This window comes from Candidimonas humi, from assembly GCF_019166065.1.
Taxonomy (GTDB): Bacteria; Pseudomonadota; Gammaproteobacteria; order Burkholderiales; family Burkholderiaceae_B; genus Candidimonas; species Candidimonas humi.
Window position 1 is genome coordinate 684314 of record NZ_JAHTBN010000001.1, and the last position, 56940, is coordinate 741253.

Consider the following 56940-nt stretch of genomic DNA (forward strand, 5'->3'; position numbering starts at 1 on the left):
TCGCAGCATAGCGTTTTTATATTGCGCGAATAGCTTCTCACAATATGAAAAAGGGCCGCCCCGCACGCTACAATATCGCTTCCATGACCGATCCCAAGCTCCTGCACGCCCCGCTGGGCCACGACGTGGCCTACCCCCGCAGCTACGACCCCGGGCTGTTGTTCCCCATCGAACGGCAGGCCAGCCGCGCCAGCCTGCCGCAGCCCCTGCCTGCCTGGCACGGAGCCGATATCTGGAACGCCTACGAAATTTCATGGCTGGATCCGCGCGGCAAGCCGGCAGCCGCGGCCGCCAGCTTCGTCTTCGCGCAGCACAGCCCGCGCATCGTCGAATCAAAGTCGTTCAAGCTGTACCTGAATTCCTATAATGAAAGCCGCCACGAATCGGCCGCGCAGGTCCGCGACCTGATGCAGCGCGACCTGGAACATGCCTGCGGCGCGCCGGTCGAAGTGCGGATCCATGCGCTGGACATGCCGGGTGGAGCCGGGCGGGCCGAGGCCATTGGCACGGATGCTGCCGAAGCCCCCGCGGACGGCCCGTGCGCCGCGCCGCGCCCCCTGCCGGGCCGGAACATAGACGCCCTGGACCTCGACATCGCGCACTACACGCCCGCCCCCGAGCTGCTGCGCCTGGCCGCGGACGCGACACGGGTCGAAGAAACCCTGGTGTCGGACCTGCTCAAGACCAACTGCCCGGTCACCGGCCAGCCCGACTGGGGCAGCGTGCAGATCCGCTATGCCGGCGCGCGCATCGATCCTGCCGCGCTGCTGGCCTATATCGTGTCGCTGCGGCATCACAACGAATTCCATGAGCATTGCGTGGAGCGCATGTACTGCGACATCTGGCGCGCCTGCCGCCCGGAGGCCCTGTTCGTCTACGCCCGCTACACCCGCCGCGGCGGGCTGGACATCAACCCCTGGCGCGCCAGCCACCCCGCCCGGGTCGACAATATACGCACTGTCCGGCAATAAAAAAGGCGCCGTGGCGCCTGATTGCCGGACACAGCACGCTGCAGCCGCATGCAAGCCGCGAGATGGGAAAATCCCGGCGGCATGCCGGCCGCATATATAGATAGAGATAGAGGACGTGAAGGAATTCAGACGCCGCGGCTGCGGATTTCCGGCCACGCGCGGCGCAGGTAATAGCACATCGACCAGACCGTGAGCACGGCGGCGATGACGATCAGCACCCTGCCGATCCACTGCAGCGACACCCCGTGTATGGGCTGCCAGTACAGCAGGCACGGTATCGCCACCATTTGCGCGGCCGTCTTGAACTTGCCCAGCCTGTGCACCGCGACGCTGCCGCTGGCGCCGATCTTGGCCATCCATTCGCGCAGCGCTGAAATCGTGATTTCCCGGCCTATGATGATGAGCGCAATGAACGAATCGACGCGGTTCAGGTCCAGCAGCACCAACAGCGCCGCGCACACCATGAGCTTGTCGGCCACCGGGTCGAGGAAGGCGCCGAAAGCGGAAGTCTGGTTCCAGCGCCGCGCCAGCCAGCCGTCGAACCAGTCGGTCAGCGCGGCAATGATGAAGGCCACCGCCGCGATCGCATCGCGCGCCGGCACCCAACCGTCCGGCAGGTAGAACAGGCCCACCACCAGCGGGATCATGGCGATGCGCAGCCAAGTAAGGAAGATCGGTACGTTCAGCGGCATAATGGGCACAATACTACATTATCTTCGCGGCGCTATCGCAGGGCCTGGTAGATGCGTTCGGCAAGCTCGTCGGAAATCCCTTCCACCGAGCGCAAGTCATCGACGCTTGCGCCGACCACCCCCGAAAACCCGCCGAAGCGCGCCAGCAGCTTCTGGCGCCGCTTGGCCCCCACCCCTTCGATCTCTTCCAGGCGCGACACATTGCGCGCCTTGGCGCGGCGCGCGCGCATTCCGGTGATGGCGAAACGATGCGCCTCATCGCGCACTTGCGCCACCAGCATCAGCGCCGCGGACTCGGGCCCCAGCGCAAGCGGCGCGCGGCCGTCGGCAAACACCAGCGTCTCCAGCCCGACCTTGCGCCCTTCCCCCTTGGCCACTCCGACCAGCGTGTGGATGTCCAGGCCGAGTTCCACGAACACCTGGCGCGCTACCTCCACCTGCCCGCGGCCGCCGTCGATCAGCACGATGTTCGGCATCGGGGACTGGCCGTCGGCCACCCGGGCGAAGCGCCGGTTCAGGGCCTGGCGCATGGCGGCATAGTCGTCGCCCGGCGTGATGCCGGCGATGTTGTAGCGCCGGTACAGCGAGGGCTGCATCTCGTGGTGCATGTACACCACGCAGGAAGCCTGCGTCGCCTCGCCCGCCGTATGGCTGATGTCGAAGCACTCGATATGCATGGCGTCCAGCGCCGCCTCGTCCGTGTCCATGTCGAGCAGGTTCGCCAGCTCGAGGGTGCGGGCGGCGCGCGCGCTGGATTCCGACAGCACGCGGGCGAGCGCCAGCTCGGCATTCTTGAGCGCCTGTTCCAGCCAGGTCTTGCGCATGCCTTGCGGCCGCGTCAGCACGCGCGCCTTGACCCCGGTCTGTTCGGCCAGCAGGCCCATCAGGTCGGGATCCGACAGGGGATGCGAACACACCAGCACGGCCGGCATGGCGCCGTCCAGGTAATGCTGGCCGACGAAGGCGCTGAGCACGTCGCCCGGCGTGTCGTCCTGGGCATGCGCGGGGAAGAACGGCTTGTCGCCCAGGTGCCGCCCGCCGCGGATCATCGCCAGGTTCACACACACGCGCCCGCCGGAATTCGCCAGCGCGATCACGTCCACGTCGTCGTTGCCGACCTTTTCCATGGTCTGCTGCTGCAGCACCCGCGCCAGCGCGCCCATCTGGTCGCGCAGCGCCGCCGCCTGCTCGAAGCGCAGTTCGTCGGACGCCTGCTGCATGCGCTTCTCGATATCCTGCAGGACTTCCGTGGCGCGGCCGTCCAGGAAGCGCAGCGCGCGGTCCACGTCGGCCAGGTATTCTTCCGGGGTGATCAGGCCCACACAGGGCGCCGAACAGCGGCCGATCTGGTACAGCAGGCAGGGCCGCGAACGATTCGCGTACACGCTGTCCTCGCAGGTGCGCAGCCGGAACACTTTCTGCAGTATCTGGATCGTCTCGCGCACCGCCCAGGCATTCGGATACGGGCCGAAATAGCGCCCCTTGCCCTTGGTGCTGCCGCGGTAGTAGGCGATGCGCGGCGCGCGGTGATCGGTGACCGCCAGGTACGGGTAGGACTTGTCGTCGCGAAACAGGATGTTGTAGCGCGGCTTGAGGCTCTTGATGAGATTGTTTTCCAGCAGCAGCGCCTCGGCCTCGGAGCGCGTCACCGTCACCTCCAGGCGCGCCACGCGCGACACCATCTGCGCGATGCGCGGGCTGGCCAGGTTCTTCTGGAAATACGAAGAGACGCGCTTCTTGAGGTCGCGCGCCTTGCCCACGTACAGCACCTCGCCGGCGGCATCGATGTGCCGGTACACGCCAGGCAGGTGCGGCAGGTCAGCCAGGAACGATTTCAGATTGAAGTCTTCGGGCATATTGATAGCGTTCGTTCGCCTGCAGCGCGTCCCAGGAGGGCGCCGCCCCGCGCGGCATCAGGCGCCGCAAGCGGGCGATCGACGCGGCCTGCGGCTCGAGGCGCAGCCGCTCCAGCAGTTCGTCGGCCAGGTCGGGACGGTTGCACACCAGCACCATGTCGCAACCGGCGCCCAGCGCGGCCTCGGCACGGGCCAGGATATCGCCCGCGACCGTCGCGCCCTGCATGGTCAGGTCGTCCGAAAACACCACGCCGTCGTAGGCCAGGCGCTCGCGCAGCACCGACTGGATCCAGCGGCGCGAAAAGCCCGCGGGTTGGGCGTCGACTTGCGGATAGATGACATGCGCCGGCATCACCGAAGGCAAGACCATGTCGCCCAGCCAATCATAGGGCGCGGCATCTTCGGCCAGGATTTCTTCCAGGCCGCGCGGGTCCACGGGAATCTCGTGGTGCGAGTCGGCCTGCACCGCGCCGTGGCCCGGGAAATGCTTGCCGCAGGCGGCCATGCCGGCCAGCATCAGGCCCTGCACCAGCGCGCGCGCCAGCACGGCGACCACGCGCGCATCGCGGTGGAAAGCGCGGTCGCCGATGACGCCGCTAACGCCGTAGTCCAGGTCCAGCACCGGCGTGAAGCTCAGGTCCACGCCGCAGGCGCGCAGCTCGGCGCCCAGCACATAGCCCGTTTCGCTTGCCAGCCGCAAAGCGCGCAGCGCATCGCGCATCCAGAGTTCGCCCAGGCGGCCCATGGCCGGGATCCGTGTGAAGCCATCGCTGCGGAAACGCTGCACGCGGCCGCCTTCGTGGTCGACCGCAATCAGCAAGGGCTCGTCGCGCAGCGCGTGGATGTCGCGGCAGAGCTTCTGCAGTTGCGCACGGTTCTCGAAATTGCGCGCGAACAGGATCACGCCCCCGACCAGCGGATGGCGCAGGCGGCGCTTCTCGTGCGCGGTCAGGCCGGCGCCGGCCACGTCGACCATGACGGGCCCGGGCGGCAGGACGGTTGTTTTTCTGGACTGGGGCATCGCTTGCTGCAACTCCTGGATGTTAGGGAAATATGAGATCGAGCCTGTAATGCAAATATAGAGAAAAAAAATAGCGGGTGGGCGGTATGGCCGGCCGGTAAGGGGGCTGCTACGATCCCCCGCCCGGCAGTTCGCGCGCCACCGGCTGGATGGGGCTTGGGCAGGCCTATGAATCGACGCCCGCCGGGCGCCCTTCGCGGCTCCGGCCCGGAGTCAACCGTCGGCCGGCGTAACGCCAGCCGTGGCCAGCGCAACGCTAGCCATCGCCCGGCGCGGCGCGCGCCTCGACCACCACGAAGGCCGCCACCATATCGCTCTCGTCGGTCATGGATACATGGGCCGCGCCGAAACGCTGCGCATACCAGCTCGCCAGCGGCTCGGACAGGCTGACGCCCGGTTTCCCCCCCGGGCGATTGAGCGTCTGCATCAAAGCCCAGGACATCGGCGCATGCATGCCCAACCCTATGGCCTTGGAAAACGCTTCTTTGGCGGCAAAGCGCGTGGCAATGTAGCGGATGCCGCGCTGGCTGTCGCGCTGGTAGCGGCGCTGGAAGACTTCGAGTTCTTGCGGACCCAGGATGCGCTGCGCGAAACGCAGGCCATGGCGCGCGTAGGCGCTCTCGATGCGCTGCACGCGCAGCAGATCGACCCCTATGCCCGCCACCTTGCCTGTTTCCGCCAGCATCAGCCTGCCCCGTCCGGTATCGCGCCGCGCCGCCACGGCGCAGCCGAATCCGCATCATACCGTGAGCAGGAAACAAAATGCCCCATGCCGAACCGGGAAAGGCGGCCGTGGGGCGGAAAACCGGCCATGGGCGCGGCAGGCCGCGAGCGGACGAAGGGCCCTGGCCTGTGAATGCGCTCGGCCTGTCTGTATCTGTATCCTCGAGCCCTGCGGCGCCGCAGGGCCTCTAGCCTACTTGCTGCGCTTGTCGATGACGCGGCGCGCCTTGCCGGCGACGGTGCGCTCTATGCCGCCAGCGGCCTGCACGCTGATGCGGGCGCTGACGCCGATGTAGGTCTTGATCGCATGCCGCAGCCGGCCGGCCAGCGCGTCGCGCTCGGGCGCGCCAAGCGTATCGTGCTCCGGGCGCAACTCGGTAAGGATCTCGAGCTCGTCGAGATTGCCGCTGCGCGTCAGCACCAGTTGGTATTGCGCGGCCAATTCGGGCATCTTCAGCACCAGTTCCTCGACCTGGGTCGGGAACAGGTTCACGCCGCGCACGATCAGCATGTCGTCGCTGCGACCGGTGATCTTGCCGATGCGGCGCATGCTGCGGGCCGTAGGCGGCAGCAGGCGCGTCAGGTCGCGCGTGCGGTAGCGTATCACCGGCATGCCTTCCTTGGTCAGCGAGGTGAACACCAATTCGCCCGGCTCGCCGTCGGGTACCGGCTCGCCGGTGACAGGGTCGATGATCTCGGGCAGGAAATGGTCTTCCCAGACCACCGGACCATCCTTGGATTCGACGCATTCCATGGCCACGCCCGGCCCCATGACTTCCGACAGGCCGTAGATATCGACGGCGTCGATGCCGCAGCGCGCCTCGATGTCCTGGCGCATCTGCCCGGTCCAGGGCTCGGCGCCGAAGATGCCGATGCGCAGCGAGCTCTCGCGCGGATCCAGGCCCTGGCGTTCCATTTCTTCGATCAGATTGCAGAAATACGAGGGCGTCACCATGATGATGTGCGGGCCGAAATCGCGTATCAACTGCACCTGCTTTTCGGTCTGGCCGCCGGACATGGGCACCACGGAACAGCCCAGGCGCTCGGCGCCGTAGTGCGCGCCCAGGCCGCCGGTGAACAGGCCATAGCCGTAGGCCACGTGCACGATGTCGCCGGGCCGCCCGCCGCCTGCCCAGATCGAGCGCGCCACCAGGTCGGCCCAGTTGTCGATGTCCCGCTTGGTATAGCCCACCACGGTCGGCTTGCCGGTGGTGCCGCTGGAAGCATGGATGCGCACGATGTCCTCGCGCGGCACGGCGAACATGCCGAACGGGTAGTTGTCGCGCAAGTCCTGCTTGGTGGTGAAGGGGAAGCGGGCCAGGTCCGCGAGTTCCTTCAGGTCGTCGGGATGGACTCCGGCGGCATCGAACGACTTGCGATAGTGCGGCACGTTGTCGTAGGCGTGGCGCAGCGACCACTTGAGGCGCTCGAGCTGCAGGCTGCGCAGTTCGTCCTGGCTGGCGTGTTCGATCGCATCACGGCCTGCGTGGTTTTTCGGGTTCATGGACATTTCCGGCTCCTGCCTGGGTACTTTGCTATGGTTGTTTCTGCGTGGTCACAAGACCATTACTGTTGCCGCTGCGAGCGCGCCCTTGCCGGCCGCAATGCTCGCCGATACGATGCGCGCGGGCGCCGCAAGCGCGGCGCCGCGGCCGGATCAGGTGGCGGCGTCCACCACCTGGCCCTTGATGCGGTAGGAACGCCCGCGGAACAGCGCGATGCGCCGGCCGTCCTGATTGGTGACGAGTATGTCGTAGACGCCCGTGCGGCCGGCCAGCGAGGACTCGGCCGCCTCGGCCGTGAGCTCGTCGCCTTCGAAGCCGGGCGCCAGGAAATCTATGGTGCAGCCCGAAGCCACCGTCGCCTGGTTGCGCGAATTGCAAGCAAAGGCGAAGGTGCTGTCGGCCAGCGCGAATATGAAGCCGCCGTGGCACGTCTGGTGGCCGTTGAGCATGTCGGCGCGCACTTTCATGCTCATGCGCGCATGGCCCGGCCCGACATCCAGCAGCCGCACGCCCAGCGCCTGCGTGGCGGGGTCTTTCGCATACATGGCGCGGGCGGCGAGCTCGGCCAGTTGCTGCGGGTCTTCCGGCAGCGCCGCGGCGCTCGCCAAAGCCTGGGAAGTACTCATCACTTGCCCCCGAACACTGGAGCGCGCTTGGCGAGGAACGCCGCGACCCCTTCCGCGTAGTCGGCGCTGCGGCCCAGTTCGCGCATCAGGTCGCGTTCCAGATCGAGCTGTTCGTCCAGCGTATGGCCGAGGCTGGCGTCGATGGCGCGCTTGGCGGCGGCCAGCCCCTTGGTGGGCGCCGCGGCAAAATGCCGCGCCAGCTCGTCCAGGCGCGCGTCGAAGGCCTCGTCGTCCACGCATTCCCAGATCAGGCCCCACTGCTCGGCTTTTTCCGCCGGCAGCTTGTCGCCCAGCAGCGCCAGCCCCATGGCGCGCGCGTGCCCGACCAGGCGCGGCAGCACGTAGGTGCCGCCGGTGTCGGGCAGCAGCCCGAGGCGGCAGAATGCCTGGATGAAGCTGGCCGAGCGCTTGGCGATCACGATGTCGCCGGCCAGCGCCAGGTTGGCGCCGGCGCCGGCGGCCACGCCGTTGACGCCGACCACCACCGGCATGGGCAGCGCGTGCAGGCGCCGCACCAAGGGGGCGTAATAGGTCTCGATGGTGTGGCCGAGATCCACGGGAGCCGAGCCCGCGCTCATTTGCCGCTCGGACAAATCCTGGCCGGCGCAGAAGCCGCGCCCGCGGCCGGTCAGGACCAGCACCCGCGCCCCTTGCGACTCGACGCGCGTGAGCGCATCGGCCAGTTCGCCGTGCATGGCGGCGGTAAAGCTGTTGAGCTTGTCGGGACGATTCAGGGTGATGCGGGCTATGCCTTGTTCCAGCCCGAATTCGATACTCTGGTAATCCATCGATCCTCCTTTGATCGAAGCTGTCATGTACACCGGCGCGCCTTGCGGCCGCCGCTGGCCCGCGCAAGGCTGGCCGCCCTCGCGAGCCGGCGCGGCCGCGGCGCTGTCATCACGCGTGCCAGCGTGTCTGCACCACGCGATAGCGGTTAGCCACGTAGGCGGAATCGGACAAGGCAGCATTGGCCGCCGGATTGGCGCCGGTGCCGTGGAAATCGCTGAAGGCCGCGGTCTGGTTGACGAACACCGGGCCGGTCAGGTTCAGCGACAGCGACACGCCTGCCCTTTCGGCCGCGCGGCGCATCGCCCGCGCGGTGTCGTCGTCGGTAGTGTAGGCCGACATCGACAGCGCGCCGTGGCGCTTTACCGAAGATTGTGCCAGTTCGATGGCCTGCGCGGTGGAATCGACGGCTACCAGGAAAGCGATCGGGCCGAACCACTCGCGCTCGAGATTGGGGTCGCCGGCCTCGGCGCGCAGCAGCAGCGGCGTGCGCACTGCCGCCGCCTCGAACTGGGGATGCGCCAGGCTGCGGCTGTCGCACACGATGGGCAGGCCCAGGCCGCGGGCCTGATCGAGCCTGGCCAAGGTGGCCGCGTTCTGGATCGCACCGGTGAGCTCGACCGCCCTGGCGGGATCGGCGGCCAGCTTGCCCAGGGCATCGGCCAGCCCTTGCGCCACTTCGTCCAGGCTCAGGCGGCCCTGGGCCGTCGGGATGCCGTCGCGCGGCACGTAGATGTTTTGCGGCGCGGTGCACATCTGCCCGGAATACAGGGTCAGGGAAAACGCCAGATTGCGCGCAACGCTCTTGAAGTCTTCGGCCGAATCGATGATCACCGGGTTGACCCCGGCCTTCTCGGCATAGACCTGGGCCTGGCGGGCATTGGATTCCAGCCACTGGCCGTGGGCGCTGCTGCCGGTGAAATCGATGAGCCGCACGGCCGGATCCAGCGCCAGCGCCTGCGCGGTGTCGTCGTCGGCCGCGTGCGCGGCCAGTTGCACCACGTCCGGATCCTGGCCGGCCTCGGCCAGCACCTCGCGGGCGATCTTCACGGTGATGGCCAGCGGCAGGATCGCCGCCGGATGCGGCTTGACGATCACGCTGTTGCCGGTGGCCAGGCTGGCGAACAGCCCGGGATAGCCGTTCCAGGTAGGGAATGTGGAGCAGCCGATCACCAGCGCCACGCCGCGCGGCACCACGGTGAACTGCTTGCGCATGCGTATGGGATCGTGCTTGCCCTGCGGCTTTTCCCAGTCCACCAGGCCGGGGATGCGCGACATTTCCTGCCAGGCATAGGCCACGGCCTCCAGGCCGCGGTCCTGCGCGTGCGGGCCGCCCGCCTGGAAGGCCATCATGAAGCCCTGGCCGGTGGTGTGCTGCACGGCATGGGCGATCTCGAAAGTGTGGCGGTTCAGGCGCTGCAGGATTTCGAGCGCCACGCCCACCCAGACGCGCGGGCCGGCCTCGCGCCAGGATTCCAGCGCGGCCTCGGCGCGAGCCACCAGCGTTTGCGGCGGCACGCGCGGATAGGTGATGCCCAGGGCCGGGCCGTAGGGCGACACCTCGCCGCCCACCTGGCCCTGCGCGCCCTGCTGGTCGAGGGCAAAAGGCTGGCCCTGCATGGCCTGGAAGGCGGCAAGCCCCTCCTGCGCGGCGTTCTCGCCATAGGCGCGGGGGCTGGGGGACTCGGAATAAGGGCTCCAGTAGCCGCGTTCGGCCGTGGCCGCCACCGCGCGCTCCAGGACTTCCTGGTGGGTATTAAAGAAATCGACGGGCACTCTTGCTGCTCCTAGGGACGGCCGGGTCAGGGCCTGTTAATTACTGAAAGGGGCGCCGCATTATTGGGCAAATGTACGCCAGGCCGGCTGGATAATGGGTACTCAGGTTTCCTGGTCGAAATCTATGACCAGGCGGTCGCTGACCGGAAAGCTCTGGCAGCTCAGCACGAAGCCGCGCGCCACCTCGTAGTCTTCGAGGGCAAAGTTGGCATCCATGTCGACCTCGCCTTCGACGACCTTGCAGCGGCAGGTCGAACAGACCCCGCCCTTGCAGGAATACGGCAGTTCCACGCCCTGCGCCAGGGCCGAATCCAGCACGCTGTCCTTGTCCTTTTCTATGGTCAGGGTCCGCGTGAAACCGTCCTGGATGACGGTGAGCTCGCATTCATGGCGCCCGGGCGCCTTGCGCGCCTCCTGGCCGGTGCGCAGCGCGCGCGGCCCCTTGGGCGAGCCGAACAGCTCGAACTTGATCTGCGACTTGTCCAGGCCCGCGTCCTGCAACGCCTGGTTGACCGACTCGATCATGTCCTGCGGGCCGCAGATGAAGGCCATGTCGATATCGTCGGGGCTCAGCCAGCTGGCCAGCAGGCGCTCGACCTTGGCGCCGTCCAGGCGGCCGTTGAAGAGCTCGATGTCCTGGGTCTCGCGGCTCATGATGTACACCAGCGACAGCCTGTCCATATAGCGGTTCTTCAGGTCTTCGATCTCTTCGCGAAACAGCACCGCCGACGAGGCGCGGTTGCCGTAGAAGAGCGTAAAGCGGCTGCCCGGCTCGGTGTCCAGCGCGGTCTTGACCAGCGACAGGATGGGGGTGATGCCGCTGCCTACCGCAAAGGCCGCGTAGCCGCGGCTTTGCTGCAGCGAGAAGTCGACCGTGAAATGGCCGTCCGGGGGCATGACCTCCAGCGTCTGGCCGGCGGCCAGGTGTTCGTTGGCCCAACTGGAAAACGCGCCGTCGTTCAGGCGCTTGATGGCCACCCGCAGCTCGCGGTCGTGCGGCGCGGCGCAGATGGAATATGAGCGGCGCAGCTCTTCGCCGTCGACCTGGGTGCGCAGCGTCAGGTACTGGCCGGGGCGGAACGCGAAAGTGCCGTGCAGATCGTCGGGCACGTCGAAGGTCACCACCACCGCGTCGCGGGTGTTTCTGGCGACCGCGGCCACCTTGAGGGGATAGAACTGGACCATGGATCGTATCGTCTTCGTCTATATATATGTCTGTCTATGTGCGTCTATATGAACTTGCACGCATCCGCCCGGGCCCGCCGGCCTGCCGGCCGCGCTGCCTGCACTTGCCGGCGCCGCGAGCCACGGCCGCTACGAGCCTGCTGCGGAGCGTACGACAGCAGCCGCGCCTGCGCGCCGAATGCGCCTTGAAACCTGATGCACCTTTAAACCTAATGCGCCTTGAAATAATCGAAGGGCTCGCCGCAGGCCGCGCAGCGATACAGCGCCTTGCACGCGGTGGAGCCGAACTGGCTGATCAGGCGCGTGCGCGGCGAACCGCAATGCGGGCATGCGGGCGCGGGCGCGCCGGCGCGGCGCGACAGGCCCGAAATATCGATGGCCTTCTCGCCCGGAGGCGCGATGCCGTAGCCCTTGAGCGCAGCCTTGCCGGCCGGCGTCATCCAGTCGGTGGTCCAGGCCGGGGCCAGCCGGGTCTCGATGCGTACATCGTCTACGCCGTGCTGTGCCAGTTCGGCGCGTATGCCGGCGGAGATTTCCTGCATGGCCGGACAGCCCGAATACGTGGGCGTGATCGTGACCACGCAGCTTGCGCCGTCCCAGCGCAGGTCGCGCACGATACCGAGGTCGAGCACCGACAGCACCGGGATTTCCGGGTCGGGCACGCCGGCCAGCCAGTCGCGCAGCTGCTGCGTGGACGGCCGATCGAGAGTGCGGGCTTGGGTGTTCACCACGAGGCTCCGGGATAAGTGCGCTGCAGGTGCTGCATTTCGGCCAGTATGTAGCCCAGCGCCTCGGTATGCCGGCCGGACGGGCCGCCCTGGTAGGCCGGATGGCGGGCGTCGGCGGCGTCGGGCAGGCGCAGCGTGGCTTCTTGCAATACGGCGGCGACATGCTCGTGCCAAGCAGGCCAAAGCGCCTCGTGCGACACCGCTATGCCGCGCCCGGCCAGGTCGGCCACCACATCGTCGTCGACGAACAGCTCGCCCACATAGAACCAGATCTCGTCCAGCGCGGCCTGCATCCGGCCGTGGCTGAGCTCGGTGCCGTCGCCCAGGCGCACCACCAGGTCGGCCGAACGGCGCGCGTGATAAGTGACTTCTTTCAGTGACTTGGCGGCAATCGCCGCGACGCGCTCGTCGGCCGAACCCGACAAGCCCTGCAGCAGGAAATAATGCCAGACGTCGAACAGGAATTGCCGCGCGATGGTGTCGCCGTAGTGGCCGTTGGGGCGCTCGGCCAGCAAATAGTTGCGGTAGTCGGGCGCATCGCGCAGGTAGGCCAGCCGGTCTTCGTCGCGGCCCGCGCCCTCGACTTCCCCGGCCAGCGTCAGCCAAAGCCTGGCCTGGCCCAGCAGGTCGAGCGACAGGTTCGTCAACGCCAGGTCTTCTTCCAGCGCCGGGCCGTGGCCGCACCATTGCGCCAGGCGCTGCGACAGGATCAGCGTGGTGTCGCCCATGCGCAGAGCGTATTGGAACAGGGATCGGTCCATGGCTGGCCTCTCTACATGTGCTTGACTTCTTCCGGCATGGGGAAGAAGGTGGGATGGCGATAGACCTTGTTATTGGCGGGCTCGAACAAGGGTTCCTTGTCGGAGGGGCTGCTGGCCACGATATCGGCGGCGCGCACCACCCAGATGCTCAGGCCCTCGTTGCGCCGCGTATACACATCGCGCGCGTTGTTGATCGCCATTTCGGCGTCGGAAGCCCGCAGGCTGCCCACGTGCTTGTGGGCCAGGCCGTGCTGGCTGCGGATGAAGACCTCCCAGAGGGGCCATGCGTCCTGTTTCATTTCTTGCTCCCGGGCGCGGCGCCTGCGGCGGACGCGCCGTTCATATATCGATGGCTATCAGTATCAGTTACCAGTTATCAGCTATCGGCGACCTGCATCGGGAACCCGTTGCGGTACATCGGCGCCGCCTTTCGGGTATCCCGGGCTTTGCGTACGCGCCGAACCCCGGCATCCGTATCCGGCACGCAAAGGCTCAGGCCGCGGCGGGCAATTGCTCTTTCTTGGCGGCATAAGCCGACAGCGCCTCGCGCACCCAGGCCCCCTCTTCGTGGGCGGCCACCCGGGCCGCCAGCCGATCGCGGTTGCAGGGGCCATGGCCCTTGATCACCGCATGGAATTCCGCCCAGTCGATCTCGCCGAAATCGTAGTGGCCGCGCTCTTCGTTCCACTTGAGATCGGCATCGGGGACCGTCAGGCCCAGATACTCGGCCTGCGGTACGCTCTGGTCGACCATCTTCTGGCGCAGTTCGTCGTTGGAGAACAACTTGATGCGCCACTGCATGGACTGCGTGCTATTGGTCGATTCGGCATCGGACGGGCCGAACATCATCAGCGCCGGCCACCACCAGCGGTTCAGCGCATCCTGGCACATGGCCTTCTGCTCGGGCGTGCCGTGCAGGCACATCTGGATCAGCAGGTCGTAGCCCTGGCGCTGGTGGAAGGATTCTTCCTTGCACACGCGCACCATGGCGCGCGCATAAGGCCCATAGGAACAGCGGCACAGCGGGATCTGGTTGATGATGGCCGAACCGTCGACCAGCCAACCTATCATGCCAATATCGGCCCAGGTGAGCGTCGGGTAATTGAAGATGCTGGAATACTTGGCACGGCCGGCGTGCAGGTCGTCGACCAGATCGTCGCGCGACACGCCCAGGGTCTCGGCGGCGCTGTACAAGTACAGCCCGTGCCCGGCCTCGTCCTGCACCTTGGCCAGCAGGATCGCCTTGCGCTTGAGCGTAGGCGCGCGAGTGATCCAGTTGCCCTCGGGCAGCATGCCGACGATCTCGGAATGGGCATGCTGCGAAATCTGCCGCACCAGCGTCTTGCGATAGGCCTCGGGCATCCAGTCCTTGGGCTCGATGCGTATGCCCGCGTCGATGCGTTCCTGGAACTCGCGTTCCGGGCCACTGAGTTCGTCGGTGCTGCGCACCCGCTTGACGCCGGTTTCGACTAGCTGCGCATACATGGCGGCCTCCTGTCTGGGTCTGGGTTGGTACTGCCGGAGCCTGGCGCGGCATCGACATATCGGCCCGCGCCGGCGCATGAATAAATTCGTGTCGCCTATGCCGAGTATTATTTATTACAGAAAAATTGATGTCAATCAAATTTTAGTATCAAATAGGGGTAATGCGGGTTAATCCCGAGGCCGCAAGCGCAAGCCGACACACCAAGCCGCCGTGCCATGCGCCCATCTGCAAAACCAGCAGAGACAACGGGTTGCTTCCTGGAGCCAGCCAGCACCTGAAGAATCCAGCCCCGCGACGAACCAGACCCCACAACCCCCGCCCGCCTACAAAATCAGCGGAGAGAACGGGGTGCCTCCTGAAGGCGAGTGGGTCATCGAGCCGGAAGGAGGTACCCCGTTCTAGGCCGCGGCCTAAAGAACGCAGCCGCCGAAGCACAAACAACAAATCCATTCCAGCCCGCATCTGAAGACCCCCCCCCCCGACGAACCAGAACCCACACCCCCCGCCCGCCTACAAAACCAGCGGAGAGAACGGGGTACCTCCTGGAGGTGAGTGGGTCATCGAACCGGAAGGAGGTACCCCGTTCTAGGCCGCGGATCAAGAACGCAGCCGTCGACGCACCAACGACAAGCCCGTTCCAGGCCGCGAATCAAAAACGCAGCCGCCGACGCACAAACAACAAACCCACTCCAGGCCGCGGCCTAAAGAACCCCAATCCCCGACGCACAAACGGCAAACCCTTCCAGGCCGCAAATCAAGAACCCTGCCCCCGACGCGCCAAATTGAATATTGCCTGAATATTGCCCCCCCCCAACCCGCGCTACAGCCATACCGAGGGTCTGGTATAAGATGAGCCCCGAACCCGCATATCAACCCGATCAGGAGCCCCCACCCGCCATGCCCGAAGCCTCGAGCACGCTGCCCAGCCTGCTCCACGCCCTGCTGGAACGCGACCCGCCGCGCGCCAAATCCCTGAGCGTAACCCTGCTGGGCGACGCCATAGGACCGCACGGCGGCAGCATCTGGCTGAGCGACCTCATCGAACTGGTGACACCGCTGGGCATCAACGAACGCCTGCTGCGCACCAGCGTTTTCCGCCTGGTGGCCCAGGATTGGCTGCAGTCCGAGCGCCACGGCCGGCGCAGCCTCTACCGCCTCAGCGCATCCGGCCTGGCGCTGACGCAAGGCGCCTCCGAGCGCATCTACAGCGGCCCGCGCGAAGACTGGGACGGACACTGGACACTGGTAGTGCTGCCGCGCTTCGGCAACAGCAGCCTGGACGGCCGCGGCCAATTGCGGCGCGAACTCATCTGGGCCGGCTTCGCCGCCATCGCGCCCGGCGTATTCGCGCTGCCGCGCAACCACGCGGCGCGCGCGCGCAAAGTGCTGGACAAACTGGGCGTGCAAGACAAAGCCCTGATCCTGGACGCCAGCGACCTGGGCGCAGACCAGGAATCCAGCCTGGCCGGCCTGGTGCCGCAATGCTGGGACCTGGACGAAGTGGCCCAGCACTACCGGAACTTCTCGGCCACCTTCGCGCCGCTGCTGCGCGCGGCGGGCCGCGACGCCCCGCCCGACCTGGCCTTTGCGCTGCGGGCGCTGACCCTGCACGAGTGGCGCCGCATCGTGCTGCATGACCCGCAACTGCCCGCGCAGATGCTGCCGGCCGACTGGCCGGGGCTGGCCGCGCGCGAACTGTGCGGCGAACTCTATTGGACCGTGTTCGATCGGGCCGAAGAACACCTGATAGCCGTCATCAGCCGCGACCCCAGCCACTACCGCGAACTGGACCCGCGCGTCTACCAGCGCTTCGCCGGCCACAGCCCGGCCGCCGTGCGCGGCCTGGCCTCGGCCTGAGGCTCACGCGGATACGCGGCCGCGCAGCCCGAACGCCAGCCGCGCCGGGGGGAACAGGACACGCGGCCGACGCCGCACGATTCGCATCGCAAGGCTCAGCAACACGCCAGCCGCCAGCCTTCTGGCAGCCCCCTTCTTTCATGCACGCAGCTTTTCTTTTACGCACCCGGCTTTTTTCGAGCGCGCATCCGCATCACAACTTGATGAAGTGCTCGCGATAATGCTTGAGCTCTTCGATGGACTCGTAGATGTCGGCCAGCGCCTCGTGCTTGCTCTGCTTGACGAAGCTGCGGTAAACCTCGGGCTTCCAGCGCAGCGACAGCTCCTTGAGCGTGCTGACATCCAGGTTGCGATAGTGGAAGTAGGCCTCGAGCCGCGGCATGTACTTGAACATGAAGCGCCGGTCCTGGCTGATGGTGTTGCCGCACAGCGGCGACTTGCCGGCCGGCACGTAGCGCGGCAAAAATTCCAGCAACTGGTCCTCGGCCTGGGCCTCGGTCAGCGTCGAGGCCCGGACCCTGTCGATCAGGCCGCTCTTGCCGTGCGTCGACTTGTTCCATTTGTCCATGGCGTCCAGCAATGCGTCGTCCTGGTGGATGACCAGCACCGGGGCCTGCGCCACCAAGCTCAGGTCGGGTTCGGTCACGACCAGGGCCACTTCGATGATGCGTTCTTTTTCAGGGTCCAGCCCGGTCATTTCCATGTCGAGCCACACCAGACGCTGATCGTTGACGGCCATATATAATCTTCCTCAAAAAAGAGATTTTCGCACACCCGCCCGCGGCGTGGCTGGCAGCGGACCCAGCGGGCGCGGCGCCGGCCCGCGAGCCGGCGCCACCGCAGCAGCCCCACCCTTACTCGCATCAGCCATTCCTGTTTATGTTCACCCTGCTGTTCATCGCCTTTCTGCTCGCGGACGTGGCACTGCGCCTGTGGCTGGCCTCGCGCCAGATCCGCTACGTGCAGGCCCACCGCGGCGAGGTTCCCGCCGAATTCGCCGCCAAGATCGGCCTGTACAGCCATCAGCGCGCGGCCGACTACACCGTGGCGCGCATGCAGCTGGGCATACTCGAGCGCGTGGTCGACGCCGCCGTGCTGGTCGGGCTGACCCTGCTAGGCGGCCTGCAGTACCTGAACGTGACCCTGGGACGCGCCATTGGCGGCGACATGTGGCGCCAGTTGGCGCTGATCGGCTGCGTACTGGCGATCATGGGACTGGTCAGCCTGCCGTTCTCCCTGTGGCGTCGCTTCCGCCTCGAAGCGCGCTTCGGCTTCAACCGCATGACCCCGAAGCTGTTCGCGCTGGACGCCTGCAAGGGGCTGCTGCTGGCGCTGGTGCTGGGCACTCCGCTGGCCGCACTCGTGCTGTGGCTGATGGCCCATGCCGGCGCGTACTGGGGCTGGTGGGCCTGGCTCGTCTGGGTGGGCTTCAATGTGCTGATGCTGTGGCTGCTGCCCACCGTCATCGCTCCCATGTTCAACCGCTACACGCCGCTGGACGACCCCGAAATCTCCGAGCGCATCGGCGCCCTGGCCCGGCGCTGCGGCTTTACCCTGGGCGGCCTGTACGTGATGGACGGCTCCAAGCGCTCGGCCCACGGCAACGCCTATTTCACCGGCTTCGGCAAGTCGCGCCGCATCGTCTTCTTCGACACCCTGCTGGCGCGCCTGGCACCCGAAGAAATCGAAGCGGTGCTGGCCCACGAACTGGGGCACTTCAAGCACAGGCACATCATCAAGCGCATGGTCCTGAGCTTTGCGCTGGCCCTGGTGTTTTTCCTGGTGCTGCAATGGCTCGCCGGCAAGGTCTGGTTCTACACCGGCCTGGGCGTGCTGCCCCAGATGGGCCGGGCCAACGACGCGCTGGCGCTGATCCTGTTCTTCCTGGCCACCCCGGTCTTCACCTTCTGGGCCGGCCCCCTGGCCAGCCGGCTGTCGCGGCGCGACGAATTCGAGGCCGACCGCTACGCCGTGCAGCAATGCACCGCCGCGCCGCTGGCCAGCGCCCTGGTCAAACTGTACGACGACAACGCCGCCACGCTCACCCCCGACCCCCTGCACTCCGCGTTCTATGACAGCCACCCGCCGGCCATCCAGCGCATCCGCCACCTCCAGCACGGCTGAAGGGCGCGTCGTCGCCGCCCACGGCCGCCACTACGAGGTCGAGCTGGCCGACGGCCGCCGTCTCAAGTGTTTTCCGCGAGGTAAAAAAGCGCTGGCCACGGTGGGCGACCGGGTACGCATCAGCCTGCAGGGCGCGGACGAAGGCGCCATCGAGCAGGTGCTGGAGCGCAGCAATCTGCTCTACCGCTCCGACGACATGCGCAGCAAGCAATTCGCCGCCAATGTCGACCTGCTGCTGCTGGTGGTAGCCACGGAACCGGCTTTTTCCGACGATCTGACCGGACGCGCGCTGGTAGCGGCCGGCAGCGCCGGCATCGACGCCGTGGTGATCCTCAACAAGGCCGATCTTGCGGCCGGACTGGATGCCGCGCGCGCGCGCCTGGCGGGCCTGGCGGCGCTGGGCGTGCCCGTGCTCGAACTAAGCGCGCTCGACCACGCACAGGTCCGCGAAAAGCTGCTGCCGCTGATGCACGGGCGGACCAGCCTGCTGCTGGGCCAGAGCGGCATGGGCAAATCCACCCTGCTCAACGCCCTGGTGCCCGAGGCGCAAGCGGCCACGCAGGCCCATTCGCAGGCGCTGGGCACCGGCAAGCACACGACCACCAGCACACGCATGTACAGGGTGCCCGAGGCCGACGCCGACCTGATCGATTCGCCCGGGTTCCAGGCCTTCGGCCTGTACCACCTGAGCGCCCACGAGATCGAGCAGGGTTTCCCGGAATTCAGACAGGCCATCCAGTATTGCCGTTACTACAACTGCACGCACCGCCACGAGCCGGGCTGCGGCGTGCTGGCCGCGCTGCAGCGCGGCGAGATCTCGCCGGAACGCCATGCGCTGTACCAGCGCATCCTCGCCGAGAACGAGGCGAAGAACCGCTATTGATCGGGCACGGCCGGCCCGGGAACTCCCGTCCGCGGCCGTCAAACGGCGGCCGTCACACAGCATCACTTCGAAATCCGCCCCGGCGATGCCTGGGGCCGTGGCGGCCCAGCCACAAAAGCACTTGCGCCGGATACTGTTTTTTTGTACAGTTCGTTAAACCAGAACTGTATTTATAAACAGTATTCCATGGCGGCCCGCTGCAAGCGCCGCCGCCCAGAGGCGCAAGGGGCCAGCAGGGTTCGACCCGCTCCGTGTTCCTCGTCACCAACGCGAGGCTCTCATGCATAGGCACTATTCTCAAACCGCCCCGGCCAAATGGCCCTTCCCTCCGATCCCCGACGGCAAGAAAAAGGCTCCCAAGCTCACTCGTCCCTCGAAACTGACCCGCGCCTCCATGCTGGCCGATATCTGCCTGGTGCTGGCCTGGGGGGCCATGATCCCGGGCATGATGTGGCTGGGGGTCGCGGTAGGCTTTTAAGCAGCCCAGGGCCGGCTTGTGCACGGCCCTCTTCCCACGGCCCGGCCTGGGCGGCCCTGCCGCACGATCCTAGTAGCTACGCAGCTCGACTTGTACCGCCTGCACGGCTCGGCCTCGTTGCCCAACCTACATTTGCCTGATCTACGTTGCCCGGCCTGCGGGGCGCGATCTACCTGGCCCAACCTAAGCGGCTCGGCCTGCGCGGCTCGCGCCTACGCGACCCGGCCAGGTTTCATGTTTCTTGGTTTGGGTGTAGAATGGCAGGCTTTGCAAACTTCATCCTCTGGCGCCAGGCCAAGAACATGAAGGATGCGCATAGCGGGGCGGGTTCTTCGTCGATCGGCCAATCTGGCTGACGAATGCAGGCTCATCCCGGCAAGCCGCTACGCGGCTGCACATCCGGATAGCAGCTATATCAAGGCGGATGCAACGGGCTTTTCCCGACGTCATCCATCCTGGCGGGTCACGATGACACTTGGAGTTCACCATGAACCTTATCGCTCTTCTCGAACAAGAAGAAATCCAGCGCCTTACCGGCGGCCAACCCAAGCCTAGCTTCGGCCCCGGCGACACGGTGGTCGTCAATGTGAACGTCGTCGAAGGCAACCGCAAGCGCGTGCAGGCCTACGAAGGCGTGGTCATCGCCCAGCGCAATCGCGGCCTGAACTCCGCATTCACCGTGCGCAAGATCTCTTCCGGCGAAGCTGTCGAACGTACCTTCCAGCTGTACTCGCCCCAGATCGCTTCCATCGAAGTCAAGCGCCGCGGCGATGTGCGCCGTGCTAAACTTTATTACCTGCGTAATCGCTCGGGTAAGGCCGCTCGCATCAAAGAGAAGCTGGTTCGCAATACGGCAAAGAAGGCTAGCGCTAGCGCCGAATAAGCGGCTCCCGCTGATCCTTAGGCAAGCGACAAAGGCACCCGCGCGGTGCCTTTGTTGTTTTATGGATGGCCATGCCGCACAGCACCGATACGCCCCCGCAACCGCGCCTGAGCCGCAGGCCTAGCTTCGATCCGCTGACGCAGCCCATTGTTTCCGTCGCCGATGTTCCCCCGGCGCTGCTGCCGTCCACCATGCAGCTCGATTTCATACGCCTGGCGTTCGGGCATAAAGTGCCATGGCAGGTCGAGCCGATTTTCGCCGACTCTTTCAGCAGCGATTTCTCGCACTTCCAGGACACGGTACGGGCTGCGGTCTTCATCCCCCTGGTGCAAAGGGCTGCCGGCCTGCACGTGATCTTCACCCGCCGCGCCTCGCACTTGCACGACCACGCCGGGCAGATCAGTTTTCCGGGGGGCCAGATAGACCGGCTCGACCGCGACGCGGTCGCAACCGCCATCCGCGAGACCCATGAAGAAATCGGCATCGCCCCGCGCTACCTCGAGCCCATAGGCACCCACCCGGTATACCTGACCTCGACGCGCTACACCATGCTGCCCGTCATAGGGCTGGTGCTGCCGGGCTTCACGATCGAGCCCAACAAGACCGAAGTGGCGGAAGTCTTCGAAGTTCCGCTGGCGGTGCTGATGGACCCGGGCATGCACAGGCTGCACAAGGCGCAATTGCCCGACGGCGGCTACCGCTACTATTTCTCCGTGACCTGGGGGCCGTATTTCATCTGGGGCGCCACGGCCGCGCTGATCCGCAACCTCTACCACTACCTGGCTGCCGCCCAGGCCTCCCAGGCCGCGCCCTAGGCCTTTCCTTCCAGACGAAAAAAAACGCCCGGCTGCATGGAGCCAGGCGCTTGATCGGGCATATGCCGCCCGCGCGGGCAGCCGCCCTGTGTCCGCAAACGGCCCGCAGGCCGTTCATGCGCTTACAGATTGGGCTGGGGCGTGGTGCGCAGGTAGGGACGCACTTCCTTGTAGCCCTTGGGGAACTTGGACTTCAGGGTGGCTTCGTCCTTGATCGCCGGGGAGATGATGACATCTTCGCCGACTTCCCAGTTGACCGGCGTGGCCACGCTGTAGTTGTCGGTGAGCTGCAGCGAATCGATGACGCGCAGGATCTCGTTGAAGTTGCGGCCGGTGCTGGCGGGATAGGTAATGGTCAGGCGGACCTTCTTGGCCGGGTCGATGACGAACACCGAGCGCACCGTGGCGGTGGCGCTGGCGTTGGGGTGGATCATGTCGTACAGCGTCGAGACCTTGCGGTCGGAATCGGCCAGAATCGGGTAGTTCACCGTGGTGCTCTGGGTGTCGTTGATGTCCTTGATCCAGTCGTTGTGCGACTGGGCGCTATCCACCGACAGGGCCAGTACCTTGACGTTGCGCTTGGCGAATTCATCGGCCAGCTTGGCGGTGTAGCCCAGCTCGGTGGTGCAGACCGGCGTGAAGTCGGCGGGATGCGAGAACAGCACACCCCAGTTGTTGCCCAGGTATTCATGGAAACGGATCTTGCCGATGGAAGAATCCTGCTCGAAATCGGGGGCCGTATCGCCCAGGCGCAAAGTCGTCATGTTAGCTCTCTTGACAGTCGTTCAAACGGATGATGTGCCCGCGCCGCGTAGCCGCCGCACACCATATAACCATATAAGGATGGGAACTCAAATTGTGTCAGCAAAGCCCGCAGCGCGGAAATACTGTTTATGAATATCCTTATTCGGCGTTTTCCGCGGCCCGGGCGTAGCGGGCCGCCACGCCCCCTTCCATGATCGAGGCCGACAGCGCCTGGGCGCGCGGCAGCACGTGTGCCGCGTAGAACACCGCGGTGGCCAGCTTGCGGGCTCGGAACGGCTCGGCATCGCCGCCTTGCGGACGGCCCGCGCAAACCAGCGCCGCCCGCGCCATCTGCCAGCCCGCCAAGGTGACGCCGGCCAGCATCAGGTACGGCACGCTGCCCAGGAACACCGCGCGCTGGTCCTCGCGCGCGTGCGCCACGATAAAGCCCACGGCCTGCTCATAGGCCGCAACCGCCGCCGTCAGCCGGCGCGCGATCAGCGCCAGGCCGGCACCATGCTCGCCGGCATCGGCCTGTTGCGCCTCGAGCTGCGCTATCGTGGCGCGCATTTGCTCGGCCAGCGCGCCGGCCACGGCGCCCGCGTCGCGCAAGGTCTTGCGGCCCAGGAAATCGTTGGCCTGGATCGCCGTGGTGCCCTCGTAGATCGGCAGGATGCGCGCATCGCGGTAATACTGCGCCGCCCCGGTTTCTTCAATGAAACCCATGCCGCCATGCACCTGTATGCCCAGCGACGCGACCTCCACCGCGCTTTCGGTGGAAAAACCCTTGACCACGGGAACCAGGAAATCGTAGACGGCCTGGTGGCGCGCACGCGCCTGCGGGTCGGGGTCATGGCGTGCGCGGTCGCATTCTGCGGCGGCCGAGTAGGCCAGCGCCCGCGCGCCTTCGGTGAGCGCGCGCATGGTCATCAGCATGCGCTGCACATCGGGATGATGGACGATGGCCACGGGGCCGTCCGAACCCTCGAGCGCACGCCCCTGCAGGCGCTCGGCGGCATAGGCGCCAGCCTGTTGCAGGGCGCGCTCGGCGAGCGCCACGCCCTGTATGCCCACTGCGAAACGCGCCGCGTTCATCATGATGAACATGTATTCCAGTCCGCGGTTTTCTTCGCCGACCAGATAGCCCACGGCACCGGGCCCAGCGTCACCCTGGCCCGACCCGTACATCAGTACCGCGGTCGGACTGCCGTGTATGCCCAGCTTGTGCTCGAGCGAGGCGCACCACACATCGTTGCGCTTGCCCAGCGTCCCGTCGTCGTTGACAAGGAACTTGGGCACAATGAACAACGATATGCCCTTGACCCCCGCCGGCGCTTCAGGCGTGCGGGCCAGCACCAGGTGCACGATGTTCTCGGCCAGGTCGTGCTCGCCATAAGTAATGAAAATCTTCTGGCCGGACAGCCGGTAGCTGCCGTCGTCCTGCTTGACCGCGCGCGTCTTGACCAGCGCGAGATCGGAGCCCGCCTGCGGCTCGGTGAGATTCATGGTGCCCGTCCAGCGGCCTTCCAGCATGGGCGGGATGTACAGGTCTTGCTGGGCCTGGCTGCCCACCATGGCCAGGGCCTCGATCACGCCGTCGGTCAGCAGCGGGCACAAAGAGAACGCCAGATTCGCGGAATTGATATTTTCGCCAGTGGCCGCCGCCACCAGCTTGGGCAGGCCCTGCCCGCCCCAACGCGGCTCGTGCTGCAGCCCCTGCCAGCCGCCCGCTGCGAACTCGCGAAACGCCTCCTGGAAGCCCGGAGTCGTGTGCACCCGGCCCTGGTCCCAAGTTGCCGGCTTGGTGTCGCCTGCGCGGTTCAGCGGCGCCACCGCCTGCTCGACGAAACGCGCGTTCTCTTCGAGCACGGCATCGACCAGCTCGCCATTGACCTCTTCGAAGCCGGGCAGCGCCAGCACCTCGTCCAGGCCGGCCAGCTCGCGGAATACAAAACCAATGTCCTGCGTGGGGGCACGATAATCCATGGAATCTCCAGACCGATATAGCCCTTGCGGCCGCACGCCGTCCGGGCAACGCCAAAGCTCCGAGAATACCAGCTATCGGCCCCCCATGGCACGGCGGCCGCGCCGCCTTCAGAGCGCGCGCGCCAGCACCTCGAAAGTCCTGGCGTCCAGGGATTGCGCGGCGTTGAAACGCAAAAAACCGCCCGCGCTCAGGGACTGGCTGAAGGCATTGCCCGGGGCCAGCACCACGCCCTCCCCCAGGCACCTGCGGGCCAGATCGGCCGCATCCCTGCCGCCCGGCAGCCGGCACCACACGAACATGCCCGACTGCGGCACCAGCCAAGGCCGGATGTCGAGCGCTTCGAGGCGCTCGACGGTCTGCTGCATCGCCTGCGCCAGCCGTACACGCAGCGCCTCCATGTGCTTGCGGTAGCCGCTGTCGGTCAGCGCCGCCAGCAGGATTTCAGAAGCCAGGCGGCCGCCGCCGAAACTGGTGGCGATCTTCAAGTCGGTCAGGCCGTCGATCCAGTCGGCGCGTGCGGCAATATAGCCGCAGCGCAAGGAAGCCGAAAGCGTCTTGGAAAAACTGCCGATATGGATGACACGCGACAGGCCGTCGAAGGCCGCCAGCCTGGGCGCGGGGCTGGTCTCGAAATCGGCGAAGATATCATCCTCGACGATCACCAGATCGGTGCCGTCGGCCAGCTTCAGCAAACGGTGCGCAACCACCGGAGAAAGCGAGGCGCCGGTAGGATTGTGGATGCCCGAATTGGTGATATAGAGCCTGGGCGTATGCTCGCGCAAAGCCCGGGCGAACGCCTCCAGGTCGGGCCCGTTCGGCGTATAGGGCACGCCCACCGCCTTGGCGCGATGCGCCCGCAGCAGCGCGTGGAAATTGAAATAGCAGGGATCGTCGACCAGCACCGTATCGCCCGGCTCCAGCAAAAAACGGCAGATGAGATCCGCCGCCTGAGTGCCGGACTCGGTCAGCATGACTTGCTCGGCCGGCGCCTCGATCCCGGCGCCGGCCATGCGCCGGGCGAGCAACTGGCGCAACGCCGGCAGGCCGAGCGGCGTCGCGTAGTCCGCAAGCGCCGCCGTGTCGGTACGGGCCGCCGCGCGCAACGCACGGCGCATGCCGGCTTCGTACATCCACGAAGCCGGCAACCAGCCGCAGCCCGGCTTGAGTATCGCCGGGTCCGCCTCCAGCGCCTGGCGCGAGACCCACAGCGGATCGACCTCGCGATCGAGCCGCGGGCCGAGCTCCGACAGGGCCAGGGGCGCGACCGGCCCCGCCACATAAAACCCCGATCCGGGCCGGGCATATATGAGCTCCTGCGCAGCCAGGCGCTCGTAGGCTTCCACCACCGTAGAAACCGAGAGGCGCATCGCCTTCGCCTGTGCACGCACAGAAGGCAGCCGCGACCCGGGCTGATAAGTGCGAGACGCAATACGCGCACGAATCGCATCCATCACCTCGTCGATCCTCGTGCCGCGCCGCGGCGCCGTCCCGGCTCTTGCCTGCATTCCGCCCTCCTCGCCGATCACACTGGCCGCCCACGGCCCGCCATCCACAGCAGCAGCCTCATTCCCGGCAGCGTCCCGTGGATCCCAGCCACACTGCCCTGAGCCCGGCCCAGCGGCCTCGAAGCCGGCCATACTGGCTCCCCCCAAACCGTATTGCCAGAAAATACATAACAGTTTCTTTGGATTGTACTGCTCTGTTACTGGGAAACCTACGGCTTCCGTGTTCTACTGCCTAGGCTGCAAGCGCCGGCCTCGAAACACACCCCGCACGAATCGCGTCCTCGCACACAGCGTACAAGGCACAACACGCCGCCCATTGCCGCGCCCCCTCCGAACGAGATTGCACCCACACCGCCAGCAACGCAGCATCAACAAAGCACGCAGGCCACGCACATACACACGCCACGCGCTACACACGTGCATACGCAACGCACACACGCACACGCACACGCACACGCACACGCAAGCAAAGGAAAACCGACAATGGAAAAGACAGCAAGCGGATGGATCAGCGGCTTCATCGGAGTGCTGATCTTCGCCGGCTCGCTGCCCGCGACCCGCGCCGCGGTCATAGACCTCGACCCCACATTCGTCACCTGCGCGCGGGCAAGCATCGCCGCCCTGCTCGGCCTGGCGCTCCTGCTGGCGCTGCGGCAACGCCGGCCCGAAGCACGGCTCATACCCGCGCTGGCCCTCGTCGCCCTGGGCGTAGTCGTCGGCTTCCCGCTGCTGACGGCACTCGCCTTGCGCCACATCTCATCGGCCCACTCCATCGTCTTCCTCGGCCTGCTGCCGCTGTGCACCGCCGCATTCGGCGTACTGCGCGGCGGCGAACGCCCCCGCCCGGCCTTCTGGCTGTTCGCACTACTGGGCAGCGCCTTCGTCGTCGGCTACGCCCTGCTGAGCGGCATCCAGGCCTCCTTCCAGGGCGACCTGCTCATGCTGGGCGCCATCGTCGCCTGCGGCCTCGGCTACGCAGAAGGCGCAAAATTGTCCCGCAAACTCGGCGGCTGGCAAGTCATCAGTTGGGCGCTCGTACTGGCGCTGCCCGTCATGCTGCCCCTGGCCCTGTACACCATGCCCGCATCATTCGCCGGCACAAGCATCTCGGCCTGGCTCGGCCTCGCATACGTATCCGTCTTCAGCATGCTGATAGGCTTCATGTTCTGGTACCGCGGCCTGGCGCTGGGCGGCATCGCCGCCGTCAGCCAGCTACAACTGCTGCAGCCCTTCTTCGGCCTGGGCCTGGCCGCGCTGCTCTTGCACGAAACCGTAAGCTGGGCCATGCTCATCGTGACCCTCGGCGCAGTAATCTGCGTCGCCAGCGCCAAAAGATTCGCCGCCTGAAACCACCACCCCGCCTGCACAGCGAACCCCACGCCCTCCGCCTGCCTACAAAACCAGCGGAGAGAACGGGGTACCTCCTGGAGGTGAGTGGGTCATCGAACCGGAAGGAGGTACCCCGTTCTAGGCCGCGGCCTAAAGAACCCAATCAACGACGCACCAATCAACAAACCCGCCACCCGTCTACAAAATGAGCGGAGAGAACGGGGTGCCTCCTGGAGGTGAGTGGGTCATCGAACCGGAAGGAGGTACCTCGTTCTAGGCCGCGGCCTGAAGAGCCCGATCTCCGACGTACCAACGGCAATTCCGCTCCAAGCCGCGAATCAAGAACCCGGCCACCGACGCCAACAGCAACCGCGCCTGAAGAACCCGGCCTCACGACAAACCGGAATCCACAACCCCCACCCGCCTACAAAACCAGCGGAGAGAACGGGGTGCCTCCTGGAGGTGAGTGGGTCATCGAACCGGAAGGAGGTACCCCGTTCTAGGCCGCGACCTAAAGAACCCGATCCACGACGTACCGATAAAAATAAACAAACCCCGCCCGGAATTACCCAAAGCGGGGCTTGTCACACGCGCGGCGCATCTGCCGCGTAAAACCACGCAGTATTACAGCGCGGAAACCAACTCCGGCACGGCCTGGAACAAATCCGCCACCAGCCCATAATCCGCCACGCCGAAAATCGGCGCCTCGGCATCCTTGTTGATCGCCACGATCACCTTCGAATCCTTCATCCCGGCCAAATGCTGGATCGCACCCGAAATACCAATGGCCACATACAACTGCGGCGCCACGATCTTGCCCGTCTGCCCCACCTGCCAGTCATTCGGCGCATAACCCGCGTCCACCGCCGCGCGCGAAGCGCCCAGCGCCGCACCCAGCTTGTCCGCCAGCGGATCGAGAATCTTGAAATTCTCCGCGCTGCCCATCCCGCGCCCGCCCGACACCACAATCTTGGCCGCAGTCAGCTCCGGACGATCGCTCTTGGCCACCTCGCGCCCTACAAAAGACGACAGCCCCGAATCCGCCACCGCCGCCACGCTTTCCACGGCAGCCTGGCCGCCCTGTGCCGCCGCCGCATCGAAGCCCGTGGTACGCACCGTAATCACCTTTACCGGATCGGCCGACTGCACCGTGGCAATCGCATTGCCCGCATAAATCGGACGCTGGAACGTATCCGGCGACTCGACCGCGATAATGTCGGAGATCTGCGCCACGTCCAGCCTGGCGGCCACGCGCGGGGCCACATTCTTGCCCGAGGCCGTGGCCGGGAACAGGATATGGCTGTAATCCTTCGCCACCGCCAGCACCTGCTCGGCAACGTTCTCGGCCAGCTCGTCGGCCAGTTGCGGCGCATCGGCCAGCAGCACCTTGGAAACGCCCGCGATCTGCGCGGCCTGCTCGGCCACCGCCTGCGCGCCGCTGCCCGCGACCAGCACATGCACATCGCCGCCGATCTTCGCCGCGGCAGCCACCGTGTTCAGCGTCGCGCCCTTCAACTGGGCATTGTCGTGTTCGGCTATTACCAGATTCGTCATGATCAGATCACCTTCGCTTCGTTCTTGAGCTTCTCGACCAGAGTGGCAACATCGGGCACCATCACGCCCGCCGAACGCGCCGGCGGCTCACTGACCTTCAGCGTCTTCAGGCGCGGCGCCACATCCACGCCCAGATCGGCCGGCGTGTAGTTGTCGAGCTGCTTCTTCTTGGCCTTCATGATGTTGGGCAGCGTGACGTAGCGCGGCTCGTTCAGGCGCAGGTCGGTGGTGACGATCGCCGGCAGCTTCAGCTTGATGGTTTCCAGGCCGCCGTCGACTTCGCGGGTGACGGTGGCGCTGTCGCCGGCCACTTCCAGCTTGCTGGCGAAGGTGGCTTGCGGCCAGCCCAGCAGCGCGGCCAGCATCTGGCCCGTCTGGTTGGCATCGTCGTCGATCGCCTGCTTGCCCAGGATCACCAGTTGCGGCTGTTCCTTGTCGACCAGCGCCTTGAGCAGCTTGGCCACCGCCAGCGGCTGCAGCTCGGCATCGGTCTGCACCAGGGCGCCGCGGTCGGCGCCGATGGCCATGGCCGTGCGCAGGGTTTCCTGGCATTGCGCCACGCCGCAAGACACCGCCACGACTTCGGTGGCTGCGCCCTTTTCCTTCAGGCGCGTGGCTTCTTCGACGGCGATTTCATCGAACGGATTCATCGACATCTTCACGTTGGCGATGTCCACGCCGCTTTGATCGGACTTGACGCGCACCTTGACGTTATAGTCGACGACGCGCTTGACGGGTACTAAAACCTTCATCCAGCATCCTCCAGGGAATTGTCAAAAACCAAAAGACCAAAAGAAATCCGTCGGTGTCTGTGGCGCCGCAATACCTGGCCGGGCAGCGAGCTGCCCCGGCCGGCGCAAGAAATTGCTGCAGCGCAATGATTTAATCAGCCATTCTACAACTTTGCCAGCGCGCGTATGTGGGCGGCAACGCTGCGCCCCAGCGCCGACAGGTTGTAGCCGCCCTCCAGGAAGCTGGCGATACGCCCCTGGGCCGTCGTGTCGGCCAGGGCGACGATCTGCTCGGTAATCCAGGCATAGTCGGCCTCTACCATGCCGAGCTGGCTCATGTCGTCCTCGCGGTGCGCGTCGAACCCCGCCGAGATGAAAACGAATTCAGGCCGGAAGGCCTCCAGTCGGGGCAGCCAGACATCGCTCGCGATCTGCCGCAACATATCGCCGCCGGTATAGGCCTGCACCGGTATGTTGAGCATATTGGATGCCGCCGGCGGCGCCCCGCTGCCGGGATAAAAAGGGTGCTGGAAAAAACCGCACATCAATACCCGCTCGTCGCCGGCGAACATTTCTTCGGTGCCGTTGCCGTGATGCACGTCGAAGTCGATTACGGCCACCCGCTGCAAAGCGTATTTGTCCAGCGCGTAGGCCACGGCCACCGCAATATTGTTGTAGATGCAGAAACCCATGGCCTGGCCCGGGCGCGCGTGGTGCCCGGGCGGGCGCACGGCGCAAAAGGCCGTTGCCGCCTGCCCCTGCATGATGGCGTCCACCGCCGCCAGGCCGGCGCCCGCCGCCACCTGTGCCGCTTCGAGAGAATGCGGGTTGAGCAGCGTGTCGGGATCCAGCTCGAAATAGCCCTGGGCCGGCGCATTGGCCTGCAGATAATTCAGGTACTGGGGCGTGTGCACGCGCAGAAGATCGTCGCGCTGCGCCTGCGGCGCGCGGACCTCGCGCAGGAAGTCGAGCAGGCCGCTGGACAGCAACTGGTCATTGATGGCGTCCAGGCGCGCCGGACACTCGGGATGCCATTGCCCCATCTCATGCAAACGACATGCCGGGTGGGTAATATATAGGGTCTCCATAAGGATGATTATGTTCAAACCCCTTCGTGTTTTGCAAGCCACCTTGCTGGCCCTGGCCTTGAGCGGCTGCGCGACGACGAAAACCCGCCCCGCCGCCTCGCCAACCGCGCCGCCCGCGGCCAGTGCGAACGCGACGACGGCGCCCTCCATCCAGGCGGGCAAATCCATGAGCGGTTCCACCAGCTTCCAGGATGCCGGCGGCCACTTGCGGCCCGACATCGAAGCCTATGCGCGCGAAGTCTCGCAAGTCCGCGGAGTCCCGCTGCCGCGCGTCGAGACCGTGCTCAAGGCCGCCCGCTACAACGCCACGGTGGCGCGCCTGATGCAGCCGTCCAAGATTCATGTGCGCCGCAGTTGGGTCACCTACCGCAAGCGCTTCGTCGACCCCATACGCATCCGCGCCGGCGCGCAGTTCTGGATGGAAAACCAGGCCACGCTGGATGCCGCCGCCAGCCGCTACGGCGTGCCGCAGTCCATCATGGTCGCGATCATCGGGGTCGAGACCATCTACGGCAGGCAGACTGGGGGCTTTCCGGTGATCGACGCACTGGCTACGCTGGGCTTCAGCAATCCCGACGACACGCGCCCCGAACGCAGCCGCATGTTCCGCGACCAGTTGGCCGACCTGATCCAGCTCGATAACGAAAAGAAACTCAACGCCCTCGATGTCGAAGGCTCTTATGCGGGCGCCATCGGCCTGCCCCAGTTCATGCCGGGCAGCATCATGCGCTATGCCGTCGACGGCGATGGCGACGGCCATATCGACCTGCTCTACGATCCTAAAGATGCAATCCCGTCGGTAGCCAATTATTTGCGCCAGAACGGCTGGGTGCCCGGATTGCCGGTCTTCGCGCCGGTACTGCTGCCGCCCGATGCGGGCTCGCTGGTGGCCGGCGGCATCGTGCCCAGCACCGGCTGGGCGCAACTGCAAGCGCGCGGCGCCAAGGTCCGCCCGGGCGCCGCCAATACGGCCTGGGAACAATATCCGCTGGGCGTCGTGGACCTGATCGACGAGCCGCGCAATCTCAAGGAATATCGCACCGGCACGCCGAATTTCTTCGCCATCACGCACTACAACCACAGTTATTTCTATGCGGCTTCGGTCGCCGACCTGGCCCAGGCCATTGCCGATAACCTCGGCCTGCCCGGCCCGAACTGAATGCCCGAGCCAGCGCGGGCCCGGGGCGTGCCGGGCTCGCCACACGAGCCTGGCAGCGGTGCGCAACCGACTAGCGATAACAGGGCTGGAAAGAGGCAAGGCCAGATATGCCCTGCCGGCCAGGCCGCCGGCGCGCCGGCGGCCCATCGCCAGTCAACTCAGTTGAATACCCCGGTCGACAGGTAGCGGTCGCCGCGGTCGCAGACGATGAAGACGATAGTGGAATTCTCGACTCGAGCCGCCACCCGCAAGGCTGCCACCGCCGCGCCGGCCGACGAGATTCCGCCGAAGATGCCTTCTTCGGCGGCCAGCCGCCGCGCCATGTCTTCGGCTTCCGATTGCTGGATCAATTCGAATTCGTCCACTTTGGACGCATCGTAGATCTTCGGCTGGTAGGCCTCGGGCCACTTGCGTATGCCGGGGATCTGCGAGCCCGGCGCGGGCTGCGCGCCGACTACGCGTATGCCCGCATTTTGCGTATGCAGATAGGTGGCCACGCCCATGATGGTGCCGGTCGTGCCCATGGCGCTGACGAAGTGCGTGACCTGGCCGTCGGTCTGCTGCCAGATCTCGGGGCCGGTGGTCTCGATGTGCGCTCGGGGATTATCGGCATTGGCGAACTGGTCGAGCACCTTGCCCTTGCCCTCGGCCTGCATTTTCAGGGCGAGGTCGCGTGCGTATTCCATGCCGCCCTCGCTCGCCTTGGTGAGGATGAGCTGCGCGCCGTAGGCCGTCATGGCCGCGCGGCGTTCCTGCGACAGGTTGTCGGGCATGATCAGGATCATCTTGTAGCCGCGTATCGCGGCGGCCATGGCCAGCGCGATGCCGGTGTTGCCGCTGGTGGCTTCGATGAGCGTGTCGCCCGGGGAAATCTCGCCGCGTTCCTGCGCATGGCGGATCATCGAGCTGGCGGCCCTGTCCTTGACCGAGCCGGCCGGATTATTGCCTTCCAGTTTTGCCAGTATGACATTGCCGCGGGCCTCGCCGGCCGCGCCGGGTATGCGTTGCAGGCGCACCAGAGGGGTGGAGCCTATGGTGTCTTCGATAGTGGGATATTTTTTCATGCGGAAATCATACACCCATACCCGGGCCCATACCCGAGGGCGTTTCGCCGCTCCAGGCGCAAGGCGGCAGGGCCGGAAAACGCGGCGCCCAGCCCGCCTTGCGCAAGGGATGCCGCTTCAGCGCGCCGCCTGCTTGCCGGGCCGCGACGATGTCTTGGCGGTGGTCTTGTGGCCCGCAACCGGCTTGGCGGCCGCAGTAGCGCTGGCGGGCCGCGACGGAGCCGCGGCGGAGCCCGCCGCTGCGGCGGACGCCACGCCCGCCCCTACCGTCAGGCCCGAAGCCTGCAGGGTCACGGCTTTCTTGGGCCCTATGCCCTTGACGCGCTCGGCCAGATCTTCGAAAGATTCGAAGCGGCCGCCGCGCGCCCGCTCTTCGAGTATGACTTGCGCGGTCTTCGGGCCTATGCCGCGTACGGACTCGAGCTGCGCCTGGGTGGCGACGTTGACGTCCACCGCTTGCGCCGCGGACGCCAGCATGAGGCCTGCGGCCAGCCCCAGGGCGTTCAGCGCGGGGCGCCAGAAGGGCCTGCGGCCGCGGCCGGCAACGCCGCGGGCAGGCGCCAGATCGCTCGCGCCCAGCGGGCGCGCGACGGTCGATTCGGTAAAGGGATTCATGGGATCTCCTGGTGATGGAATGGGCATGAAGACCAAGGCCTTCATGGCTTCCATCATCGCGGAGCCGGCCGCGCCGGTCGAGGATGCCGGCACCATAAGATCCATAGGTAAAGCTACCGCGGCCTCGATCCATGCAGGCGCCGCAGCACACCCCAAGGGCAATCCGCGGCCGGGGCCGCTGCGGCAGCGAAGCCTTGCGGCGCCGGCGGCATGGCGCCGATACTCCCGCAGCCGGGCCCGCTCGGCCCCGGCCCGCAAGCCTTTACAGCCGGCCTCGCTCCAGCAGCGTGCGCACATAGGACGCTACCCCTGTGCCTACATCCCGGAAGGGCTGCGCGTAGCCGGCGCCGCGCAACTGGGTCAAGTCGGCCTGGGTATGGCTCTGGTAGCGGCCCTTCAGGTCATCGGGGAAGTCGATGTAGCGTATCAGTTGCTGCTCGACCATTTCCTGCAGAGAGAGTTCGGGCCGACGATCCGCGGCGCGCAGCGTGTTGACCACGGTGCGCGCCACGTCGTTGAACGGCTGGGCACGGCCCGTGCCGCAATTGAAGATGCCGGATTTATCGGGATGATCGAGGAAGTACAGATTGACGTCCACCACGTCGTCGATGAAAACGAAATCGCGCAGTTGCCCGCCATCGGCATAGCCGTCCCAGCCGCCGAACAGGCGCACGTGCCCTTCCTTGCGGAACTGGTTCATGTTGTGAAAGGCCACCGAGGCCATGCGGCCCTTGTGCTGCTCGTTGGGCCCGTACACATTGAAGTAGCGCAGGCCAACCACCGGCGCCGCCAGCGCGTCCAGATGGCGGCGCAAGACCTGGTCGAACAGATACTTGGAATAGCCGTATACGTTCAGCGGCGACTCGTGCACCGGGTTCTCGGCATATACCGGACCGGCGCCGTACACCGCCGCCGAGGACGCATACACCAGCGGTATTTTCTGCGTCTGGCAGTATTCGAACAGCTCGCGCGTCACCGTATAGTTGTTGTCGAGCATGTACTGGCCGTTGCGCTCGGTGGTGTCCGAGCAGGCCCCCTGGTGCAGCACCGCTTCCACGCCCGAGAACTGGCGGCGCGCCACGCGCTGGCGGAACTCGTCCTTGTGCAGGTAGTCGGCGATGCGGCAATCGACCAGGTTGATGAACTTGTCGCCCTGGGTAAGATCGTCGACCACCATGATGTCGGTGTATCCGCGACGGTTCAGCCCCGCCACCAGGTTGCTGCCTATGAAGCCGGCGCCGCCGGTCACTATGATCATGCCAATTCTCCTGCCGTCACCACCGACGTTCCGAGTTTGCCCACCACGATGCCGCCGGCCCGGTTCGCCCAACGCATGGACTCTTCCCAGGACAGCCCCGCGGCGCGCGTCACCGCCAGGGTCGCGAGCACGGTGTCGCCCGCCCCCGACACATCGAATACCTCGTGTGCCTGCGCATCGACGTGCGCACGCCCGGCCTGCGTGAACAGCGTCATGCCTTGCTCGGAACGGGTCACCAGCAAGGCCTCGAGCTGCAGCTCGGCGCGCAGCGCCTGGGCGCGCTCGGTCAACTCTTCCTCGGTCTGCCAGCGCCCTACCGCTTCTTGCATTTCGGCCCGATTAGGCGTGACCAGGCTGGCGCCGCGATAACGCTTGTACAAATGCCCCTTGGGGTCGACCAGCACCGGCACGCCGGCCTCGCGGGCCGCGGCGATCAAGCCTTCTACCTGGCCGAGCACGCCCTTGGCGTAATCGGACAGCACCAAGACGTCGTGGCCGCGCAGCAGCGCGGAGGCCTCGGCGCGTATGCGTTCCAGGCTATCGGGGGCCGGGCCCTGTTCGAAATCTATGCGCAACAGTTGCTGCTGACGCCCCAGCACGCGCATCTTGGTGGTCGTGTGCAGGCTGGCGTCGTCGACCAGATGCGTGGCGATGCCGGCCTCGGCGGCCAATTGCGCCACCTTCTGTCCAGCCTCGTCCATCCCCACCACGCCGAGCAGCGTGGCCTGCCCGCCCAGGGCAACAATATTGCGCGCCACGTTGGCCGCGCCGCCCAGGCGGTCTTCGCGCCGCGCCACGCGCACCACCGGCACCGGGGCTTCGGGCGAGATCCGTTCCACCTCGCCGAACCAGTAGCGGTCGAGCATCACATCGCCGACCACCAGCACCCTGGCCCGGCTGATCGCGTCCACAGGAAACACCATCACTTCAACTCCTCGAGACGGCGTGGCTCGTAGGTTTCCCAGGAATTGCATCCCGGGCACTGCCAATAGAAATGCCGCGCCTGGAAGCCGCAGACACGGCATGCGTAGCGATCCAGGCGCTGGGTATGCTTGTGGATCAGCGAGCGCAGCAGGCTCAGGTCTGCGCCTTGCGGCGAGCCGGGCGGCGGCGCGGCGTCGCCGCTGGCCAGTTCGGCCTCGAGCAGGCGGTCCAGGCCCAGCAGCGAAGGATGGGCCCGCAAGGCTTCGCGCGCGAAATCCCAGGCGGGCGTATAGCCGGCCTGATTGCGCAGCTCGCGAAACACCACGTTGAAAAGATCGAGCTCGGGATGGCGGGAATAATGGTCGCGCAACAGCGCCAGGCCTTCGGCCGGATGGCCCGCGGCACGATACAGTTCCAGCAGGTCGGAGGCCACCAGACCCGCATACTCGGGCGCCGTGGACAGCACGGACTCGAGATAGACGCGCTCGCGCTCGGGGTTCTGGTTGAGCTTGGCGAGATTGGCGCGCAGCATCGCGATGCGCGCCTCGCTCGCCTGGCCCACGCCCTTGCGGTTCAGCGCCCGGACGGCGTTGTCTGCGGCATCCAGCGCCTCGTTGGCCAGTTGCATGTCGGGCGGCTTGGCCATCATGGCGGCCTGCGCCCGCTCGCACTGGTAGTGCACCAGTTGCGGCACGGGCTCGTCGACCAGCGCGCGCAAGCGCTTGACGGCATCGATGGCCTTGGGCCAGTCATGCTCGGATTCATAGATACGGATCAACGCGCGCACCGCGGGTATGGCAAAGCGCGTGTCCTGCACGATCTGGAACGCCTGTTCGGCGCGGTCCAGCATGCCCGCCTTGAGAAAATCCTGGGCGATCTCGTGCTGCGCATGCTCGCGATCGGCCAGCGGCAGGTCGGCGCGCGACAGCAGGCTTTGATGCACGCGGATCGCGCGCTCCATTTCGCCGCGCCGGCGAAACAGGCTGCCCAGGGCGAAGTGCAGTTCCGTCGTCTCGGGATCGAGCTTGACCACCTCGACGAAGGCGTCGATGGCGCGGTCGGGCTCTTCATTGAGCAGGAAGTTCAGGCCCTTGAAATACGAATCGGGCATGGCGCGCGTCTCGGACAACATCTGGCGAATGTCGACGCGCGCCGCGATCCAGCCCAGGGCGAACAGGATCGGGACGAAAATCAGCCACCATGGTTCGAAATCCACTCTGAGGCCTCGGTCGCAGCGTTACAGGGGAGCCATGGGCGCGATCGTCTCCGGCGCCACGGCCGCGGTGGGCGTGACCGGATGCTTGAGGCGGTCTTCGAGGCGTTCGAGTTCGCGGCGCAGCCGGCGCGTCTCGCGCGCGCGGCGCATCAGCGCGGGCATGGCAGCCAGCAGCCCGAACAGCGCGCCCAGCACGAACAGCACCAACATCACCACGATCAGCGGCACGCCCCTGATCGCGTGGTCCGCGTACAGGCCCACGTCGACCGGGCCGGTATTCTTCAGGGCGAACAATAGCACCAGGATGAACACCAAGATCCGCAACACCCAGACCACGTAACGCATAGTGCAAACTCCAATGTAACGGCGGGACGGCCGCCAGGATGGCTGGGCGGCCGAAACCCAGATTGTAATTGGGAAACGGCGCCCGGACAGCCTTGCAACATCGGGACGCCCCAAGCCCGCCTGTGTGGCGCGCATTCCCCAGCCTCGATGGCCGCGGAAAAGGCGGCCGCCGGCAGACAGGACGGTCGCGGCAAAAAAAAACCGCTGCTCGCGCAGCGGGTTTTTCGACAATCAGACTGGCCCGCGGGCAAACGCGGGCCTTGGTCGCATACAGGCCGCCATGGCCGGCAGGTTTCAGCCGTGCATCATGCGGGTATCGAGCTGGCCCAGTTCGTAAGAGGGCTCGGCTGCCGCCCTGACCTCTTCTTCATAGGCCGAATCGACCCGCTCGCGCAATTCCTTGCCGGCCTTGAAGTGCGGCACCTGTTTGCCAGGCACCAACACTTTCTCGCCCGATTTGGGATTGCGGCCCACCCGCGGCGAACGCTCCGACAGGGAAAAGCTGCCGAAGCCGCGGATCTCGATGCGCTGCCCGCTGGCCAGGGCCTGGGTCATCGCATCGAGCACCGTCTTGACGGCGTAATCCGTGTCGCGCGCCGCCAGTTGCGGATAGCGGCTTGCCAGTATCGCGATCAGCTCTGACTTAGTCACGCCAATTAACCATCGTCGCGTTGTTGGTCCAGCTTGGCCTTCAGCAGGGCGCCCAGATTGGTGGTGCCCGACGAAGCGCTGGCCTCGGACATGCGCTGGATGGTATCGGCGGTCTCGGCGTTGTCGCGTGCGCGGATCGAAAGCTGGATCGAACGCGTCTTGCGGTCGATGTTGACGATCATGGCTTCGACGTTCTCGCCGGCCTTCAACACCGTGGTGGCGTCCTCGACGCGGCCCGCGGAGATCTCCGAGGCGCGCAGGTAGCCTTCGACGTCCACCGACAGGGTCACGACAGCGCCCTTGGGCTCGACCGACTTGATCACGCCCGGAACAACCGCACCCTTGTCGTAGGTGGCCACGAAATTGTTGAAGGGATCGCCTTCGAGCTGCTTGATGCCCAGCGAGATGCGTTCCTTGTCGGTGTCGATGCCCAGCACCACGGCGTCGATTTCGTCGCCCTTCTTGAAGCCGCGCACGGCTTCTTCGCCCGACTCCGTCCAGGACAGGTCGGACAAGTGCACCAGGCCGTCGATGCCGCCGGGCAGGCCGACGAACACGCCGAAGTCGGTAATCGACTTGATGGCGCCGCGCACCTTGTCGCCGCGCTTGAAGTTGACAGCGAACTCTTCCCAGGGATTGGGGCGGCACTGCTTCATGCCCAGCGAGATGCGGCGACGGTCTTCGTCGATCTCGAGCACCATGACTTCGACTTCTTCGCCCAGGGTGACTACCTTGCGCGGATCGACGTTCTTGTTGGTCCAGTCCATTTCGGAGACGTGCACCAGGCCTTCGATACCGGCCTCGACCTCGACGAAAGCACCGTAGTCGGTCAGGTTGGTGACCTTGCCGAACAGGCGGGTGCCTTGCGGGTAGCGGCGCGCCAGGCCGACCCAGGGATCTTCGCCCAGTTGCTTGACGCCCAGCGAGACGCGGCTCTTTTCCTGGTCGAACTTGAGCACCTTGGCCTCGACTTCCTGGCCCACCTGCAGGACCTCGGAAGGATGGCGCACACGGCGCCAGGCCATGTCGGTGATGTGCAGCAGGCCGTCGATACCGCCCAGGTCGACGAACGCGCCGTAGTCGGTGATGTTCTTGACCACGCCCTTGACCACTGCGCCCTCGGAGAGGGTTTCGAGCAGCTTCTGGCGTTCTTCGCCCATGCTGGCCTCGAGCACCGAGCGGCGCGACAGCACCACGTTGTTGCGCTTGCGATCGAGCTTGATGACCTTGAATTCCAGGGTCTTGCCCTCGTAGGGGGTGGTGTCCTTGACCGGACGCAGGTCGACCAGCGAGCCGGGCAGGAAGGCGCGGATGCCGTTGGTCATGACGGTCAGGCCGCCCTTGACCTTGCCGGTGATGGTGCCGTTGACCAGTTCGCCGGATTCCAGGGCCTGTTCGAGCTGCAGCCAGGCCGACAGGCGCTTGGCGCGGTCGCGCGACAGGATGGTGTCGCCGTAGCCGTTTTCGAGCGAATCGATGGCGACGGAAACGAAGTCGCCCGCCTTGACTTCGAGTTCGCCCTGGTCGTTCAGGAATTCTTCGATGGGAATGAGGGCTTCGGACTTCAGGCCGGCGTTGACGACAACGAAATTGTGGTCGACACGCACGACTTCCGCGGAAATGACCTCACCGGACTTCATGTCCTGGTTTTTGACGCTTTCTGCGAAAAGGTCGGCAAAGCTCTCGCCGCCGGAAGTGGCGGCAGTGGTGGGAATGGAAGACATTAAGTTGAATCCATGTGGCCGCAAGGGCCGTTAAATAACACGCCAAAGTATCGCGCATACCCGGCGGAGTGAACAAAAACCCCCGGCCTTGCCGGCGCCGCGAGCGCCTTCAGGTCCGGGAACCCAGGCTCGACCAGAGATCGAGCACCTGCTTGACTGTTGCATCGACGGAAAGATTCGACGAATCGATCGTCCGGGCGTCCGGCGCCGCCGCAAGCGGCGCATTGGCCCGGTTGCGATCGCGCGCATCGCGCTCCCGCATATCCTGCAACAGGTCCGCTAGATTAGCAGAAAATCCCTTTTCCTTCAACTGCTTACAGCGCCTCTGCGCACGGGCTTGGACGTCGGCCACGAGAAAAATCTTCAGGGGCGCGTCGGGAAACACCACGGTCCCCATGTCGCGCCCGTCGGCCACCAGTCCGGGAGCCCGGCGAAAGGCCCGCTGGCGATCGAGCAGCGCCTGGCGCAGCGGCGCGTAGGCCGCGATTTTCGAGGCCAGGTTGCCCACTTGCTCTTCGCGGATGCGTGCCGCCACGTCGACGCCGCCCATCCAGATGCAGCCCGCATCGAAACGCACGTCCAGGTCCTGGGCGGCTCGCGCGACCGCGGCTTCGTCGCCCGGATCGATGCCGCCGTCGAGCACTGCCAGGGCGGCCAGCCGGTACAGCGCCCCGCTGTCCAGCACCGACCAGCCCAGGGCCTGGGCGACCCGGTGGGCGATCGTGCCCTTGCCCGAGGCCGTGGGGCCGTCGATCGTGATCATCGGAATGGCGGCCTCGCCGGCCGCGCTGCTCGTATCGCTCATGTCTGTTCCCCGCACCCTGCTTCAGTCTCGCAGCAGGCCCTTGAACACCGTGAAATAGTCCGGGAAGGTCTTGCTCACGCAGCCCGGATCCAGGATGGTGACCGGCACAGGCCCGAAAGCCGCCAGCGAAAAGCACATGGCCATGCGGTGGTCGTCGTAGGTGGCGATGGCGGCCGGACGCCACTGTCCCGCCTGCACGGGGTGCACCCGCAGCCAGTCTGGCCCCGATTCCACATGGGCGCCGAGCTTGGCCAGCTCGGTGTGCATGGCGTGGATCCTATCGGTTTCCTTGACACGCCAGCTGCCTATATTGCGCAAGGTGCAGGGCCCGTCGGCATACAGCGCCAGCGCCGCGGCCGTCATGGCCGCGTCGGGTATCAGGTTGAAATCCAGGTCGAAGGCCTGCAGTCTGCCGCCCTCGGCCACGCAGACGCCGCCGGCCTCGATCGCGTCGGCCTCGCGGCGGATGCGCGCACCCATGGCCTCGAGCGTATCGGCAAACGCGACATCGCCCTGGATGCTGGCGGCGCCCACCCCGCGGATGCGCACCGGGCCGCCCGCTATGGCCCCCAGCGCCATGAAATATGAGGCCGACGAAGCATCGCCTTCGATCGGCAGCGTGCCGGGCGAACGATAGGCCGCGCCGGCCGGCACGACATAGCGGTTCCAGCCCTCGCGCCGCACCTCGACGCCGAAACGCGCCATCAGGTTCAAGGTGATCAGGATGTAGGGCTTGGAGATCAGCTCGCCCTCGACCTCTATGACGAGATCGGCGCCGGCCCGGCTTGCCAGCATGGGCGCGGCCATCAGCAGCGCCGTCAGGAACTGGCTGGACACCGAGCCCTTGACCCGCACGGGCCTGTCCACCTTCAGGCTGCCGCGGCCTATGGCCAGCGGCGGATAGCCCTCGGCGCCCAGGTAGCGGATATCGGCGCCCAGGGCCCGCAGCCCGTCGACCAGGTCGCCGATGGGACGTTCGTGCATGCGCGGCACGCCCGACAACTGGTAGTCGCCCCCCATCACGGCCAGCGCCGCGGTCATAGGGCGAAAAGCCGTGCCGGCATTGCCCAGGAACAGCTCGGCCTGGCGCACGGGAAACGGGCAGGCGCCCTCGATCTCGACCTCGGTGGGGCCGATATTGCGCACCGCCACGCCGAGCTGCCGCAAGGCAGCCAGCATGACGCGCGTGTCGTCGGAGTCGAGCAAGCCCTGCAGGCGCGTGCGGCCCTGCGCCAGCGCGGACAGCAGCAGCGCGCGGTTGGAAATGCTCTTGGAGCCGGGCAGCACGACTTCGCCCCCGGCGCGGCGCGCCGGCGCCAGGGTCAGGCTATCGGCCTTGGACATGGCATCCCCTTTCGCCGCCGCGCGATCTCTCTTGCAATGGAATCATGACAGCCCGCTCCTGCTGCCCCACAGGCGGCGCGCCAGCGCGGCGCGCTCGAGCCAATCGTACAGATCCTGGCCGTCCTCGCGTTCCAGCGCCTGTTCGGCCTGCGCCAATGCCTGCCTGATTTCCCGCAGCTCGGACAGCACCGCCGCGCGGTTGGCCAGGAAGATGTCGCGCCACATTTCCGCCGAGCCGGCGGCGATGCGCGTGAAATCGCGAAAACCCGTGCCGGCCAGGCTCAGGCGCACGTCCGAATCGCGCGACGCGGCCACTTGCTCCATATAGACCGAGGCCAGGAAATGCGGCACATGGCTGACCGAGGCCAGCACCACATCGTGCGCCTCGGGCTCCATGGTCAGGACGCGCGCGCCGCAGCTTTCCCACAAGCCGGTCAAGCGCAGGCGCGCATCCATGGAATTTTCCGCCAGGGGCGTGAGCACTACATTGCGGCCCCGATACAGAGTCGCGTCGGCGGCCTCGGGGCCGGTGCGCTCGGCGCCGGCAATGGGATGGCCAGGCACGAACTGCGCGGCGCATTCGCCCAGCGCGGCGCGCGCCGTGCGCGCCACGTCCGCCTTGGTGCTGCCCACATCGGTAACAAGCGTCCCGGCGCGCAAATGGGGCTTCAGCTCGGACAGGATGCGGCCCATGGCGCCCACCGGGGTCGCCAGCATGATCAAGTCGGCGCTGGCGGCCGCCTGCCGCAAGTCGACGGCCTCGTCGATGAGCCCGAGCCGCTGCGCCTGCTGCAGCGTATGCGCATGGCGCCCCACCCCGAGCACGCGCCCGACCCTGCCCGCGGCGCGCAGCGCCGCGGCGAACGATCCTCCGATGAGCCCTACCCCGACGACCGCAAGCACATCAACCCGGGCCTGCCCGGTAGCCTCGGCCGCGGCGTTCATTTGTCCGCGAGCACCGCGGTGAGCGCCTCGATGAAGCGGGCGTTCTCCTGCGGCAGGCCGATGGACACGCGCAGCCATTCGGGCAGGCCGTCGCTCGTGACCGGGCGCACGATGACGCCGCGCTTGAGCAGTTCGAGGTTGACGCGCGCCGCGTCGCCCACTCGCACCAGCACGAAATTGCCGTAGCTGGGCACGTATTGCAGGCCGAGCTTGCCGAAGGCCTCGGCCAGCGCCTGCTTGCCCGCCTTGTTGACTTCGTAGGCGCGCTGCAGGAAATCCTTGTCATGCAGCGCGGCAATGGCCGCCGCCTGCGCCAGGGTATTGACGTTGAAAGGCTGGCGCACGCGGTTCAGCAGGTCGGTCAGGCGCGGCTGCGCCATCGCGAAGCCCACGCGCAGGCCGGCCAGGCCATAGGCCTTGGAGAAGGTGCGCACGACGATCAGGTTGGGAAAGCGCCGCACCCAGGCGGAGCTGTCGAAACGCAGCTCGGGGTCGAGATATTCGTTGTAGGCTTCGTCCAGCATTACTGTGACGCGCTCGCCGTGGGCCGCGTGCACCGCGGCCAGGAAGGCTTCCACCTTGGCCGAGGGCAGGAAGGTGCCGGTGGGATTGTTCGGATTGGCCACGAACAGCAAGCGCGTATCGGCGTCGATGGCGGCCAGCATGGCGTCGAGGTCGTGGCCGTAGTCCAGGGTCGGTACCATGATGTGGCGCGCGCCGCGCGCCTGCGTGGCCAGCCGGTAGACCGCGAAGGCATGCCGCGAATAGACGCAGGACGAGCCCGGCGCCAGGAAGGCGAGCGAAGCCAGTTCGAGCAGGTCGTTCGAGCCATTGCCCAGGGTCAGCCACGAGGCCGGCACGCTGTAGTGCTCGGAGAGCGCTGCCTTGAGGTCGAAGCCGTTGGGGTCCGGATAACGGGCCAGGGTGCCCGCCGCTTCCATCATGGCGAGCTGCGCCGTAGCGGGCAGGCCCAGCGGATTCTCGTTGGAAGCCAGCTTGACGATGGCCGCGGGGTCGAGCCCGAATTCGCGGGCCAGTTCGTCGATGGGCTTGCCGGCCTGGTAAGGCGCGATATCCAGGATATACGATGGCACCTGGGCATCCTGCCCGAGGTTCTTGGCGTCGTTGGCGTTCATTTGGAGCGTGTCCTCATTGGGCCGGATAAGAGCCCAGCACCTTGAAAAAGGCGACCTGTTTCTTCAGCGCGGCCAGGGCCTGCGCCACCGGCGCATCGTCGCGATGGCCCAGCAGATCGACGTAGAAATAGTATTCCCACTGCCCGGTGCGCGCGGGCCGCGATTCCAGCCGCGTCATGGACACGCCGTGCTCGGCCAGCGGCGCCAGCATCTCGTAGACGGCGCCGGCGCGGTTGGGCACCGCGAGAATCACGCTGGTCTTGTCGTGGCCGCTGGGCAAGGTGTCCATGGCGCCCACGGCCAGGAAGCGCGTGCGGTTCTGCGGGTCGTCCTGGATGCCGGAAGCGACGATGCCCAGGTTCCAGGCCGTGGCCGCCGTGGTGCCGGCGATGGCCGCCACGGTGGAATCGCCGGCGGCGACCCGCGCCGCCTCGGCGTTGCTGGAAGCCGCGTCGCGCGCCAGGCCGGGGCAATGCTGGGTCAGCCAGCTCTGGCACTGCGCCAGCGCCTGCGGATGCGCCATGACCCGCAGCACGCCGTCGAGCGTGCCGGTGCGCGTCATGAGGCAATGATGGATCTTGATCGAACGCTCGCCGAGCACCTTCAATGGCGAATTCAGCAGCAGGTCCAGGGTGCGGTTGACGGCGCCTTCCGTGGAGTTCTCGACCGGCACCATGCCGACATTGGCCTGCCCCGCCTCGATGGCGCGGAAGACTTCGTCGAAGCTGTTGCAGCGCAAAGGCGTGATGCTCTGCCCGAAATGCTCGTAGGCGGCCTGCTCGGAAAACGAGCCCTGCGGCCCCAGGTAGGCCACGGTTAGCGCGCTTTCCAGTCCGCGGCAGGCAGAGATGATCTGCGTCCACACCGCGTCCACGGCCTGTCCGGTGAAGGGGCCGCGGTTCGCGTCCTGCAGGCGGCGCACCACCATGGCCTCGCGCTCGGGCTTGAAGACGGGGCCGTCGGCATCGAAGGCGTGCTTGACGGCACCGACTTCCTGCGCGGCGCGGGCGCGCTGGTTCAGCAGCTCGAGTATCTGTTCGTCCAGCGAGTCGATGCGCTCGCGCAGCGGCCGCAAGCGTTCGGTGAGGGAATCATCCATGGCGCCGTTCGAAGTCCTGCATGAAATTGATGAGGGCCCGCACCCCTTCCAGGGGCATGGCATTGTATATGGAGGCGCGCATCCCGCCCACGCTCTTGTGCCCCTTGAGCTGCAGCAGGCCGGCGGCCTGCGATTCGGCCAGGAAAGCGGCGTTGAGCGATTCGTCGGCGAGGAAGAACGGCGCATTCATGCGCGAGCGCCAGCGCGGATGCACCAGCGCGCGGTAGAACTGCGAGTCGTCCAGGCTGGCATAGAGTTCGGCGGCCTTGGCGATATTGGCGTTTTCCAGCGCCTGTACCCCGCCCTGGCGCTTGATCCACTTGAACACCAGCCCGGCTATATATATGGCGTAGGTGGGCGGCGTGTTGAACATGGACTGGTTCGCGGCCACGTTGGCATAGTCGAAGGCCGAGGGGCACATCGGCAGTGCATGGCCGATCATGTCGCGGCGCGCGATCACCACCGTCACGCCAGCCGGCCCGGCGTTCTTCTGCGCCCCGGCATACACCAGCGCGGCCTTGGAAAAATCGATCGGGCGCGACAGGAAATGCGAGGACGCGTCCACCACCAGCGGCACATCGGCGGCGCCCAGCGCGGCCATGTCGGGCCAGTCGACGAATTCGACGCCGCCTATGGTCTCGTTGCTGCAAACATGCACATAGGCCGCGTCGGGGCGCACCTGCCAGGCCTGCGGCTCGGGGAACCAGGTCCAGGCCTGCTGCTGGCGGCCGTCGATCTGCGCGGCTTCGCCGCTGGAGGCCGCCACGGCGATGTCGCCGTAGCGCTGCGCTTCTTTGTGCGACTTGTTGGACCAGATGCCCGCCAGCACGTAGTCGGCGCGGCCATGTCCGGCGCGCCCCAGCAGGTTCATCGGCACGATCGCATTCTCGGCCGTAGCCCCGCCCTGCATGAACATCACCTCGTAGTCGGCGGGCACGTTCAGCAGCTCGCGCAGGTCGGCCTCGGCCTCGTCGCGGATCTGCATGAACTGCTTGCCGCGATGGCTCATTTCCATCACGGACATGCCGCAGCCGTGCCAGTCGGTCATTTCGGCCGCGGCCTGCTCCAGCACTTCGAGAGGCAGGGCCGACGGCCCCGCCGAAAAATTCCAGGGCCGCGTCATGAGGGCTCCTCGGTGGGTTCTGCGCCGGCATCGCCGCCGGCCTGGCTGGCGTCCGTCTGCGCCTGTTCATCGGATTCGTCTTCGTCGGCATCGCTTTCGACCACGCGCCGCACGCCCGACAGCGTGCTGTCTTCGTCGACGTTGATCAGCGTGACGCCCTGCGTGGCGCGGCCCATTTCGCGGATCTCGGACACGCGGGTGCGCACCAGCACGCCGCCGGTGGTGATCAGCATGATTTCATCGTCCGGACGCACCAGCACGGCGCCCACCACCTTGCCGTTGCGCGCGCTGGTCTGGATGGCGATCATGCCCTTGGTGCCGCGCCCGTGGCGCGTGTACTCGACGATGGAAGTGCGCTTGCCGAAGCCGTTCTCGGTGGCCGTGAGCACGCTTTGCGACTCGTCGCCCGCCACCAGCAGCGCGATGACCGACTGGCCGTCTTCCAGCGTCATGCCGCGCACGCCGCGCGCGGTGCGGCCCATGGGGCGCACGTCGTTCTCGTCGAAGCGTACGGCCTTGCCGGCATCGGAGAACAGCATCACATCGTGCTCGCCGTCGGTAAGGTCGGCGCCGATGAGGAAATCGCCCTCGTCCAGCGCCACCGCGATGATGCCGGCCTTGCGCGGGTTCGAGAAATCGGACAGCGGCGTCTTCTTGACGGTGCCGCGCGAGGTCGCCATGAACACGTAGTGGTCTTCGCTGAATTCCTTGACCGACAGCACCACGGTGATCTTCTCGCCGTCGACCAGCGGGAACATATTGACGATGGGCCGGCCGCGCGAATTGCGCGTGCCCTGGGGCACTTCCCAGACCTTCAGCCAATACACCCGGCCACGATCCGAGAAGCACAGCAGGTAGTCGTGGGTATTGGCGATGAACAACTGGTCGACGAAGTCGTTTTCCTTCATGGCCGTGGCCTGCTTGCCGCGACCGCCGCGCTTCTGCGCCCGGTATTCCGACAGCGGCTGGCTCTTGATATAGCCGGTTTGCGACAGCGTCACCACCATGTCCATGGGGGTGATCAGGTCTTCGGTGTCCAGCTCGGTGGCGTTGTGCTCGATCTCGGAGCGGCGCGTGTCCTTGGCGCCGGTAGCGAACTCGGCCTTGATGGCCAGCAGTTCGTCGCCGATGATGGTGGTGATGCGCTCGGGCCGTGCCAGGATGTCCAGCAGGTCGGCGATCGCCGCCATCACGTCCTTGTATTCGCCGACGATCTTGTCCTGCTCCAGGCCGGTCAGGCGCTGCAGCCGCATGTTCAGGATTTCCTGCGCCTGGACATCGCTCAGGCGGTACATGCCGTCGTCCTGCAGGCCGTAGCTCGGGTCCAGCCCGTCGGGGCGATAGGCGGCGCGGCCGCCCGGCGTGGTGCCGTCGTCGGCGCGGGCCAGCATTTCGCGCACCAGCGAAGAATCCCAGCTGCGCGCCATCAATTCCTGGCGCGCCACCGGCGGCGTAGGCGCGGCCTTGATGATGGCGATGAAATCGTCGATATTGGCCAGGGCCACTGCCAGGCCTTCGAGCACGTGGCCGCGCTCGCGCGCCTTGCGTAACTGGAACACGGTGCGGCGCGTGACCACTTCGCGGCGGTGCGCCAGGAAGTACTCGACCATCTGCTTCAGGTTCAACAGGCGCGGCTGGCCGTCGACCAGCGCCACCATGTTCATGCCGAAGGTGTCTTGCAACTGCGTGTTCTTGTACAGATTGTTCAGCACCACTTCGGGCACTTCGCCGCGCTTGAGCTCTATGACCAGGCGCATGCCGTCCTTGTCGGACTCGTCGCGGATGTCCGAAATGCCCTCGATCTTCTTTTCGTTGACCAGCTCGGCAATGCGTTCCTGCAAGGACTTCTTGTTGACCTGGTAGGGAATGGCATCGACCACGATGGCCTGCCGGTGCCCCTTGTCGACGTCTTCGAAGTGCGCCTTGGCGCGCATGACCACGCGGCCGCGCCCGGTGCGATAGCCTTCGCGCACGCCCGACATGCCGTAGATGATGCCGCCGGTGGGGAAATCGGGCGCCGGGATCAGCTCTATGAGTTCGTCGACCGTGCACTGCGGGTGGCGCAGGCAGTACAGGCAGCCGTCGACGACCTCGGCAAGGTTGTGCGGCGGGATATTGGTCGCCATGCCCACGGCAATGCCGGAACTGCCGTTGACCAGCAGATTGGGCAGGCGCGACGGCAACAGCAGCGGTTCTTGTTCGCTGCCATCGTAGTTAGGGCCGAAATCCACGGTTTCCTGGTCTATGTCGGCCAGCAACTCGTGGGCGATCTTGGCAAGACGGATTTCCGTATACCGCATGGCGGCCGGATTGTCGCCGTCTATCGAGCCGAAGTTGCCCTGCCCGTCGACCAGCATGTAGCGCAGGGAGAAATCCTGGGCCATGCGCACGATAGTGTCGTATACCGCCGAATCGCCGTGAGGGTGATATTTACCGATGACATCGCCGACGATACGCGCCGATTTCTTGTAGGCGCGGTTCCAATCGTTGTTCAGCTCGTGCATCGCGTACAGTACCCGCCGATGCACGGGCTTCAGGCCGTCGCGCACGTCCGGCAGCGCCCGGCCCACGATGACGCTCATTGCGTAGTCGAGGTAGCTGCGGCGCATCTCCTCTTCCAGGGAAATAGGAAGAGTCTCCTTGGCGAAGGAATCCATAAGTATCCAAACGTTGTTGTAACGGTATTTCGGGAATGGCCGGGGCCAGGCGAATAGGAAATTCTAGCATCCCGCCCCCTGGGGCCTGTTGACGCTAAAAGGGGTGCCGCACTGGTCTGCGAGGCCACTCTGTTCCCCGGCGCGGCGGTTCCGTCCCCCACAAGCTGGCCGGACGAGCCGGTCCAGTCGGGCAAACCGGCGTCCGGGCCGGCGGCGTCTGGCGCCCCCCGCTCCCTCGGCAACTTGAGAAACCACTTTAAAGCCACAGGCCTTGTTGTCTAAAACCAACAATAACCGGCCGACAGGCGTAGAAATCCGAATATCTATGCATCCAGCGTAAAACCCGCTTAACTAACGGCGTGGAAATGCCTTAACATTCCCTCAACACGCATGAAACCCAGCGCGATTATTTGATTGACTTCACGGCGTTGCTATACTGGCTACGTTTTCCTGATATGCGGCGGGGGTTCGCTGCGGTCACTTACCAGCATTAAGCTCAACGAGGAGAAATATGAACAAACCCTCCAAACTCGCACTAGCGTTTGCCCTTGCCACCGTCACGGTTTCTGGTGCTGTCTCGGCGCAAACCGTGGACAATTGGCGTAACCCGTTCGGCGACGTATGGAAGAACGGAACCCGCGAACTCTGCTGGCGCGACAACTTCTGGACGCCCGCCACGGGTATCGCCGGCTGCGACGGCGTGCCGGTTGCCCAGGCTCCCGTTGCTGCCCCGACCGCGACCAAGGTGGTTCTGAACGCCGACGCCTTCTTCGACTTCGACAAGGCCACCCTCAAGCCTGCCGGCCGCCAGATGCTCGATCAGGTTGCCGATCAGGTCAAGTCGATCAACCTCGAAACCCTCATCGCCACCGGCTACACCGACTCCATCGGTACCGTTGCCTACAACCTGAAGCTCTCGCAGCGTCGTGCCGACGCCGTCAAGAACTATCTGGTCAGCCGTGGTGTGGATCCCAACCACATCTACGCCGAAGGCAAGGGCAAGACGAACTTCGTCGCCAGCAACAAGACTGCTGCCGGCCGTGCGAAGAACCGTCGCGTGGAAGTCGAAATCGTCGGCACCCGCAAGTAATTACGGCCGTTTCAATAGCCGTTACAATGAAGGCCCCGTTCGCGGGGCCTTCGTTTTTTTGCCGGCGGCTTTGCGGTTACAGTGCCTGCGAGTACCCATCATGACCACTGCGACATCCTCTTCGGGCTCGGCTGCGACCGGCTCGGCCCCCTCCTCCTCTTCCGGGCAGCCCGACAGGGCCGCGAACGTCGACCAGGCCGAGATCGACAAGTTCAGCGCGCTGGCGGCGCGCTGGTGGGACCCCAACAGCGAATTCAAGCCCCTGCATGCCATCAACCCGCTGCGCCTGGGCTGGGTGCGCGACCTGGCCGGGCCGCTGGACGGCAAGCGCGTGCTGGACGTGGGTTGCGGCGGCGGCATATTGGCCGAGAGCATGGCCGCCGAAGGAGCCATCGTCACCGGCATAGACCTGGCCGAGAAATCGCTGCAGGTGGCGCGGCTGCACGGGCTGGAATCCGGCGTGGCCGCCACTTACCGGGCAATCAGCGCCGAACAACTGGCAGCCGAAGAGCCCGGCAGCTACGACATCGTCACCTGCATGGAAATGCTGGAACACGTGCCCGAGCCCGCCTCGGTGGTGGCTGCCTGCGCGCACCTGGCCAAGCCCGGGGGATGGGTGTTCTTCTCCACCCTGAACCGCAACACCAAGTCTTTCGTGCAGGCCATCCTGGGCGCCGAATACCTGTTGCGCCTGCTGCCGCGCGGCACCCACAGTTACGAAAACTTCATCAAGCCCAGCGAACTGGCCGCCTGCGCCCGCCAGGCCGGGCTGGACGTGCTGCGCATGGCGGGCATGCGCTACAACCCCGTCACCGAACACTACAGCCTGAACGACGACACCTCGGTCAACTACCTGCTGGCCACGCGCCGCGTAGCCTAGTGCCGCCTCGAATTTCATGAAAACACTAATATTGTTCGACTTCGACGGCACCCTGGCCGATACCGCGCCCGACCTGGCCGCCGCCGCCAACAAGCAGCGCGCCCGCCAGGGGCTGCCGCCCATGCCCTATGAAGCGCTGCGCCCCATGGCTTCGCAAGGCGCGCGCGGGCTGCTCAAGGCCAGCCTGGGCATGGACCCGGACCATCCCGACTATCCGCGCTGGCGCCAGCAGTTCCTGGACGACTATGAACAGGACATGACCTCCCGCACCGAGCTGTTTCCGGGCGTCCCGGGGCTGCTCGACATCTTGAAAAGCCACGGCTATGCCTGGGGCATCGTCACCAATAAAGTGGAATACCTGGCGCTGCCGCTGGTACGGCACCTGGGCCTGGACCGCGACTGCGCCGTCACCGTGGGCGGCGACACCACCGCGCACACCAAGCCGCACCCCGAGCCCCTGCTGCACGCGGCGCGCAGCGCCGGCGTGGCGCCGGCGCAATGCGTCTACGTGGGCGACGACCAGCGCGACATCATCGCCGGGCGCGCAGCCGGCATGAGCACGGTCGTGGCGGCCTACGGCTACTGCGGCCGCGACACGGCCACGCAAGACTGGAACGCCGACGCCATCGCCCACAGTCCCGAGGAAATCTGGGCTGTCGTGCAGCGACTGGCGGCAGCCTGACCCGCAAGAGCCCGGGCTTTCCCACACCGACACATCAGCAGAAACCCGCAATGAACCAGCCTTCCATCGATCCCGCACAACTGGCCGAGATGGGCCGCTATGCAGAGGAAATCGCCACCGAGGCGCGCCAGATCGCCCTGCAATGGTTCCGCCACCCGCTGGCCATAGACACCAAGGCCGACGAAAGCCCGGTCACCATCGCCGACCGCGAAGTCGAACAGGCGCTGCGCCGGGCCATCGGCCGGCGCTACCCCGGGCACGGCATTCTCGGCGAGGAATTCGGGCTCGACCATACCGATGCGGAATTCGTCTGGTCCATCGACCCCATAGACGGCACGCGCAGCTTTATTTCGGGCAACCCCTTGTGGGGCTCGCTGCTGGCGCTGCTGCATCGCGGCAGCCCGGTCTTCGGCCTGATCGACATCCCCGCCACCGGCGAACGCTGGACCGGCATGCAGGGCCGCGCGGCCACTTTCGGCGGGCAGCCCTGCCGCACCCGCGACACGGCCACGCTCGACCGGGCCATACTCTATGCCACCGCGCCCGAGATCTTCAATGCCGAAGAATTCCGCGCCTTTGAAAAACTGACGAGCTCCGTCTACCTGCGCCGCTACGGCGGCGACTGCTACAGCTACGGGCTGCTGGCCGCCGGCCACATCGACCTGGTCATGGAAGCCGGGCTGCAGCCCTACGACTACCTGGCGCTGGCGCCGGTCATCACCGCCGCCGGCGGGGTCATCACCGACTGGCAGGGCTGCCCGCTGCACATGGGCTCCGGCGGCCAGGTGCTGGCCGCGGCCAACCCTGCCCTGCACGCGCAGGCACTGGAGCGCATAGTCGCATAGGCGCCACGGGCCGGACGCGGCCGAGACAGATCGCTTGCTGCACAGAAACACCTCACCATCACTGCAAGGCCGGGGGACTAACATGCAAGAGCGCGACATCCGCAGCACCGAAGAGGCCATCGATTTCGTACGGGCCAGCGGCCTGTCGCATTTCAAGATCGGCCTGTCCGACATCGACGGCATCATGCGCGGCAAGTACATGCGCAAGCACAAGTTCCTGTCGGCGCTGGAATCTGGCCTGGGTTTCTGCGACGTGGTGATGGGCTGGGATTCGAACGACGCCATGTACGACAATGTGCGCTACACCGGCTGGCATACCGCCTACCCCGACACGCAGGTGCGCATCGATCCCGCATCCTGCCGCCGCCTGCCGCTGGAACAGGGCCCGAATGGCGAGGACATGCTGTTCTTCATTGCCGAGCTCGACGGCAAGGCGGCCTCCATCTGTCCGCGCCGCCTGCTGCACCGCATGGTCGACAAGGCGCGCGACATGGGCTTCGAAGCCGACGCGGCGCTGGAATACGAATTCTTCATGTTCAACGAAACGCCTAAGTCGGTGCGCAAGAAAAACTATCGCGACCTGGAAACCTGGACGCCCGGCAATTTCGGCTACTCGGTGCTGCGCAGCACCGTCAATGCCGACTTCTATACCCAACTGGTCGAGCTCACCGAACAGATGGACATGCCCATCGAAGGGCTGCACACCGAAACCGGGCCGGGCGTGCTGGAGGCGGCGCTGGAGGTCGACGCCATCGCCAATGCCGCCGACAAAGGCTTTCTGTTCAAGACATTCTGCAAGGCATTGGCCGAACGCAACGGCCTGATGGCTACCTTCATGGCCAAGTGGTCGCCCGAATACTCGGGCCAGAGCGGCCATATCCACCTGTCCCTGCGCGACGCGGCCAGCGGACACAATGTGTTCTACGACGCGCGCGGCGAGCACAGCATGAGCCGCATCCAGCGCCGCTTCCTGGCCGGGGTGCAGCGCTACCTGCCGGAATTCATGGCCATGTATGCCCAGACCATCAACAGCTACTCGCGCCTGGTGCCGGGGTACTGGGCGCCGCTGGACGCGACCTGGGGCGTGGAAAACCGCACCACGGCGCTGCGCGTCATACCCGGCTCGGAAAAATCGCAGCGCATCGAAGTGCGCATCGGCTCGGCCGATGCCAACCCGTACCTGGCGCTGGCCGCCGCCCTGGGCTCGGGCCTGGCCGGCATCGAGCAAGGCCTCGATCCCGACCCGATGGTCACGGGCAATGCCTACACCCAGGCCTTTCCCGCGCACCAAAAGCTGCCCGCCACGCTCTGGGACGCGGCGCAGCGCCTGCGCCAGTCGCAGGCCGCAAGCGCATTGTTCGGCAACGACTTCGTCGAACACTTTGCCGCCACCCGCGAATGGGAAGAGCGCCAGTTCCGCCGCCACGTGACCGACTGGGAACTGGCGCGCTATTTCGAGATCATCTGAGCCGCCCGCGCTCGCATACTGCCCCAACAATCGGCCCCACAGGAATCCCATGTCCTCCGAATTCATCACCATCAGTCCCATCGACGGGCAGGAACTGCTGCGCCGCGCCTACACCTCCGAGGCCGAGATCGCCGCCGTGCTGGCCCGCGCCCGCAATGCCCAGCGCGCCTGGAAGCACGTGCCGCTGGCCGAGCGCTGCCTGGCCGTCGGCGCCGCGGTCGAACGCTTCGTGCGCGACAAGGACGAGATCGCCGAAGCCATCACGCGCCAGATGGGACGGCCGCTGCGCTACACGCCCGGCGAGGTCGCGGGCTTCGAAGAACGCGCGCGCCACATGATCGCCATCGCGCCGCAGGCCTTGGCGCCGCTGGACCTGCCGCCCAAGGAAGGCTACAGGCGCTATATCGCGCGCGAGCCGATGGGCGTGGCGCTGACCATAGCGCCATGGAACTATCCGCTGCTGACCGCCGTCAACAGCATCGTGCCCGCGCTGGTGGCCGGCAACGCCGTGATCCTCAAGCATTCCAGCCAGACCCCGCTGTGCGCCGAAATCATGCATCGAGCATTCATCCAGGCCGGCCTGCCCGAGGGCGTATTCCAGTATGTGCACGCCGCGCACGCCACGGTGCAGCGCATGATCCAGGCGCCCGAGGTGGACTATGTGTCCTTCACCGGCTCGGTCTCCGGCGGCAAGGCCGTCGAGGCCGCGGCGGCGGGCCGCTACATAGGCACGGGGCTGGAACTGGGCGGCAACGATCCGGCCTACGTGCGCGCCGACGCCGATCTGGCGCAGGCCGCACAGTCCGTCGTCGACGGGGCCTACTTCAATTCGGGCCAATCCTGTTGCGGCATACAGCGCATTTATGTCGAACGGCGCGTCTATCCGGAATTCGTGGAGCGCGCCGTCGCGCTGGCCAGCCAGTACGTGCTGGGCAACCCGCTGGATCCCGCCACCACGCTGGGGCCGATGGTGCGCGCATCCGCCGCGCGCGAGGTGCGCGGCATGCTGCGCGAAGCGCTGGACAAGGGCGCGCGCAATCTCATCGATGCGTCCCGTTTCGGCATGGCGCGCGACGATACGGCCTATATGGCGCCGGCCCTGCTGGTCGACGTGGACCACGGCATGTCGGTCATGAACCAGGAATGCTTCGGGCCGGTGGCCGGCATCATGCCGGTCGACAGCGACATGCAGGCGGTCGAGCTGATGAACGACAGCCCCTACGGGCTGAGCGCCGCGGTCTTCACGCGCGATACCGAGGCCGCGCTGCGCATCGGGCAGCACGTGGAAACAGGCACATTTTTCATGAACCGCTGCGATTACCTGGATCCGGCCCTGGCCTGGACAGGCATCAAGAACAGCGGGCGCGGCGTGTCCCTGTCCGTGCTGGGCTATGAGGCCCTGACCCGGGCCAAATCCTTCCATCTGCGCCTGCTGTAGCAAGCCGAACCGCCATGACCGCCGATTACCCTTCGCTGCACGCCAACTGGAACTATCCCACCGCAATCAAGGCGGGGCCCGGCCGTATCGCCGAATTGCCCGCGCTGTGCGCCGCGCAAGGCATGCGCCGCCCGCTGCTGGTGACCGACCCGGGGCTCGCGCCGCAGCCCATGGTGGGCCTGGCGCTGCAAGGCTGCCACGAGGCGGGCCTGGAAGGCGCGCTGTTCTCGGCCATCAAGAGCAACCCCACCGGCGGCAATGTCGAGGACGGTGTGCGGGCCTACAGGCAAGGCGGCCACGACGGCGTGATCGCTTTCGGCGGCGGCTCGGCGCTGGACGCGGCCAAGGCGATCGCCCTGCTGGCCGGCCAGAGCCGCCCGCTGTGGGACTTCGAAGACATAGGCGAGAACTACCTGCGCGCCGACGCTGCGGCGATAGCACCGGTCGTGGCCGTGCCGACCACTGCCGGCACCGGCTCCGAGGTGGGGCGCGCCTCAGTCATCACCGACGAACAGGCACACGTCAAGCGCATCATCTTCCACCCGCGCATGCTGCCGGGCGCAGTCATACTCGACGCCGAGCTGTGCGCAGGCCTGCCGGCCATGCTGACCGCGGCCACGGGCATGGATGCCCTGTCGCACAATCTCGAAGCGCTGTGCTCGCCCATGCACCACCCGATGGCGCACGGCATCGCGATCGAAGGCATACGCCTGGTGCAGCGCTACCTGCCGGACGCGGTGCGCGACGGCTCGGACATCGAGGCGCGCCATCATATGCTGGTGGCCTCCAGCATGGGCGCCACCGCCTTCCAGAAAGGCCTGGGCGCCATGCACGCGCTGGCCCACCCCCTGGGCGCGCTATACGACGCCCATCATGGCATGCTCAACGCCATACTCATGCCCTACGTGCTCAAGGCCAACCGTGCTGCCATCGAGCATCGCATTGCCGCGCTGGCGCGCTACATGGACTTGCCCGCCGCCAGTTTCGACGGCTTCCTGCAATGGGTGCTGGACCTGCGTGCCTCGATAGGCATTCCCCACAGCCTGGCCGAAATCGGCATTCCCGCCGGGCGCTGCGCCGAGATAGGCGTAATGGCGGCAGCCGACGGCTCGGCCGCCACCAACCCCATCCCCTATAGCCCCGAACAATATGCGCATATCCTGGAGCACGCCCTGGCCGGAACACTCTGAGCCATTGGGCAAGACACGGTCCCCAGCGGATACCGCGGGCCGAGGCTGCACGGCGGCGGCCTTTGCCGGGCTGCCGCAAATCTTGCTTGCAGATTTTCACAATATGCCGGATGCGGTTCCCGCGCCGATATGGCGCCGTTTACAGGCCATGCACGGGCGACGCCCCGTGCGAGTGAGGTCCTGCAGGCCCCCAGCATCGCACCGCTGCAGGTAAAGTAGCGAAGCCGAAACAAAATACCGCCAGCCATGCCCCGATCCAGGTCCAGATCCATGCCCGCCGCAACCGTCCGGATGCCGTGGCTCGCATGGACGAACCGGATCGCCCGAGGCATGGCCGCCACGGCCTGCGTGCTGCTGGCCGGCCCGGTCGCGGCCATGGCGGCCACGGCAGCCCCCGCCCCTGCAGCAACGCCGGCAGCCTCCGGGCCACGCTATGCGCTGTGCGATACCTATTGCGCGCTGGTCGACGAGCATGGCGCGCTGGTCTCGAGGCGCCTGTACGAACACGTAGAGTCGTTCGACGGGCCGGTGGCGCTCTATACCTACCAGGGGCGCAGCGGCGCCATCGATGCCGACGGCCATACCCTCGTGCCGCCCGTCTATAAAACGCTGTATGTCGTGCAGGACCAACCGTTCTTGCTCGCCGAGGCCGATATGCCGGCCGGCGCAACTGCGGCGTCGTCGCCCGCACCGGTCAAGGACGACGATAGCGCCGAGCGCAGCAATGCCAGCAGCGGTAGCGGTAGCGACGGTAGCAGTAGCAGTAGCAGTAGCAGTAGCAGTAGCGATGGTAAGGTCGTAGCGCCCGCGCCGCCAAGGCCCGTCGCGGAATATGTTCTTTATGATTTCCACGGCCGCGTGGTGCTGGCGCGCAACGGCAATATGGTGGGCGCATGGCAGGGCCACCCTTATTACCACGACTGCCCGAGCCCCGACGCGCCCGCCTCGGCCTGCAGCTACGTGTTCGTCGACGGCCATGGCAAGCCTGCGCTGCGGCTGGCCTACTTTTTGCCGGTCGACGACACCCTGGCGCCCGCCTCGCGCGACGGCAAGCATTTCGGCTATATCGGACCGAAGCTGGAATTCGTGGTCGCGCCCACCTATGCCGGCGCAAATCCGTTCGAGGGCAACTATGCCAGGATCTCGACCACGCAAGGCGCCGGCCTGATAGACCGCTGGGGCCGCGTG

The 56940-nt window shown here is 66.2% G+C and carries 52 protein-coding genes (1 of these 52 running past the window's edge); 17 read left to right on the forward strand and 35 right to left on the reverse strand.

Features of this window, described 5'->3' with window-relative positions:
* Window positions 1–44: 44 nt before the first annotated feature.
* Window positions 45–971 carry an NADPH-dependent 7-cyano-7-deazaguanine reductase QueF gene (queF, locus tag KVP10_RS02970; RefSeq protein WP_376810901.1) on the forward strand — a complete coding sequence of 309 codons (927 nt, stop codon included), beginning with the start codon at window positions 45–47 and terminating at the stop codon, window positions 969–971.
* 125 nt (window positions 972–1096) lie between these two features.
* On the opposite strand, the gene pgsA is transcribed toward queF, so the two are convergent.
* The 13 genes from pgsA to paaA form a co-directional block, all read right to left on the reverse strand.
* Complete coding sequence (pgsA, locus tag KVP10_RS02975) at window positions 1097–1663, reverse strand: CDP-diacylglycerol--glycerol-3-phosphate 3-phosphatidyltransferase (RefSeq protein WP_217962946.1); 567 nt, start codon at window positions 1661–1663, stop codon at window positions 1097–1099.
* Window positions 1664–1695: 32 nt separating this feature from the next.
* On the reverse strand, window positions 1696–3519 hold the full coding sequence (gene uvrC / locus KVP10_RS02980) for an excinuclease ABC subunit UvrC (RefSeq protein ID WP_217962947.1): 1824 nt from the start codon (window positions 3517–3519) through the stop codon (window positions 1696–1698).
* Window positions 3482–4540, reverse strand: coding sequence for a beta-N-acetylhexosaminidase (gene nagZ, locus KVP10_RS02985; RefSeq protein ID WP_217962948.1), 1059 nt, complete (start codon window positions 4538–4540; stop codon window positions 3482–3484). Before nagZ ends, uvrC begins: the two co-directional genes overlap by 38 nt.
* 256 nt (window positions 4541–4796) lie before the next feature.
* Window positions 4797–5225 carry a holo-ACP synthase gene (gene acpS / locus KVP10_RS02990; protein ID WP_217962949.1) on the reverse strand — a complete coding sequence of 143 codons (429 nt, stop codon included), beginning with the start codon at window positions 5223–5225 and terminating at the stop codon, window positions 4797–4799.
* A 231-nt stretch (window positions 5226–5456) separates the two neighbouring features.
* Complete coding sequence (gene paaK, locus KVP10_RS02995) at window positions 5457–6767, reverse strand: phenylacetate--CoA ligase PaaK (RefSeq protein ID WP_217962950.1); 1311 nt, start codon at window positions 6765–6767, stop codon at window positions 5457–5459.
* Window positions 6768–6920: 153 nt separating this feature from the next.
* Entirely contained in the window at window positions 6921–7394 is a 474-nt protein-coding gene (paaI, locus tag KVP10_RS03000; RefSeq protein WP_217962951.1) for a hydroxyphenylacetyl-CoA thioesterase PaaI, read from the reverse strand.
* A complete protein-coding gene (gene paaG, locus KVP10_RS03005; protein WP_217962952.1) occupies window positions 7394–8182 on the reverse strand; it encodes a 2-(1,2-epoxy-1,2-dihydrophenyl)acetyl-CoA isomerase PaaG in 789 nt (262 codons plus the stop codon). The genes paaI and paaG overlap by 1 nt, the downstream gene beginning before the upstream one ends.
* A gap of 109 nt (window positions 8183–8291) precedes the next feature.
* The gene (gene paaN / locus KVP10_RS03010; RefSeq protein WP_217962953.1) at window positions 8292–9956 is read right to left on the reverse strand and encodes a phenylacetic acid degradation protein PaaN; all 1665 of its coding nucleotides are present in this window, start codon (window positions 9954–9956) and stop codon (window positions 8292–8294) included.
* Window positions 9957–10058: 102 nt separating this feature from the next.
* A complete protein-coding gene (gene paaE, locus KVP10_RS03015) occupies window positions 10059–11141 on the reverse strand; it encodes a 1,2-phenylacetyl-CoA epoxidase subunit PaaE (RefSeq protein WP_217962954.1) in 1083 nt (360 codons plus the stop codon).
* 209 nt (window positions 11142–11350) lie between these two features.
* Complete coding sequence (paaD, locus tag KVP10_RS21205; protein WP_376810900.1) at window positions 11351–11869, reverse strand: 1,2-phenylacetyl-CoA epoxidase subunit PaaD; 519 nt, start codon at window positions 11867–11869, stop codon at window positions 11351–11353.
* Window positions 11866–12630 (reverse strand): 1,2-phenylacetyl-CoA epoxidase subunit PaaC, encoded by a 765-nt coding sequence (gene paaC / locus KVP10_RS21210; protein WP_246600256.1) that lies wholly within the window; start codon window positions 12628–12630, stop codon window positions 11866–11868. Before paaC ends, paaD begins: the two co-directional genes overlap by 4 nt.
* 11 nt (window positions 12631–12641) lie before the next feature.
* Window positions 12642–12929, reverse strand: coding sequence for a 1,2-phenylacetyl-CoA epoxidase subunit PaaB (paaB, locus tag KVP10_RS03025; protein WP_217962955.1), 288 nt, complete (start codon window positions 12927–12929; stop codon window positions 12642–12644).
* A gap of 193 nt (window positions 12930–13122) precedes the next feature.
* Window positions 13123–14115 carry a 1,2-phenylacetyl-CoA epoxidase subunit PaaA gene (gene paaA / locus KVP10_RS03030; protein ID WP_217962956.1) on the reverse strand — a complete coding sequence of 331 codons (993 nt, stop codon included), beginning with the start codon at window positions 14113–14115 and terminating at the stop codon, window positions 13123–13125.
* Between the two features lie 898 nt (window positions 14116–15013).
* On the opposite strand from paaA, the gene paaX reads away from it, so the two are divergent.
* Window positions 15014–15973 carry a phenylacetic acid degradation operon negative regulatory protein PaaX gene (gene paaX / locus KVP10_RS03035; protein WP_217962957.1) on the forward strand — a complete coding sequence of 320 codons (960 nt, stop codon included), beginning with the start codon at window positions 15014–15016 and terminating at the stop codon, window positions 15971–15973.
* 193 nt (window positions 15974–16166) lie between these two features.
* Here paaX and orn read toward each other — a convergent pair whose 3' ends face one another.
* Window positions 16167–16712 (reverse strand): oligoribonuclease, encoded by a 546-nt coding sequence (orn, locus tag KVP10_RS03040; RefSeq protein ID WP_217962958.1) that lies wholly within the window; start codon window positions 16710–16712, stop codon window positions 16167–16169.
* 140 nt (window positions 16713–16852) lie between these two features.
* On the opposite strand from orn, the gene KVP10_RS03045 reads away from it, so the two are divergent.
* From KVP10_RS03045 to KVP10_RS03065, 5 genes are all read left to right on the forward strand, one after another.
* Window positions 16853–18097: a M48 family metallopeptidase gene (locus tag KVP10_RS03045; protein WP_217962959.1), complete on the forward strand. Its 1245-nt coding sequence runs from the start codon at window positions 16853–16855 to the stop codon at window positions 18095–18097.
* A complete protein-coding gene (gene rsgA, locus KVP10_RS03050) occupies window positions 18045–18980 on the forward strand; it encodes a ribosome small subunit-dependent GTPase A (RefSeq protein WP_217962960.1) in 936 nt (311 codons plus the stop codon). Before KVP10_RS03045 ends, rsgA begins: the two co-directional genes overlap by 53 nt.
* 280 nt (window positions 18981–19260) lie before the next feature.
* Window positions 19261–19458, forward strand: a complete 198-nt coding sequence (locus KVP10_RS03055) for a hypothetical protein (RefSeq protein ID WP_217962961.1) — start codon at window positions 19261–19263, stop codon at window positions 19456–19458.
* A 487-nt stretch (window positions 19459–19945) separates the two neighbouring features.
* The gene (gene rplS / locus KVP10_RS03060) at window positions 19946–20341 is read left to right on the forward strand and encodes a 50S ribosomal protein L19 (RefSeq protein WP_217962962.1); all 396 of its coding nucleotides are present in this window, start codon (window positions 19946–19948) and stop codon (window positions 20339–20341) included.
* A gap of 71 nt (window positions 20342–20412) precedes the next feature.
* Window positions 20413–21156, forward strand: a complete 744-nt coding sequence (locus KVP10_RS03065; RefSeq protein ID WP_217962963.1) for an NUDIX hydrolase — start codon at window positions 20413–20415, stop codon at window positions 21154–21156.
* A 122-nt stretch (window positions 21157–21278) separates the two neighbouring features.
* Here the strand turns inward: KVP10_RS03065 and KVP10_RS03070 are convergent, their stop codons facing one another.
* From KVP10_RS03070 to KVP10_RS03080, 3 genes are all read right to left on the reverse strand, one after another.
* Window positions 21279–21920: a peroxiredoxin gene (locus KVP10_RS03070; protein ID WP_217962964.1), complete on the reverse strand. Its 642-nt coding sequence runs from the start codon at window positions 21918–21920 to the stop codon at window positions 21279–21281.
* A gap of 139 nt (window positions 21921–22059) precedes the next feature.
* On the reverse strand, window positions 22060–23886 hold the full coding sequence (locus KVP10_RS03075; protein ID WP_217962965.1) for an acyl-CoA dehydrogenase: 1827 nt from the start codon (window positions 23884–23886) through the stop codon (window positions 22060–22062).
* Between the two features lie 108 nt (window positions 23887–23994).
* Window positions 23995–25392, reverse strand: coding sequence for an aminotransferase-like domain-containing protein (locus tag KVP10_RS03080; protein ID WP_246600257.1), 1398 nt, complete (start codon window positions 25390–25392; stop codon window positions 23995–23997).
* Window positions 25393–25875: 483 nt separating this feature from the next.
* Here KVP10_RS03080 and KVP10_RS03085 point away from each other — a divergent pair, with 483 nt between their 5' ends.
* The gene (locus KVP10_RS03085) at window positions 25876–26739 is read left to right on the forward strand and encodes a DMT family transporter (protein ID WP_217962966.1); all 864 of its coding nucleotides are present in this window, start codon (window positions 25876–25878) and stop codon (window positions 26737–26739) included.
* A gap of 606 nt (window positions 26740–27345) precedes the next feature.
* Here the strand turns inward: KVP10_RS03085 and KVP10_RS03090 are convergent.
* The 3 genes from KVP10_RS03090 to KVP10_RS03100 all read right to left on the reverse strand — a co-directional run bounded on the left by KVP10_RS03090 (window position 27346) and on the right by KVP10_RS03100 (window position 30094).
* Window positions 27346–28275: an electron transfer flavoprotein subunit alpha/FixB family protein gene (locus KVP10_RS03090; RefSeq protein WP_217962967.1), complete on the reverse strand. Its 930-nt coding sequence runs from the start codon at window positions 28273–28275 to the stop codon at window positions 27346–27348.
* A gap of 2 nt (window positions 28276–28277) precedes the next feature.
* A complete protein-coding gene (locus KVP10_RS03095; RefSeq protein WP_217962968.1) occupies window positions 28278–29027 on the reverse strand; it encodes an electron transfer flavoprotein subunit beta/FixA family protein in 750 nt (249 codons plus the stop codon).
* Between the two features lie 143 nt (window positions 29028–29170).
* On the reverse strand, window positions 29171–30094 hold the full coding sequence (locus KVP10_RS03100; protein WP_217962969.1) for a histone deacetylase family protein: 924 nt from the start codon (window positions 30092–30094) through the stop codon (window positions 29171–29173).
* Between the two features lie 10 nt (window positions 30095–30104).
* Here KVP10_RS03100 and mltB point away from each other — a divergent pair, with 10 nt between their 5' ends.
* Window positions 30105–31253 (forward strand): lytic murein transglycosylase B, encoded by a 1149-nt coding sequence (gene mltB / locus KVP10_RS03105; RefSeq protein WP_217962970.1) that lies wholly within the window; start codon window positions 30105–30107, stop codon window positions 31251–31253.
* Window positions 31254–31411: 158 nt separating this feature from the next.
* Here mltB and cysM read toward each other — a convergent pair whose 3' ends face one another.
* The 15 genes from cysM to gyrA form a co-directional block, all read right to left on the reverse strand.
* Complete coding sequence (gene cysM, locus KVP10_RS03110) at window positions 31412–32317, reverse strand: cysteine synthase CysM (RefSeq protein ID WP_217962971.1); 906 nt, start codon at window positions 32315–32317, stop codon at window positions 31412–31414.
* A 117-nt stretch (window positions 32318–32434) separates the two neighbouring features.
* A complete protein-coding gene (locus tag KVP10_RS03115; protein WP_246600258.1) occupies window positions 32435–32932 on the reverse strand; it encodes a ComEA family DNA-binding protein in 498 nt (165 codons plus the stop codon).
* 262 nt (window positions 32933–33194) lie between these two features.
* Entirely contained in the window at window positions 33195–34190 is a 996-nt protein-coding gene (gene rfaD, locus KVP10_RS03120) for an ADP-glyceromanno-heptose 6-epimerase (protein WP_217962972.1), read from the reverse strand.
* Window positions 34187–35113 (reverse strand): D-glycero-beta-D-manno-heptose-7-phosphate kinase, encoded by a 927-nt coding sequence (gene rfaE1, locus KVP10_RS03125; protein WP_217963085.1) that lies wholly within the window; start codon window positions 35111–35113, stop codon window positions 34187–34189. The genes rfaD and rfaE1 overlap by 4 nt, the downstream gene beginning before the upstream one ends.
* Window positions 35113–36330 carry a lipopolysaccharide assembly protein LapB gene (gene lapB, locus KVP10_RS03130; protein ID WP_217962973.1) on the reverse strand — a complete coding sequence of 406 codons (1218 nt, stop codon included), beginning with the start codon at window positions 36328–36330 and terminating at the stop codon, window positions 35113–35115. The genes rfaE1 and lapB overlap by 1 nt, the downstream gene beginning before the upstream one ends.
* Window positions 36331–36351: 21 nt before the next feature.
* Entirely contained in the window at window positions 36352–36675 is a 324-nt protein-coding gene (locus tag KVP10_RS03135) for a LapA family protein (RefSeq protein WP_217962974.1), read from the reverse strand.
* A 294-nt stretch (window positions 36676–36969) separates the two neighbouring features.
* On the reverse strand, window positions 36970–37326 hold the full coding sequence (locus KVP10_RS03140; protein WP_217962975.1) for an integration host factor subunit beta: 357 nt from the start codon (window positions 37324–37326) through the stop codon (window positions 36970–36972).
* Window positions 37327–37331: 5 nt separating this feature from the next.
* A complete protein-coding gene (gene rpsA / locus KVP10_RS03145) occupies window positions 37332–39050 on the reverse strand; it encodes a 30S ribosomal protein S1 (RefSeq protein WP_217962976.1) in 1719 nt (572 codons plus the stop codon).
* 109 nt (window positions 39051–39159) lie between these two features.
* Entirely contained in the window at window positions 39160–39855 is a 696-nt protein-coding gene (cmk, locus tag KVP10_RS03150) for a (d)CMP kinase (protein WP_217962977.1), read from the reverse strand.
* A 21-nt stretch (window positions 39856–39876) separates the two neighbouring features.
* A complete protein-coding gene (gene aroA, locus KVP10_RS03155) occupies window positions 39877–41199 on the reverse strand; it encodes a 3-phosphoshikimate 1-carboxyvinyltransferase (protein WP_217962978.1) in 1323 nt (440 codons plus the stop codon).
* A 42-nt stretch (window positions 41200–41241) separates the two neighbouring features.
* Window positions 41242–42144 (reverse strand): prephenate dehydrogenase, encoded by a 903-nt coding sequence (locus tag KVP10_RS03160; protein WP_217962979.1) that lies wholly within the window; start codon window positions 42142–42144, stop codon window positions 41242–41244.
* On the reverse strand, window positions 42141–43280 hold the full coding sequence (hisC, locus tag KVP10_RS03165; RefSeq protein ID WP_217962980.1) for a histidinol-phosphate transaminase: 1140 nt from the start codon (window positions 43278–43280) through the stop codon (window positions 42141–42143). Before hisC ends, KVP10_RS03160 begins: the two co-directional genes overlap by 4 nt.
* Before the next feature lie 13 nt (window positions 43281–43293).
* Window positions 43294–44379 carry a prephenate dehydratase gene (gene pheA, locus KVP10_RS03170; protein WP_217962981.1) on the reverse strand — a complete coding sequence of 362 codons (1086 nt, stop codon included), beginning with the start codon at window positions 44377–44379 and terminating at the stop codon, window positions 43294–43296.
* Entirely contained in the window at window positions 44372–45502 is a 1131-nt protein-coding gene (gene serC / locus KVP10_RS03175) for a 3-phosphoserine/phosphohydroxythreonine transaminase (protein ID WP_217962982.1), read from the reverse strand. The genes pheA and serC overlap by 8 nt, the downstream gene beginning before the upstream one ends.
* A complete protein-coding gene (gyrA, locus tag KVP10_RS03180; RefSeq protein WP_217962983.1) occupies window positions 45499–48159 on the reverse strand; it encodes a DNA gyrase subunit A in 2661 nt (886 codons plus the stop codon). Before gyrA ends, serC begins: the two co-directional genes overlap by 4 nt.
* 511 nt (window positions 48160–48670) lie before the next feature.
* Between gyrA and ompA the strand changes: the two genes are divergently transcribed.
* The 8 genes from ompA to KVP10_RS03220 all read left to right on the forward strand — a co-directional run.
* The gene (gene ompA / locus KVP10_RS03185) at window positions 48671–49249 is read left to right on the forward strand and encodes an outer membrane protein OmpA (protein WP_217962984.1); all 579 of its coding nucleotides are present in this window, start codon (window positions 48671–48673) and stop codon (window positions 49247–49249) included.
* A 100-nt stretch (window positions 49250–49349) separates the two neighbouring features.
* Window positions 49350–50129, forward strand: coding sequence for a bifunctional 2-polyprenyl-6-hydroxyphenol methylase/3-demethylubiquinol 3-O-methyltransferase UbiG (gene ubiG / locus KVP10_RS03190; RefSeq protein WP_217962985.1), 780 nt, complete (start codon window positions 49350–49352; stop codon window positions 50127–50129).
* A 16-nt stretch (window positions 50130–50145) separates the two neighbouring features.
* Entirely contained in the window at window positions 50146–50811 is a 666-nt protein-coding gene (gene gph, locus KVP10_RS03195; protein ID WP_217962986.1) for a phosphoglycolate phosphatase, read from the forward strand.
* Window positions 50812–50861: 50 nt separating this feature from the next.
* Window positions 50862–51656 (forward strand): histidinol-phosphatase, encoded by a 795-nt coding sequence (gene hisN, locus KVP10_RS03200; protein WP_217962987.1) that lies wholly within the window; start codon window positions 50862–50864, stop codon window positions 51654–51656.
* Window positions 51657–51738: 82 nt separating this feature from the next.
* Window positions 51739–53124, forward strand: a complete 1386-nt coding sequence (locus tag KVP10_RS03205) for a glutamine synthetase family protein (protein WP_217962988.1) — start codon at window positions 51739–51741, stop codon at window positions 53122–53124.
* A 49-nt stretch (window positions 53125–53173) separates the two neighbouring features.
* Window positions 53174–54562 carry an aldehyde dehydrogenase family protein gene (locus tag KVP10_RS03210; protein ID WP_217962989.1) on the forward strand — a complete coding sequence of 463 codons (1389 nt, stop codon included), beginning with the start codon at window positions 53174–53176 and terminating at the stop codon, window positions 54560–54562.
* Window positions 54563–54576: 14 nt separating this feature from the next.
* The gene (locus KVP10_RS03215) at window positions 54577–55752 is read left to right on the forward strand and encodes an iron-containing alcohol dehydrogenase (protein ID WP_217962990.1); all 1176 of its coding nucleotides are present in this window, start codon (window positions 54577–54579) and stop codon (window positions 55750–55752) included.
* A 270-nt stretch (window positions 55753–56022) separates the two neighbouring features.
* Window positions 56023–56940: the 5' portion of a WG repeat-containing protein gene (locus KVP10_RS03220; RefSeq protein ID WP_217962991.1), read on the forward strand. Its footprint extends 1830 nt past the window's final position; only the first 918 of its 2748 coding nucleotides appear in the window; it begins with the start codon at window positions 56023–56025; its stop codon lies off the right edge, out of view.

What these genes read in the sequence shown, in the direction of transcription:
- queF (WP_376810901.1), top strand. Translation starts at nt 45, where the DNA reads ATGAAAAAGGGCCGCCCCGCACGCTACAATATCGCTTCCATGACCGAT.
- pgsA (WP_217962946.1), bottom strand. Translation starts at nt 1,663, where the DNA reads ATGCCGCTGAACGTACCGATCTTCCTTACTTGGCTGCGCATCGCCATG.
- uvrC (WP_217962947.1), bottom strand. Translation starts at nt 3,519, where the DNA reads ATGCCCGAAGACTTCAATCTGAAATCGTTCCTGGCTGACCTGCCGCAC.
- nagZ (WP_217962948.1), bottom strand. Translation starts at nt 4,540, where the DNA reads ATGCCCCAGTCCAGAAAAACAACCGTCCTGCCGCCCGGGCCCGTCATG.
- acpS (WP_217962949.1), bottom strand. Translation starts at nt 5,225, where the DNA reads ATGCTGGCGGAAACAGGCAAGGTGGCGGGCATAGGGGTCGATCTGCTG.
- paaK (WP_217962950.1), bottom strand. Translation starts at nt 6,767, where the DNA reads ATGAACCCGAAAAACCACGCAGGCCGTGATGCGATCGAACACGCCAGC.
- paaI (WP_217962951.1), bottom strand. Translation starts at nt 7,394, where the DNA reads ATGAGTACTTCCCAGGCTTTGGCGAGCGCCGCGGCGCTGCCGGAAGAC.
- paaG (WP_217962952.1), bottom strand. Translation starts at nt 8,182, where the DNA reads ATGGATTACCAGAGTATCGAATTCGGGCTGGAACAAGGCATAGCCCGC.
- paaE (WP_217962954.1), bottom strand. Translation starts at nt 11,141, where the DNA reads ATGGTCCAGTTCTATCCCCTCAAGGTGGCCGCGGTCGCCAGAAACACC.
- paaC (WP_246600256.1), bottom strand. Translation starts at nt 12,630, where the DNA reads ATGGACCGATCCCTGTTCCAATACGCTCTGCGCATGGGCGACACCACG.
- paaB (WP_217962955.1), bottom strand. Translation starts at nt 12,929, where the DNA reads ATGAAACAGGACGCATGGCCCCTCTGGGAGGTCTTCATCCGCAGCCAG.
- paaA (WP_217962956.1), bottom strand. Translation starts at nt 14,115, where the DNA reads ATGTATGCGCAGCTAGTCGAAACCGGCGTCAAGCGGGTGCGCAGCACC.
- paaX (WP_217962957.1), top strand. Translation starts at nt 15,014, where the DNA reads ATGCCCGAAGCCTCGAGCACGCTGCCCAGCCTGCTCCACGCCCTGCTG.
- orn (WP_217962958.1), bottom strand. Translation starts at nt 16,712, where the DNA reads ATGGCCGTCAACGATCAGCGTCTGGTGTGGCTCGACATGGAAATGACC.
- KVP10_RS03045 (WP_217962959.1), top strand. Translation starts at nt 16,853, where the DNA reads ATGTTCACCCTGCTGTTCATCGCCTTTCTGCTCGCGGACGTGGCACTG.
- rsgA (WP_217962960.1), top strand. Translation starts at nt 18,045, where the DNA reads ATGACAGCCACCCGCCGGCCATCCAGCGCATCCGCCACCTCCAGCACG.
- KVP10_RS03055 (WP_217962961.1), top strand. Translation starts at nt 19,261, where the DNA reads ATGCATAGGCACTATTCTCAAACCGCCCCGGCCAAATGGCCCTTCCCT.
- rplS (WP_217962962.1), top strand. Translation starts at nt 19,946, where the DNA reads ATGAACCTTATCGCTCTTCTCGAACAAGAAGAAATCCAGCGCCTTACC.
- KVP10_RS03065 (WP_217962963.1), top strand. Translation starts at nt 20,413, where the DNA reads ATGCCGCACAGCACCGATACGCCCCCGCAACCGCGCCTGAGCCGCAGG.
- KVP10_RS03070 (WP_217962964.1), bottom strand. Translation starts at nt 21,920, where the DNA reads ATGACGACTTTGCGCCTGGGCGATACGGCCCCCGATTTCGAGCAGGAT.
- KVP10_RS03075 (WP_217962965.1), bottom strand. Translation starts at nt 23,886, where the DNA reads ATGGATTATCGTGCCCCCACGCAGGACATTGGTTTTGTATTCCGCGAG.
- KVP10_RS03080 (WP_246600257.1), bottom strand. Translation starts at nt 25,392, where the DNA reads ATGCAGGCAAGAGCCGGGACGGCGCCGCGGCGCGGCACGAGGATCGAC.
- KVP10_RS03085 (WP_217962966.1), top strand. Translation starts at nt 25,876, where the DNA reads ATGGAAAAGACAGCAAGCGGATGGATCAGCGGCTTCATCGGAGTGCTG.
- KVP10_RS03090 (WP_217962967.1), bottom strand. Translation starts at nt 28,275, where the DNA reads ATGACGAATCTGGTAATAGCCGAACACGACAATGCCCAGTTGAAGGGC.
- KVP10_RS03095 (WP_217962968.1), bottom strand. Translation starts at nt 29,027, where the DNA reads ATGAAGGTTTTAGTACCCGTCAAGCGCGTCGTCGACTATAACGTCAAG.
- KVP10_RS03100 (WP_217962969.1), bottom strand. Translation starts at nt 30,094, where the DNA reads ATGGAGACCCTATATATTACCCACCCGGCATGTCGTTTGCATGAGATG.
- mltB (WP_217962970.1), top strand. Translation starts at nt 30,105, where the DNA reads ATGTTCAAACCCCTTCGTGTTTTGCAAGCCACCTTGCTGGCCCTGGCC.
- cysM (WP_217962971.1), bottom strand. Translation starts at nt 32,317, where the DNA reads ATGAAAAAATATCCCACTATCGAAGACACCATAGGCTCCACCCCTCTG.
- KVP10_RS03115 (WP_246600258.1), bottom strand. Translation starts at nt 32,932, where the DNA reads ATGAATCCCTTTACCGAATCGACCGTCGCGCGCCCGCTGGGCGCGAGC.
- rfaD (WP_217962972.1), bottom strand. Translation starts at nt 34,190, where the DNA reads ATGATCATAGTGACCGGCGGCGCCGGCTTCATAGGCAGCAACCTGGTG.
- rfaE1 (WP_217963085.1), bottom strand. Translation starts at nt 35,113, where the DNA reads ATGGTGTTTCCTGTGGACGCGATCAGCCGGGCCAGGGTGCTGGTGGTC.
- KVP10_RS03135 (WP_217962974.1), bottom strand. Translation starts at nt 36,675, where the DNA reads ATGCGTTACGTGGTCTGGGTGTTGCGGATCTTGGTGTTCATCCTGGTG.
- rpsA (WP_217962976.1), bottom strand. Translation starts at nt 39,050, where the DNA reads ATGTCTTCCATTCCCACCACTGCCGCCACTTCCGGCGGCGAGAGCTTT.
- cmk (WP_217962977.1), bottom strand. Translation starts at nt 39,855, where the DNA reads ATGAGCGATACGAGCAGCGCGGCCGGCGAGGCCGCCATTCCGATGATC.
- aroA (WP_217962978.1), bottom strand. Translation starts at nt 41,199, where the DNA reads ATGTCCAAGGCCGATAGCCTGACCCTGGCGCCGGCGCGCCGCGCCGGG.
- KVP10_RS03160 (WP_217962979.1), bottom strand. Translation starts at nt 42,144, where the DNA reads ATGAACGCCGCGGCCGAGGCTACCGGGCAGGCCCGGGTTGATGTGCTT.
- hisC (WP_217962980.1), bottom strand. Translation starts at nt 43,280, where the DNA reads ATGAACGCCAACGACGCCAAGAACCTCGGGCAGGATGCCCAGGTGCCA.
- pheA (WP_217962981.1), bottom strand. Translation starts at nt 44,379, where the DNA reads ATGGATGATTCCCTCACCGAACGCTTGCGGCCGCTGCGCGAGCGCATC.
- serC (WP_217962982.1), bottom strand. Translation starts at nt 45,502, where the DNA reads ATGACGCGGCCCTGGAATTTTTCGGCGGGGCCGTCGGCCCTGCCTCTC.
- gyrA (WP_217962983.1), bottom strand. Translation starts at nt 48,159, where the DNA reads ATGGATTCCTTCGCCAAGGAGACTCTTCCTATTTCCCTGGAAGAGGAG.
- ompA (WP_217962984.1), top strand. Translation starts at nt 48,671, where the DNA reads ATGAACAAACCCTCCAAACTCGCACTAGCGTTTGCCCTTGCCACCGTC.
- ubiG (WP_217962985.1), top strand. Translation starts at nt 49,350, where the DNA reads ATGACCACTGCGACATCCTCTTCGGGCTCGGCTGCGACCGGCTCGGCC.
- gph (WP_217962986.1), top strand. Translation starts at nt 50,146, where the DNA reads ATGAAAACACTAATATTGTTCGACTTCGACGGCACCCTGGCCGATACC.
- hisN (WP_217962987.1), top strand. Translation starts at nt 50,862, where the DNA reads ATGAACCAGCCTTCCATCGATCCCGCACAACTGGCCGAGATGGGCCGC.
- KVP10_RS03205 (WP_217962988.1), top strand. Translation starts at nt 51,739, where the DNA reads ATGCAAGAGCGCGACATCCGCAGCACCGAAGAGGCCATCGATTTCGTA.
- KVP10_RS03210 (WP_217962989.1), top strand. Translation starts at nt 53,174, where the DNA reads ATGTCCTCCGAATTCATCACCATCAGTCCCATCGACGGGCAGGAACTG.
- KVP10_RS03215 (WP_217962990.1), top strand. Translation starts at nt 54,577, where the DNA reads ATGACCGCCGATTACCCTTCGCTGCACGCCAACTGGAACTATCCCACC.